This is a genomic window from Escherichia sp. E14V7 (assembly GCF_004212225.1).
Lineage (GTDB): Bacteria > Pseudomonadota > Gammaproteobacteria > Enterobacterales > Enterobacteriaceae > Escherichia.
Window position 1 is genome coordinate 1 of record NZ_RHJJ01000023.1, and the last position, 57,671, is coordinate 57,671.

Genomic DNA, 57,671 nt, shown 5'->3' on the forward strand with positions numbered 1-57,671 from the left:
GCTTTCCTCTTTCAGAGTCAAGCGTTTATTTTCGCTTTTCTCTGCCGGAATTCTCAGGAGAATCCCGCTGACCCGGCGGCGTGTTTGCCGTTGTTCCGTGTCAATGGTGGCGCATTATAGGGAGTTATTCTGAAGAGACAAGCGGAAAATATAAAAAATTTATCGTTCGTTCAATTCTTAAGCAAAACACCTTAAAAACGACCATTTCCGGTTGGAAATTAGACAAAAAGCGAGCCCCGAAGGGCTCGCTTTTCTTATTTACTGGACGGCGACAATCCGGTCTTCATTAACTTCCAGGCGAATAACTTTACCCGGAACCAATTCACCAGACAGTATTTGCTGTGCCAGCGGGTTTTCGATCTGCTGCTGAATTGCACGTTTCAGAGGACGTGCGCCATAGACCGGATCGTAACCGTTCTCGCTCAGCAGTTTCAGCGCCTCGTCAGAAATGTGGATTTCATAACCACGTTCTTCCAGACGTTTGTACAGACGTTTCAACTGAATCTGCGCAATCGACGCAATGTGCTGTTCACCCAGCGGATGGAAGACTACCACTTCATCGATACGGTTAATGAATTCCGGACGGAAGTTATGGCTTACCACACCGAGCACCAGCTCTTTCATGCGCGCATAATCCAGTTCACCAAAGCGTTCCTGAATCAGATCAGAACCGAGGTTAGAAGTCATAATGACCACCGTATTACGGAAGTCGACCGTTCTCCCCTGCCCGTCAGTCAAACGTCCATCATCCAGTACCTGCAACAGAATGTTGAAGACATCCGGATGCGCTTTTTCCACTTCATCCAGCAGGATGACGGAATACGGACGACGACGCACCGCTTCGGTCAGGTAGCCACCTTCTTCATAACCGACATATCCCGGAGGCGCACCAACCAGACGAGACACCGAGTGTTTCTCCATAAACTCAGACATATCGATACGGACCATCGCCTCGTCGCTATCAAACATAAAGTTCGCCAGCGCCTTACAAAGTTCAGTTTTACCCACACCTGTTGGGCCGAGGAACAGGAATGAACCAATCGGGCGATTTGGATCCGCCAGCCCCGCACGGCTACGACGAATAGCATTAGATACCGCATCAACCGCTTCGTTCTGACCAATAACGCGCTGGTGCAGTTCTTGCTCCATACGCAGCAGTTTTTCGCGCTCGCTTTCCATCATGCGAGAAACCGGAATCCCCGTCCAACGCGCCAGCACTTCGGCAATTTCGGCGTCGGTCACTTTATTACGCAACAGACGCATAGTTTTACCTTCGAGCTGCGTTGCGGCTTCCAGTTGCTTTTCCAGTTCCGGGATTTTGCCGTATTGCAGTTCAGACATCCGCGCCAGGTCACCTACACGGCGAGCCTGTTCAATGGCGATTTTTGCCTGCTCCAGTTCCGCTTTAATGGTCTGCGTACCAGAGAGCGACGCTTTCTCTGCTTTCCACTCTTCTTCTAACTCGGAGTACTGACGTTCTTTGTCGCTCAGTTCTTCGTTGAGCATATCCAGGCGTTTTTTACTGGCTTCATCAGACTCTTTCATTAACGCCTGTTGTTCCAGTTTGAGCTGGATGATACGACGATCGAGCCGGTCGAGTTCTTCTGGTTTTGAGTCAATCTGCATACGAATGCTGGATGCTGCTTCATCGATCAGGTCAATGGCCTTATCCGGCAGCTGACGGTCAGCAATGTAGCGATGAGACAACGTCGCCGCTGCAACAATTGCCGGGTCAGTAATTTGCACATGGTGGTGCAGCTCGTAACGTTCTTTCAGGCCACGCAGAATAGCAATGGTGTCTTCAACAGAAGGCTCGGCAACAAACACTTTCTGGAAGCGACGTTCCAACGCAGCATCTTTTTCGATGTACTGGCGATATTCGTCCAGCGTCGTAGCACCCACACAGTGCAGTTCACCACGCGCCAGTGCCGGTTTCAGCATATTCCCGGCGTCCATTGCGCCATCGGCTTTACCTGCGCCAACCATAGTATGTAATTCGTCGATAAACAGGATGACGTTGCCTTCCTGTTTGGAGAGATCGTTAAGCACGCCTTTTAAACGTTCTTCAAACTCACCGCGATATTTCGCCCCAGCCACCAGCGCGCCCATATCCAGCGCCAGTACGCGGCGGCCTTTCAGCCCTTCCGGCACTTCGCCATTGATAATACGCTGCGCCAGACCTTCAACGATGGCAGTTTTACCAACACCAGGTTCACCAATCAGCACCGGGTTATTTTTAGTACGACGTTGCAGTACCTGAATGGTACGGCGAATTTCTTCATCACGACCAATCACCGGATCGAGTTTGCCTTGTTCGGCTCGTTCGGTAAGGTCGATGGTGTATTTTTTCAAAGCCTGACGTTGGTCTTCAGCTCCTTGATCGTTCACGCTTTCACCTCCGCGCATTTGTTCAATCGCTTGAGTAATGTTGGCGGTGGTCGCCCCTGCAGCTTTCAGGATGTCGGCCAGCGTGCCGCGAGACTCAAGTGCCGCCAGAACGAACAGTTCTGACGAGATAAAGTTATCACCACGTTTTTGCGCCAGCTTGTCGCAAAGATTAAGAACGCGCACCAGATCCTGTGATGGCTGGACATCACCACCAGTACCTTCAACCTGCGGTAAACGGTTTAATGCCTGAGTGATATCTGTGCGCAACTGGCCTGCATTAATGCCAGCGGATGTTAATAAAGGACTAACCGAACCCCCTTCCTGATTCAGCAGGGCGCTCATTAAATGAAGTGGTTCGATGAATTGGTTGTCGTGCCCGAGTGCAAGTGATTGGGCATCGGCAAGAGCAAGCTGGAATTTATTAGTAAGACGATCCAGACGCATAACTCCTCCCATAACGGATCAAAGTTGCTACTGGAGATTAAATGAGGTCATCCCTCAATTATTCAAGGTTATTGACCAGATTAATGTGAAAAGAAAATCACGCGTACCGGATCGTCTTGATTCTTTAGGTTATATCAGCCAAATGAAACTTGCCATACGACCGGTGGTCTTGTCGCGACGATAAGAGAAGAAAGTCTCATTTTCCGTATATGTACAACGGTCGCCGCCGAAAATTTGCTCAACACCAACACTCGCCAGACGCTGTCGGGCAAGCTGATAAATATCCGCCAGATACTTATCACCATGCTGAATGAAAGCTGTACTCGCGTTGGCGTCTACTGCCATAAACGCCTCGCGAACCTCCGGCCCCACTTCAAACGCGCGTGGACCGATTGCCGGCCCCAACCAGGTAAGAATGTTTTCGGGCTTATCGGCAAAGCAGGAAACCGTCTCTTCCAGCACGCCTGCGCACAGTCCACGCCAGCCAGCATGGGCAGCCGCGACTTCCGTTCCTGCCCGATTGCAAAACAGCACAGGCAGGCAATCGGCTGTCATTACGGCACAAACCGTGCCGGGTGTGTTGCTATACGAGGCATCCGCCCGTTTTGAGGTATAAGGTTCGCCAGTAAGCTTAAGCACATCTTTACCGTGTACCTGCTCAAGCCAGACCGGTTTTGAAGGCAAATTACCCGCAGCAAAAAGCCGCTTGCGATTTTCCTCGACGTGCTCCGGGTTATCACCACAATGAGCACCGAGGTTGAGCGAGTCGTAGGGCGGCAAGCTCACGCCGCCGATACGGGTAGAGCTACAGGCCGCAACACCTTTTGGCAGCGGCCACTGCGGGACAATCAGCTTACTCATAACCAGTCCACTTCATCCTTATGCTCTTCGAAATCGGCGCGCATCACCTCAATCAGCTCCACCATATCTTGCGGAATAGGCGCATGCCATTCCATTTCGATGCCGGAGATCGGGTGATAAAGACGCAGCATGGTTGCATGTAGCGCCTGGCGGTCAAACTTACGCAGCGTGGAGATAAACGCTTCCGAAGCACCTTTTGGCGGACGCGGACGGCCACCATAAACCGGATCGCCCACCAGTGGATGGGTGATATGGGCCATATGCACGCGGATCTGGTGCGTACGTCCAGTTTCCAGACGCAGCCGCAGACGCGTGTGCACACGGAAGTGTTCCATAATGCGATAGTGAGTGACCGCCGGTTTGCCCATGGGATGTACCGCCATGTGAGTACGTTTGGTCGGGTGGCGGCTGATTGGCTCATCCACCGTGCCACCAGCAGTCATATGACCAATTGCTACCGCTTCATACTCACGAGTAATTTCACGTCGTTGCAGAGATTCCACCAGGCGCGTCTGGGCTGGAACGGTTTTTGCCACAACCATCAGGCCAGTGGTGTCTTTATCCAGACGATGGACAATACCCGCACGCGGTACATCGGCAATGGGTGGATAGTAATGAAGCAACGCATTCAATACCGTGCCATCCGGGTTACCCGCGCCAGGATGTACCACCAGGTCGCGCGGTTTATTAATGACGATGATGTCTTCATCTTCATAGACGATATCCAGCGGGATATCCTGCGGTTCAAAACGCGCTTCTTCTTCAATCTCGGCGTTGATGGCCACCAGCTCGCCACCTAATACTTTTTCTTTCGGCTTATCACAAACTTTGCCGTTAACCAGCACGCGCTGGTCGAGGATCCATTCTTTTATTCGCGAACGTGAATAATCCGGGAACATTTCGGCTAAAGCCTGATCTAAGCGTTGACCGAGTTGGTTTTCGGACACTGTTGCAGTGAGTTCTACTCGTTGTGCCATATATACTGCTTCTTCGTTTATCGTTGGGGTTTTACGGCTTTGCCGTTTAATATAGTGTGCTATTGTAGCTGGTCTTAACCGGGAGCAGGAACAGAGAATCTCCCGTATTACATTTTGAGGAAAGTCAAAACGTCATGACGCGCATGAAATATCTGGTGGCAGCCGCCACACTAAGCCTATTTTTGGCGGGTTGCTCGGGGTCAAAGGAAGAAGTACCTGATAATCCGCCAAATGAAATTTACGCGACTGCACAACAAAAGCTGCAGGACGGTAACTGGAGACAGGCAATAACGCAACTGGAAGCGTTAGATAATCGCTATCCGTTTGGTCCGTATTCGCAGCAGGTGCAGCTGGATCTCATCTACGCCTACTATAAAAACGCCGATCTGCCGTTAGCACAGGCTGCCATCGATCGTTTTATTCGCCTCAACCCGACCCATCCGAATATCGATTATGTCATGTACATGCGTGGCCTGACCAATATGGCGCTGGATGACAGTGCGCTGCAAGGGTTCTTTGGCGTTGACCGTAGCGATCGCGATCCTCAACATGCCCGAGCTGCGTTTAGTGACTTTTCCAAACTGGTGCGCGGCTATCCAAACAGCCAGTACACCACTGATGCAACCAAACGTCTGGTGTTCCTGAAAGATCGTCTGGCGAAATATGAATACTCCGTTGCAGAGTACTACACCGAACGTGGCGCATGGGTTGCCGTCGTCAACCGCGTCGAAGGCATGCTGCGTGACTACCCGGATACCCAGGCTACACGTGATGCGCTGCCGCTGATGGAAAATGCTTACCGCCAGATGCAGATGAACGCTCAGGCTGAAAAAGTCGCGAAAATTATTGCCGCTAACAGCAGCAACACTTAACTGGTGTGATATACGCAAAACGGCAGCCCTGGAGCTGCCGTTTTTTATTCGATTTGAACGCTAACTAAAGCGATTCAGTCGCGACTGATCCTATCAAATATGGCTCGCTTTGAGACATTCCTCAAGTAAAAAAACACCTCTTCCTGCGATTTCTCACAAAAAAACTTCGTTGACAAAAAGTGACAAAATTATGAGATTTTCATCACACATTTTGACATCAGGAGCGGTATGCTGAATTCACCAAGACGGGAAGACAAGAGGTAAAATTTATGACAATGAACATTACCAGCAAACAAATGGAAATTACTCCGGCAATCCGCCAACATGTCGAAGACCGTCTCGCCAAACTGGAAAAATGGCAAACGCACCTGATTAATCCGCATATCATTCTGTCCAAGGAACCACAAGGGTTCGTTGCTGACGCCACTATCAATACACCTAACGGCGTTCTGGTTGCCAGTGGCAAACATGAAGATATGTACACCGCTATTAACGAATTGATCAACAAGCTGGAACGGCAGCTCAATAAACTGCAGCACAAAGGCGAAGCACGTCGTGCCGCAACGTCGGTGAAAGACGCCAACTTCGTCGAAGAAGTTGAAGAAGAGTAGTCCTTTATATTGAGTGTATCGCCAACGCGCCTTCGGGCGCGTTTTTTGTTGACAGCATGAAAACAGTACGGGTACTGTACTGAAGTCGCTTAAGGAAACAAACATGAAACAAACGCCGTTTTTCTTCGCATTCTTTTTTACCTTCCCCTGAATGGGAGGCGTTTCGTCGTGTGAAACAGAATGTGAAGACGAACAATAAGGCCTCCCAAATCGGGAGGCCTTTTTTATTGATAACAAAAAAGGCAACACTATGACATCGGAAAACCCGTTACTGGCGCTGCGCGAGAAAATTAGCACGCTGGACGAAAAATTGCTGGCGTTACTGGCAGAGCGGCGCGAGCTAGCCGTTGAGGTGGGAAAAGCCAAACTGCTTTCTCATCGCCCGGTGCGTGATATCGATCGTGAGCGCGATTTGCTGGAAAGATTAATTACGCTTGGTAAGACACACCATCTGGATGCCCACTACATTACTCGCCTGTTCCAGCTCATCATTGAAGATTCCGTATTAACTCAGCAGGCTTTACTCCAGCAGCATCTCAATAAAATTAATCCACACTCAGCCCGCATTGCTTTTCTCGGGCCCAAAGGCTCTTATTCACATCTTGCGGCGCGCCAGTACGCTGCCCGTCACTTTGAGCAATTCATTGAAAGCGGCTGCGCCAAATTTGCCGATATTTTTAATCAGGTGGAAACCGGCCAGGCCGACTATGCCGTCGTACCGATCGAAAACACCAGCTCCGGTGCCATAAACGACGTTTACGATCTGCTGCAACATACCAGCTTGTCGATTGTTGGCGAGATGACGTTAACTATCGACCATTGTTTGCTGGTTTCCGGCACCACCGATTTATCGACTATCAACACGGTCTACAGCCACCCGCAGCCGTTCCAGCAATGCAGCAAATTCCTTAACCGTTACCCGTACTGGAAGATTGAATATACCGAGAGTACGTCTGCGGCAATGGAAAAAGTTGCACAGGAAAAATCACCGCATGTTGCTGCGTTGGGAAGCGAAGCTGGCGGTTCCTTGTACGGTTTACAGGTACTGGAGCGCATTGAGGCGAATCAACGACAAAACTTCACCCGATTTGTGGTGCTGGCACGTAAAGCCATTAACGTGTCTGACCAGGTTCCGGCAAAAACCACACTGTTAATGGCTACCGGACAACAAGCCGGTGCTCTGGTTGAAGCGTTGCTGGTATTGCGCAACCACAATCTGATTATGACCCGTCTGGAATCACGCCCGATTCACGGTAATCCGTGGGAAGAGATGTTTTATCTGGATATTCAGGCCAATCTTGAATCCGTGGAAATGCAAAAGGCGTTAAAAGAGTTAGGGGAAATCACCCGTTCAATGAAGGTATTGGGCTGTTACCCAAGTGAAAACGTAGTGCCTGTTGATCCAACCTGATGAAAAAAGCCGGATGATGTGAATCATCCGGCACAGGGTTATTACTGGCGGCTATCGTTCGCCTGACGCAATAATACGCGGCTTTCATTCTGGAAGCGTTGTGCGTAATCGCCAAACCAGTGCTCCACCTTGCGGAAGCTGTCAATAAACGCCTGCTTATCGCCCTGCTCCAGCAACTCAATCGCCTCACCAAAACGCTTATAGTAACGTTTGATCAATGCCAGATTACGTTCTGAAGACATAATAATGTCGGCATAAAGCTGCGGATCCTGGGCAAACAGTCGCCCGACCATCGCCAGCTCAAGACGATATATGGGCGAAGAGAGTGCCAGAAGCTGCTCAAGCTGAACATTTTCTTCTGCCAGATGCAGGCCATAAGCAAAAGTGGCAAAGTGGCGCAACGCCTGGATAAACGCCATATTCTGATCATGTTCGACGGCGCTAATGCGATGCAGTCGCGCGCCCCAGACCTGAATTTGTTCAAGAAACCATTGGTACGCTTCTGGCTGGCGTCCATCACACCAGACCACGACCTGCTTCGCCAGGCTGCCGCTATCCGGACCAAACATCGGGTGAAGCCCCAGCACTGGACCATCATGCGCCGCCAGCATGGCCTGTAACGGCCCATTTTTCACTGATGCCAGATCGACCAGAATACAGTCTTGCGGTAAACGTGGTAATTTGCCGATAACTTGTTCTGTAACATGAATCGGCACGCTGACAATCACCATACCGGCATCGGCAACAATCTCATCCGCGCGATCCCAGTCATGTTGCTCCAGAATCCGTACCTGATAGCCAGAGAGCGTCAACATCTTCTCGAACAAGCGCCCCATCTGACCGCCGCCACCAACAATAACTACCGGACGTAGTGACGGACAAAGCGTTTTAAATCCTTTGTCGTTTTCGCTGGAGTAGGACTCACGCATTACCCGACGCAGAACATCTTCAATCAGATCTGGCGGAACGCCGAGGGCTTCCGCCTCTGCGCGCCGCGAGGCCAGCATGGATGCCTCGCGCTCCGGTACATAAATGGGCAACCCAAAGCGGCTTTTCACCTCACCGACTTCGGCAACCAGCTCCAGACGCTTTGCTAATAAATTCAGCAGCTCTTTATCGACTTCATCAATTTGATCGCGCAATGCGGTCAACTCAGCAACCATAATAAACCTCTTAAGCCACGCGTGCCGTCAGCTGCCCATTCAGATCCTGATGAATTTCACGCAGCAAGGCATCGGTCATTTCCCAGCTTATGCAGGCATCTGTTACGGATACACCGTATTTCATTTCACTGCGCGGTTGCTCGGAAGACTGATTGCCTTCGTGGATGTTACTTTCGATCATCAGACCAATAATTGAGCGATTGCCATCTTTAATTTGGGCAACCACGGATTCTGCCACCGCAGGCTGACGGCGATAATCTTTATTGGAATTACCGTGGCTGCAATCTACCATCAGTGAGGGGCGCAGTCCCGCCTGTTCCATCTCTTTTTCACATTGCGCGACATCCGCCGGGCTATAGTTCGGTGCTTTTCCGCCACGCAGGATCACATGTCCGTCCGGATTACCCTGAGTTTGTAGCAGCGCCACCTGTCCTGCCTGATTAATACCAACAAAGCGATGCGGTTGTGCAGCGGCACGCATAGCATTGATTGCCGTTGCCAGACTGCCATCAGTGCCGTTTTTAAAACCAACCGGCATGGAAAGCCCGGATGCCATTTCACGGTGCGTTTGCGATTCCGTGGTACGAGCACCAATTGCCGACCAGCTAAATAGATCACCCAAATATTGCGGGCTGTTTGGATCTAACGCTTCCGTCGCCAACGGTAATCCCATATCTACCAGTTCCAACAGCAACTTACGTGCAATCTTTAATCCTGTTTCAACATCAAAGGAGCCATCCATATGTGGATCGTTAATCAACCCTTTCCAGCCGACAGTGGTACGGGGCTTTTCAAAATAGACGCGCATCACCAAATAGAGGCTATCGCTGACCTCTGCGGCAAGGGCTTTAAATCGACGAGCATATTCCAGTGCAGTTTCAGGATCATGAATGGAACAGGGACCACACACTACCAGCAGCCGGGGATCGCGCCCGGCGATGATATCTGAAATAGTTTTACGCGAATCAGCAATCTGGGCCTCTTGTTGTCGGCTTAATGGAAAAGCTGCCTTCAACTGTTCCGGGGTCATCAGAACCTGTTCGTCGGTAATATGTACGTTGTTCAGCGCGTCTTTTTGCATGATGGCGATCCTGTTTATGCTCGTTTGCGATAGTTGATCCTCAGCGAGGATGACGCAACGATATCACAACGAGTAAAGATTTCAATCCATATTTCGTAAATAATAGTTTACACAAGCAATTCATATACGTTTTAACCACCAATAGATGTACAAATAAATTTACACACACAATAAAAACAATCCGCTATGCTTTGAAAAAGGAGAAAAAACAATGAAACACTTTATCGCCTCTTTGTTAGCTTTGGTTGTTAGCGGCTGTCAGATTGATCCCTATACTCACGCACCAACCTTGACCAGTACTGACTGGTATGATGTTGGTATGGAAGATGCGATATCAGGCGTTGCTATAAAAAATGACGATGCTTTTAACGATTCACAGGCTGATCGGGGGATATATCTTAAAGGATATGCCGAAGGGCAAAAGAAAACCTGCCAGGTCGATTTTACTTATGCCCGAGGGCTTTCCGGTAAAAGTTTCCCTGCCAGCTGCAATAATGTAGAAAATGCCAGCCAATTGCATGAAGTATGGCAAAAAGGAGCTGATGAAAATGCCCGCACGATGAGACTTAATTAATTTAAATCCCACCACAAAATTAATCATAAGATTTAGCTTATTCGATTTTTAATTCTCTTCTGGATGACGACCACACAAAAGAATGATATTTTAATGAACATTCTGAAAAATTTTCGATACGTTTCGAGCGAAGATGGTGAGGATCCCTGAATGCGCTTTTCTCACCTACTGTTCTTACTGCTGCTATTCCTTCTGGCAGGCGCGCCATTACTCGCTCAGGAAACCACTGACGTTGCGAAAAATGTGCGTTTAATGGTTTCCGGTATCGTAAGCTACACTCGCTGGCCGACGGTATCTGGTCCACCAAGACTATGTATTTTTTCATCTTCACGATTTAGCACCGCCCTGCAAGAGAAAGGTGCGACACCTTTGCCTTATCTGCCTGTCATCGTTAACAACAAACAAGAGGCGATGATTTCAGGCTGCAATGCTTTTTATTTTGGCAGCGAGTCACCGACATTCCAGACAGAATTAATCGAACAATATCCGTCTAAGGCGTTATTATTAATTGCCGAACAAAATACCGAGTGCATTATTGGCAGCGCATTTTGTCTGGTCATCAACAATAATAACGTCAGGTTTGCCGTAAACCTGGATGCCTTATCGCGTAGTGGTGTTAAGGTCAACCCGGATGTCTTAATGCTCGCACGGAAGAAAAACGATGGATAACGATAATTCTCTTCATAAGCGCCCCACGTTTAAAAGAGCATTACGCAACATCAGCATGACCAGCATATTTATCACTATGACGCTGATCTGGCTGCTGCTTTCCGTGACGTCAGTACTAACCCTGAAACAATACGCGCAAAAAAACCTGGCACTAACCGCTGCAACAATGACTTACAGCCTGGAAGCTGCGGTCGTTTTTGCCGATGGTCCTGCAGCAACAGAAACTCTGGCCGCACTAGGTCAGCAAGGCCAATTTTCAACCGCAGAAGTGCGTGATAATCAGCAAAACATTATTGCTTCCTGGCACTACACTGCCAGAGAACCGGGAGATACCTTCAGTAATTTCATTAGCCACTGGCTCTTTCCGGCTCCCGTCATTCAGCCGATTCGCCACAATGGCGAAACTATTGGCGAAGTGCAGTTAACCGCACGCGACAGCTCAATTAGCCATTTTATCTGGTTTTCACTCGCTGTCCTGACTGCATGTATTCTGCTGGCATCAGGCATCGCGATTACCCTCACCCGCCATTTGCACAATGGTCTGGTTGAAGCGTTAAAAAACATCACCGATGTCGTACATGATGTGCGTTCCAACCGCAATTTTTCCCGACGAGTTTCGGAAGAACGTATCGCAGAGTTTCACCGCTTCGCTCTCGACTTCAACAGTCTGCTGGATGAAATGGAAGAGTGGCAGCTTCGCTTACAGGCCAAAAATGCGCAGCTTCTACGTACCGCGCTACATGACCCATTAACCGGGCTGGCTAACCGCGCAGCGTTTCGTAGCGGCATCAACACGTTGATGAACAGTTCCGATGCCCGAAAAACGTCGGCATTACTGTTTCTTGATGGCGATAATTTCAAATATATCAATGATACCTGGGGTCATGCGACGGGAGATCAGGTCTTGATTGAAGTGGCAAAACGATTAGCTGAATTTGGTGGGCTGCGACATCAGGCATACCGCATTGGCGGCGATGAATTCGCTATGGTCCTCTATGGCGTGCAGTCGGAATCTGAAGTGCAGCGGATTTGCACGGCACTGACACAAATTTTTAATCGACCATTCGATCTTAATAATGGCCATCAAACCACTATGACATTAAGCATTGGTTACGCGATGACCATTGAGCACGTCTCCGCCGAAAAATTACAAGAGCTGGCCGACCATAATATGTATCAGGCCAAACACCAGCGCGCTAAAAAGCTGGTGAAATAACAAGGAAATATCTACATGATAAAGCAACTGGTAGTTCCCCTGGTGTTCTCTTCACTGATACTGACTGGCTGCCAGTCACCACAAGGGAAGTTTACTCCAGAACAAGTCGCCGCTATGCAGTCTTATGGTTTTACTGAATCCGCTGGCGACTGGTCGCTGGGCTTATCTGATACCATTCTGTTTGCTAAAAATGACTACAAACTGCTCCCGGAAAGTCAGCAACAGATCCAGACCATGGCCGCAAAACTGACCTCCACAGGCTTAACCCATGCCCGTATGGATGGACATACCGACAATTACGGCGAGGACAGTTACAACGAAGCTTTATCGCTGAAGCGGGCAAATGTCGTCGCCGATGCGTGGGCAGAAGGTGGACAAATTCCTCGCAGCAATCTCACCACTCAGGGCTTAGGGAAAAAATACCCCATCGCCAGTAACAAGACCGCACAGGGTCGCGCCGAGAACCGTCGCGTCGCTGTGGTGATTAGTGCACCGTAAACGCAATTTCAATAAATAAAAAAAGGGCCAGCCAATTGGCCAGCCCTTCTTAACAGGATGTCGCTTAAGCGAAATCTTAGTTAAGACGCTCTTTGATACGAGCAGCCTTACCAGTACGCTCACGCAGGTAGTACAGTTTAGCTTTACGAACAGCACCACGACGTTTGACAGAAATGCTGTCAACTACCGGAGAGTGAGTCTGGAAGACACGCTCAACGCCTTCGCCGTTGGAAATTTTACGAACAGTGAATGCAGAGTGCAGACCGCGGTTACGAATAGCGATAACCACGCCCTCGAATGCCTGCAGACGTTTTTTGGAACCTTCAACAACCCATACTTTCACTTCCACGGTATCACCCGGACGGAAGGAAGGTACGTCCTGCTTCATCTGCTCTTGTTCAAGTTGCTTAATAATGTTGCTCATAATTTAATCTCTTATCCTGGGTAAACTGATATCTCGGGGGCTTACGCCATCCCATCATGTTTATGTTGCTGTTGTGCGTGTTCCGTTTTGAACTCCGCCAGCAACCTTGCTTGCTCTTCAGTCAGAGCCAGGTTTTCCAGAAGTTCAGGTCTTCTAAGCCAGGTACGGCCCAGCGACTGTTTCAAACGCCAGCGACGTATCTCGGCATGGTTGCCCGACAGTAACACTGACGGAACTTCCATCCCTTCTAATACCTCAGGCCGCGTATAGTGCGGGCAATCCAGCAATCCTTCAGCAAAGGAATCTTCCGTTGCCGATGCTTCATGTCCCAGTACTCCCGGAATAAACCGGGAAACGGAGTCAATCAGCGTCATTGCTGGTAACTCACCACCACTGAGAACGTAATCGCCGATTGACCATTCTTCGTCAATTTCGGTTTGGATCACGCGCTCATCTATACCTTCGTAGCGACCGCACACCAGAATCAATTTTTGATTCGTTGCCAGTTCGCTGACGCCCGCTTGATCAAGCTTGCGTCCCTGTGGTGACAGATATATCACCTTTGCGCCTTCACCCGCCGCGGCTTTTGCTGCATGAATGGCGTCCCGCAAGGGTTGCACCATCATTAACATCCCCGGTCCGCCGCCGTAAGGACGATCGTCCACGGTACGGTGCCGGTCATGCGTGAAGTCGCGAGGACTCCAGCTCTGGATGCTCAGCAGGCCATTTTTAACTGCCCGGCCAGTTACCCCGTAATCGGTAATTGCGCGGAACATTTCAGGAAACAGGCTAATTATGCCAATCCACATAGCGCCGTCTTTTACCGTTTATCCGGTGGTTTAAAAACCAGGATCCCAATCTACTTCGATTGAACGAGTAGTGAGATCGACTTTCTTGATAACCTGCCCATCGAGGAACGGTACGAGACGTTCCTTGATACCAAACGCATCTTTCAGGTTTGCCTTAATGACGAGAACGTCATTAGATCCGGTTTCCATCATATCGACGACTTTACCGAGATCGTAGCCTTCAGTGGTTACTACCTGGCAGCCCATCAGGTCTTTCCAGTAGTAGTCGCCCTCTTCAAGCTGAGGCAGTTGCGAAGAATCCACGACAATTTCACAATTCGTCAGCAGGTTCGCCGCATCACGATCGTCAACGCCTTTCAGCTTGATGATCATGTCCTGATTGTGGTGCTTCCAGCTTTCCAGCTGGACTTGCTGCCACTGACCCGCCTTCTGGATAAACCAGGGCTGATAGTCAAAAATGCTTTCGGCGTCTTCGGTGGAAGAAAACACTCTGAGCCACCCACGAATACCGTAAGACGAACCCATTTTTCCCAAAACGATGGGATCAACAGGTGCTTGCGCGGTGAGTTGTTTGCTCATCATGACCACCGTGACAGATTAAGCTGCTTTGTTGACTTCTTTGATCAGCGCAGCAACGCGATCAGAAATAGTTGCGCCCTGGCCAACCCAGTGAGCGATGCGATCCAGATCCAGGCGAGTGCCTTCTTCTTTTTCGCTAGCGATTGGGTTGAAGAAACCAACGCGCTCGATGAAGCGACCGTTGCGTGCATTACGGCTGTCAGCGACAACAACCTGGTAGAACGGACGCTTTTTAGCGCCGTGACGTGCTAAACGAATAGTTACCATAACATCCTCTTGTGTGAATAAAACAACCGGACCCCATCGAGGAACGGAGTCCGGTGTCATATTAAAAGCCCGAAAATTTTACTGATTTCTGGAGAAAATGCAATCAGCAGTTAATAACTCTGTCGCATAAGGTTATTTAGCGACCAGGAAATCCCGGTGGCATCATCCCTTTCATGCTTCTCATCATCTTCGCCATTCCGCCCTTCTTCATTTTCTTCATCATGCGCTGCATGTCGTCGAACTGCTTCAGAAGGCGGTTAACGTCCTGCACCTGCATACCGCAACCGGCAGCGATACGACGCTTACGCGAACCTTTGATGATTTCTGGCTTAGCGCGCTCTTTCATCGTCATCGAGTTGATGATGGCTTCCATACGCACCAGCACTTTATCGTCCATCTGCGACTTGACGTTATCCGGGATCTGCCCCATGCCCGGCAGCTTGCCCATCAGGCTAGCCATGCCGCCCATATTTTTCATCTGCCGCAGTTGCTCAAGGAAGTCGTTGAGATCGAAGCCGTCGCCTTTTTTCAGCTTGCTGGCTAATTTCTCTGCCTGCGCACGGTCAACTTTGCTTTCGATATCTTCGATCAGCGACAGAACATCGCCCATGCCGAGAATACGGGAAGCGATACGGTCCGGGTGGAACGGCTCCAGCGCCTCTGTTTTCTCGCCAACACCGAGGAACTTGATCGGTTTGCCAGTGATGTGACGAATAGAGAGCGCCGCACCGCCGCGGGCATCGCCGTCCACTTTGGTCAACACTACGCCGGTAAGCGGCAGCGCTTCGTTGAAGGCTTTCGCGGTATTCGCGGCATCCTGACCGGTCATGGCGTCAACCACAAACAGGGTTTCAACCGGGTTAATCGACGCATGGACTTGTTTGATCTCGTCCATCATCGCTTCGTCAACGTGCAGACGACCGGCTGTATCCACCAGCAGCACGTCGTAGAATTTCAGTTTGGCTTCTTTCAACGCCGCGTTAACGATATCTACCGGCTTCTGACCAACATCAGAAGGGAAGAAATCAACGCCCACCTGCTCTGCCAGCGTCTCAAGCTGTTTGATTGCCGCCGGGCGATAAACGTCGGCAGAAACCACCAGCACTTTCTTCTTGTGCTTCTCGCGCAGGAACTTACCGAGTTTACCCACGCTGGTTGTTTTACCGGCACCTTGCAGGCCCGCCATCAGCACGACCGCAGGCGGTTGCGCAGCCAGGTTCAGGGTCTGGTTCTCTTCGCCCATCGCCGCAACCAGTTCGTTACGGACGATTTTGACGAACTCCTGCCCCGGCGTCAGGCTCTTATTAACTTCATGACCAACCGCTTTCTCTTTTACGCGATTGATAAACTCACGCACTACCGGCAGAGCGACGTCCGCCTCCAGCAGCGCCATGCGCACTTCGCGCAGCGTATCTTTTACGTTGTCTTCAGTGAGGCGTCCACGGCCACTGATATTGCGCAGCGTGCGCGACAAACGATCGGTTAAATTATCAAACATTGTCTCTCGCCTGGGGTGGAAACGGTTGGCCGCAATCGCGACACATCATCAGTATTTTGCCGCAGTATAACATGAAGGCGTCTTTGTTGTTATGCAACGGTTGGAGCAGCGTTCACCTGACGCTATACTGCTTCTCTTTCTTATTGCTCAAACTGTCGACATTACTATGCCCGTTTTTGCTCTGCTCGCGCTTGTCGCCTACTCCGTCAGTCTTGCGCTGATTGTTCCCGGTCTGCTGCAAAAAAACGGCGGCTGGCGGCGCATGGCTATTATTTCTGCGGTCATTGCGCTGGTCTGCCACGCAATCGCTCTGGAAGCCCGCATCCTGCCCGACGGTGATAGCGGACAAAACCTCAGCCTGCTGAACGTTGGTTCATTGGTCAGTTTGATGATCTGTACGGTAATGACCATTGTGGCTTCTCGCAATCGTGGCTGGTTGCTGCTACCCATTGTCTATGCCTTTGCGCTTATCAACCTGGCGCTGGCGACCTTCATGCCCAATGAATACATCACCCATCTGGAAGCAACGCCTGGGATGCTGGTGCACATTGGCTTATCGCTCTTTTCCTATGCCACGCTAATTATCGCCGCCCTGTACGCGCTGCAACTGGCGTGGATTGATTACCAACTGAAGAACAAGAAGCTGGCATTTAACCAGGAAATGCCGCCATTGATGAGTATCGAGCGTAAAATGTTCCACATCACGCAGATTGGCGTGGTGCTGCTAACGCTCACGCTTTGCACTGGCCTGTTCTACATGCACAACCTATTTAGCATGGAAAATATCGACAAGGCTGTGCTCTCTATCGTGGCGTGGTTTGTCTATATTGTGCTGCTGTGGGGACATTACCATGAAGGATGGCGTGGACGCCGCGTCGTCTGGTTTAACGTTGCGGGCGCAGTCATTCTGACACTGGCCTACTTCGGCAGCCGAATTGTCCAGCAGTTAATCAGCTAAACCCAGAAAAGGAGTTTCCCCTGGAACACATTTCTACTACTACGTTGATCATTATTCTGATCATCATGGTGGTCATTTCAGCCTATTTTTCCGGGTCCGAAACCGGAATGATGACCCTCAACCGCTATCGTCTGCGACATATGGCGAAACAGGGTAATCGCTCGGCCAAACGCGTCGAAAAATTGCTGCGTAAGCCAGACCGCCTGATTAGCCTTGTGTTAATCGGCAATAACCTGGTCAATATTCTTGCCTCCGCGCTCGGCACTATTGTCGGGATGCGTTTGTACGGCGATGCGGGCGTGGCAATTGCGACTGGTGTGCTGACTTTTGTCGTACTGGTTTTTGCTGAAGTATTGCCGAAAACCATTGCCGCGCTGTACCCGGAAAAAGTCGCTTATCCGAGTAGTTTTCTGTTAGCACCGCTGCAAATTTTGATGATGCCGCTGGTCTGGTTGCTGAATGCTATTACCCGCATGTTAATGCGCATGATGGGCATCAAAACCGATATTGTGGTTAGCGGCTCTTTGAGCAAAGAAGAGTTGCGCACCATCGTGCACGAATCGCGCTCACAAATTTCCCGTCGCAATCAGGATATGCTGCTTTCGGTGCTAGATCTGGAAAAAATGACCGTCGATGACATCATGGTGCCGCGCAGTGAAATTATCGGTATTGATATCAACGATGACTGGAAATCGATTCTGCGCCAACTCTCCCACTCACCTCACGGGCGCATCGTGCTCTACCGTGATTCGCTGGACGACGCCATCAGTATGCTGCGTGTGCGTGAAGCCTGGCGACTCATGTCGGAGAAAAAAGAGTTCACCAAAGAAACCATGCTACGCGCCGCGGACGAAATCTATTTTGTCCCGGAAGGTACGCCACTCAGCACACAGTTGGTGAAGTTTCAGCGCAACAAAAAGAAAGTCGGCCTGGTCGTCAACGAGTATGGAGACATTCAGGGGCTGGTAACGGTTGAAGATATTCTGGAAGAGATTGTCGGCGATTTCACTACGTCCATGTCGCCAACACTTGCCGAAGAAGTCACTCCGCAAAACGACGGTTCGGTGATTATCGATGGCACCGCCAACGTGCGAGAAATTAACAAAGCCTTTAACTGGCATCTACCGGAAGATGATGCCCGCACGGTTAATGGCGTCATTCTTGAGGCACTGGAAGAGATCCCTGTCGCAGGCACCCGCGTGCGTATTGGCGAGTACGATATCGATATTCTCGACGTTCAGGACAATATGATTAAGCAGGTAAAAGTTTTTCCTGTAAAACCGCTGCGCGAGAGTGTGGCGGAGTAAAAAAAACGGCCCGGCATTCGCATGCTGGGCCGTGATTTATTACGAAAACAGAAATTAAGCTTTTGCTTTCGCTACAGTAACCATCGCCGCGCGAATCGTACGACCGTTCAGCGTATAACCTTTCTGCATAATGCCCAGTACGTTACCTGGCGCAACGTCATCAGATTCCACCATTGCGATGGCCTGATGCACATTCGGGTCCAGTGGGACGTTAGTTTCGGCGATCACTTCAACGCCAAACTTACGCACAACATCCAGCATCGACTTCAGCGTCAGCTCAATGCCTTCAACCATCGCGGACATATCCGGGTTAGCTTTATCAGCCACTTCCAGCGCACGATCCAGGCTATCAATCACCGGCAGCAATTCGTTGATGAATTTCTCCAGCGCGAATTTGTGAGCTTTTTCAATATCCAGTTCAGTACGACGACGCAGGTTTTCCATTTCGGCTTTTACGCGCAAAATGCCGTCACGTTCACGGGTCTGGGCTTCAGCCAGCTGAGCTTCGAGATTCGCAATTTTTTCATCGCGCGGATCCACCTGCTCAGCAGAAGCTTCTGGCTCAACTGCCTCAATCTCTTCGTACTGATCCATGATAATTTCTTCCGGGGCTTGCCCCTCAGGCGTTTTCTGTTCTTTACTACTCATGAATTTCTCCGCGTTTTTTTCGCATTCATCTCGCTAACTTCGCTTATTATGGGGATCAGTTTCAGGGTTTCAAGGGAAGCACTCACATTGTCATCAATCTTCGCAACAAGGACCTCGGAAAAATGAATAATCATTTCAAGTGTATTGGCATTGTGGGACACCCACGGCACCCCACTGCACTGACAACACATGAAATGCTCTACCGCTGGCTGTGCACAAAAGGTTACGAGGTCATCGTTGAGCAACAAATCGCTCACGAACTGCAACTGAAGAATGTGAAAACTGGCACGCTCGCGGAGATTGGGCAACTGGCTGATCTCGCGGTAGTCGTTGGTGGCGACGGTAATATGCTGGGCGCGGCGCGCACACTCGCCCGTTACGATATTAAAGTTATTGGAATCAACCGTGGCAACCTGGGTTTCCTGACTGACCTTGACCCCGATAACGCCCAGCAACAATTAGCCGATGTGCTGGAAGGCCACTACATCAGCGAGAAACGTTTTTTGCTGGAAGCGCAAGTCTGTCAGCAAGATTGCCAGAAACGCATCAGCACTGCGATTAACGAAGTGGTACTTCATCCAGGCAAAGTGGCGCATATGATTGAGTTCGAAGTGTATATCGACGAGATCTTTGCGTTCTCTCAGCGATCTGATGGACTAATTATTTCAACGCCAACAGGCTCCACTGCCTATTCCCTCTCTGCGGGCGGTCCTATTCTGACACCCTCTCTGGATGCAATTACCCTGGTGCCCATGTTCCCGCATACGTTGTCAGCACGACCACTGGTCATAAACAGCAGCAGCACGATCCGTCTGCGTTTTTCGCATCGCCGTAACGACCTGGAAATCAGTTGCGACAGCCAGATAGCCCTGCCGATTCAGGAAGGTGAAGATGTCCTGATTCGTCGCTGTGATTATCATCTGAATCTGATTCATCCGAAAGATTACAGCTATTTCAATACATTAAGCACCAAGCTCGGCTGGTCAAAAAAATTATTCTAATTTTACGCCAGCCTCTTTACTGTATATAAAACCAGTTTATACTGTACGCAATAACAGTAATGGTTTTTCATACAGGAAAACGACTATGTTGGCACAACTGACCATCAGCAACTTTGCTATCGTTCGTGAGCTTGAGATTGATTTTCACAGCGGCATGACCGTAATAACCGGTGAAACCGGCGCGGGTAAATCTATTGCGATAGATGCCCTCGGCCTTTGTCTCGGTGGTCGCGCTGAAGCCGACATGGTGCGTACCGGCGCTGCTCGCGCTGACCTGTGCGCCCGTTTTTCACTGAAAGATACGCCAGCGGCTCTGCGCTGGCTGGAAGAAAACCAACTGGAAGATGGCCGTGAATGCCTGCTTCGTCGCGTAATCAGTAGCGATGGTCGCTCCCGTGGTTTCATCAACGGTACAGCTGTTCCTCTGTCACAACTGCGCGAACTGGGTCAGTTGCTGATTCAGATCCATGGTCAGCACGCTCATCAATTACTCACCAAATCCGAGCACCAAAAATTCCTGCTTGATGGCTATGCCAATGAAACCTCTCTGCTCCAGGAAATGACCGTACGTTATCAGTTGTGGCATCAAAGCTGCCGCGACCTCGCGCACCATCAACAACTAAGTCAGGAACGCGCCGCCCGTGCGGAACTGCTGCAATACCAATTAAAAGAACTTAACGAATTTAATCCGCAGCCCGGAGAGTTTGAGCAAATTGACGAAGAGTACAAACGTCTGGCGAACAGCGGTCAATTACTGACTACCAGTCAGAATGCATTGGCATTAATGGCCGACGGTGAAGACGCAAACCTGCAAAGTCAGCTTTACACGGCTAAACAGCTGGTGAGTGAATTGATTGGCATGGACAGCAAACTGTCCGGCGTACTTGATATGCTGGAAGAAGCTACCATCCAGATTTCTGAAGCCAGCGACGAACTGCGCCACTACTGCGATCGTCTGGATCTCGATCCCAACCGACTGTTTGAACTTGAACAGCGCATCTCAAAACAAATTTCGCTGGCACGTAAACATCACGTCAGCCCTGAGGCATTGCCACAGTATTACCAGTCGCTACTGGAAGAACAGCAGCAACTGGACGATCAGGCCGACTCACAAGAGACGCTCGCGCTGGCGGTAACGAAACATCATCAGCAAGCACTGGAAACGGCACGCGCGTTACACCAGCAACGCCAGCATTATGCAAATGAGTTGGCACAGCTGATCACCGATAGTATGCATGCACTCTCTATGCCGCATGGGCAGTTTACGATTGATGTTAAATTTGACGAGCATCACCTGGGCATTGACGGTGCCGATCGTATTGAGTTTCGGGTAACCACCAACCCAGGTCAGCCAATGCAGCCTATTGCCAAAGTCGCATCCGGTGGTGAGTTGTCCCGCATCGCATTGGCAATCCAGGTCATCACTGCGCGTAAAATGGAAACCCCGGCACTGATTTTTGATGAAGTGGATGTAGGGATTAGCGGTCCAACAGCGGCAGTCGTCGGCAAACTGCTGCGTCAGCTTGGCGAATCAACCCAGGTGATGTGTGTTACCCATTTGCCGCAAGTCGCAGGATGCGGTCATCAACACTATTTTGTCAGCAAAGAAACCGATGGCGCGATGACCGAAACTCATATGGAGTCGCTGGACAAAAAAGCGCGGTTACAGGAGCTGGCGCGCCTGCTTGGCGGCAGTGAAGTCACACGTAACACACTGGCGAATGCGAAAGAACTGCTTGCGGCGTAAACTTTTTTCCTGCTTCACGGTCAGAGTAAACAGCAAAACGCCGTAAGACCGGAAAGCAAAAGGTTTTAAAGTGATGAAAGGTCTATTATCATCGGCATATTACAGATGAGCCACGTACTGCTCGGGCCCGAAAAGGAATCAAATCACTATGCGCTGTAAAACGCTGACTGCTGCAGCAGCAGTACTATTGATGTTGACCGCAGGCTGTTCCACTCTGGAGCGAGTGGTTTACCGTCCTGACATCAACCAGGGGAACTATCTGACCGCTAACGACGTATCCAAAATACGTGTTGGCATGACGCAACAACAAGTTGCGTACGCATTGGGTACACCGCTGATGTCCGATCCATTTGGTACGAATACCTGGTTCTATGTCTTCCGCCAGCAACCAGGTCATGAAGGTGTAACGCAGCAAACGCTGACGCTGACCTTTAACAGTAGCGGGGTGTTGACCAACATTGATAACAAACCTGCGCTGAGTGGTAACTAATAATAAAGTTGCTCTCAAAGACGTTAAAAAAGGTGCTCAATGAGCACCTTTTTTCTGTCTGTTATTTATTCGCTGATTTTTCTGCTCGTTGCCTGCGAAGCTCTTTCGGATCGGCAATGAGAGGACGATAAATCTCCACTCGATCGCCATCATGCACGGTATCGCTCAGTTTTGCCGGACGGCTGTAAATGCCGACTTTGTTTTTAGTTAAATCGATATCGGTACGCAATTCCAGCAAGCCACTGGCGCGAATTGCTTCTTCAACCGTCGCGCCCTCCTGCAATCTTACCCGTTGCAGGTATTGTTTCTCGGGTAATGCGTAAGCAACCTCAACGGCAATTTTACCTGGCACTGTAGACCTCTTTTGCACGAACAGTAAAAGCCTGCACCATATTAGCTGCCAGCTCTTTAAACACGCGACCAAAGGCGAGTTCAATCAACTTATTGGTAAACTCAAAGTCGAGATGAAACTCAATACGGCACGCGTCCTGGCTCAACGGCGTAAACTTCCAGCCGCCGATCAATTTCTTAAACGGTCCATCAACCAGACTCATCAGAATACTTTGGTTACTGGTCAATTGGTTGCGGGTAGTAAACGTTTTGCTGATCCCAGCCTTAGACACATCTACCGCAGCGGTCATCTGCCCAGGAGTGGACTCCAGAATCCGGCTTCCAGTGCACCCTGGTAAAAACTGAGGATAAGACTGAACGTCATTCACTAACTGATACATTTGCTCCGCGCTGTAGGGTACCAGTGCGGTCCGGCTAATCTGAGGCATAACAATTTCCATCAACAAAAATCCAACAAATAATATCATTTATCCTGCCGTAAAAAAAACGCTATCCCGACGCTGGGTAACATCCGGTTCATGCTAAGATAGAGCCTTGTCCCCCGCAGGATTGATATGGGGTATTTTCGATTTCAGATTACCGATGATTCACGACGCTTATGACGAAGAAAAAAGCACATAAACCTGGTTCAGCGACCATCGCGCTTAACAAGCGCGCCCGTCACGAATACTTTATTGAAGAAGAGTTCGAAGCGGGACTTGCCCTGCAAGGCTGGGAAGTTAAATCCCTGCGCGCAGGAAAAGCCAATATTAGCGACAGCTATGTCCTTCTGCGCGACGGAGAAGCGTTCCTGTTTGGAGCAAACATCACGCCGATGGCAGTGGCTTCCACGCACGTGGTGTGCGACCCTACTCGCACCCGCAAACTGCTTCTCAACCAGCGCGAACTTGACTCTCTCTATGGCCGAGTGAACCGTGAAGGTTATACCGTAGTGGCGCTCTCCCTGTACTGGAAAAATGCCTGGTGCAAAGTAAAAATCGGCGTCGCGAAAGGTAAGAAACAACACGATAAACGTTCTGATATCAAAGAACGCGAATGGCAGGTTGATAAAGCACGTATCATGAAAAACGCGCACCGTTAAACCTATATAAGCGATACTAATCAAATCTTCACCGCGCCTCCCTATCCGGTGGCGCGAATGGACATCTTGTCGACTGTCAAATCTGACACTGATGTAGCCATCCCATTGCTTAATCGAAGAAAAATCATACTATGCAGGCGCTAATTCCAGGATGATAACGCCTTTGGGGCTAGTCATGGCGCTCAAAAATCTGGTATACTTAACGCTACACATTGGGGCTGATTCTGGATTCGACGGGATTTGCGAAACCCAAGGTGCATGCCGAGGGGCGGTTGGCCTCGTAAAAAGCCGCAAAAAATAGTCGCAAACGACGAAAACTACGCTTTAGCAGCTTAATAACCTGCTTAGAGCCCTCTCTCCCTAGCCTCCGCTCTTAGGACGGGGATCAAGAGAGGTCAAACCCAAAAGAGATCGCGTGGAAGCCCTGCCTGGGGTTGAAGCGTTAAAACTTAATCAGGCTAGTTTGTTAGTGGCGTGTCTGTCCGCAGCTGGCAAGCGAATGTAAAGACTGACTAAGCATGTAGTACCGAGGATGTAGGAATTTCGGACGCGGGTTCAACTCCCGCCAGCTCCACCAAAATTCTCCATCGGTGATTACCAGAGTCATCCGATGAAGTCCTAAGAGCCCGCACGACGCAAGCCCTGCGGGCTTTTTTGTGCCCTCAATTTGTCCCGCGAAGTCTGATGCCAACTAATTAAATCCGATCCTTTTAGGCACCTTGTTAGGCACCTCGTAAAGCTTTATTGTTTTTGAGGTGCCTAAAACTATGGAAACCCGGCAATGGCAAGACAAACCAAACCTCTATCCGTTAAGGAAATCGAATCTGCTAAACCCAAGGAAGCGGACTACGTTCTCTATGATGGCGATGGCCTTGAGCTACTCATTAAATCCAGCGGGAGTAAAATCTGGCAGTTTCGCTACATTCGCCCTGTCACCAAGAAACGAGCAAAGAAAAGCATAGGCCCCTACCCGTCAGTTACCCTTGCCGATGCCAGAAACTACCGTGCAGAGTCCCGCTCACTCCTAGCTAAACAGATTGATCCGCAGGAACATCAGCAAGAACAATTGCGTAGTTCGCTGGAAGCCAAAACCAATACTTTCCAGCTCGTAGCTGAACGTTGGTGGAATGTGAAGAAAGCCAGTGTGACAGAGGACTATGCGGAAGATATCTGGCGCTCTCTTGAAAGAGATGTCTTTCCTGCGATCGGCGACGTTAGCGTTACAGATATTAAAGCTCATACACTGGTTCAGGCCGTACAACCGGTTCAGGCCAGAGGAGCACTGGAAACTGTTCGTCGCCTGTGTCAACGTATTAATGAGGTCATGATCTATGCCCAGAACACAGGGCTGATTGATGCTGTTCCCAGCGTTAATATCGGTAAAGCCTTCGAGAAGCCTCAGAAAAAGAACATGCCCAGCATTCGACCGGATCAGCTACCTCAACTGATGCAGACAATGCGAACAGCCAGCATTAGCCTTTCCACACGATGCCTGTTCATGTGGCAACTTCTTACTATTACCCGCCCTGCCGAAGCGGCTGAGGCTCGCTGGGAAGAGGTAGACATAGAAGCGCAAGAGTGGAAGATTCCCGCAGCACGCATGAAAATGAACCGCGACCATACTGTTCCATTGTCAGATGAAGCTATTGCGATACTAGAGATGATGAAGCCGTTAAGTGGAAATCGAGAATTTATCTTTCCCAGCCGCATCAAGCCAAACCAGCCTATGAACAGTCAGACCGTAAACGCATCACTAAAACGCGCAGGTTTTGGTGGAGTGCTCGTTTCACACGGCTTGCGTTCTATCGCCAGCACGGCCCTTAATGAGCAGGGATTTCCACCTGATGTTATTGAGGCTGCACTTGCTCATGTGGATAAGAATGAGGTTCGTCGTGCGTATAACCGTAGTGATTATCTTGAGCAGCGACGGCCTATGATGCAGTGGTGGGCTGATTTTGTGATGGCTGCAGATCACGGTAGTATGATTGAAGGAGGGATAAAGGCAATGCGGTTAGTTGGATGACATGTCGTAGCTAAAACCCGTTCTGTTTTTGGTAGATTAACCTGAAGGTCTGCAAGTTTAAATGACGCTGAAAGAAGTTAAACCCTGCTCTTAAGCAGGGTTTTTATGATTTATTCTAATTTTTGTTTTGAATCTTTCTATTTTAAATCAGCCTTGGCGGCTCGAATATCTGCGTTTTTTGCTGAGTATTCCCATTCGTCAGCGATTCTAAATAGCATTGCAGAAGTACGGACGCAGTGGGGAATTGAATTTGCCCATTCTCGGTACTGCTCAGCTAATATCCTTTCTTGGTTTCCACCTTCGTAACGCATACGAGCAAATACCCCCCTTTTATTGTACCTACCAATTTGTATACCTTGCTCTAACTCATCAGAAGATAATATTTCAATGATGTGCCGAATTGCTTCATGTGGCCAGGAATTATCTACTGAGCTATTAGGGGCATGTGCCAGAATTTTTCCTATTACATGATCAGTGATTTCTTGGCGATGATGCAATTTTGCTAAATGGCGTACATTCTCACACCAATCTTCAAGTTTATCTTGATCAATTTCATTGTCTATCTGCCCTGGTAGTATTCGTAATTTTTCAAGTAATCTGTATATAGAAGTAGCTCTTTTAACTTCCAACTCCGATGGTTCTGTTTGTTCATCTTCGTCACTACGATATACAATACATATTGCTTCTATAAAAACCTCTGGCTTTTTCATCATTAGACGATGCAGGATAAGTGGCTCATCTCTATCCGGAAAACAAGGCAAGTAGGTCATTTCTTTAAATGCCAAATCTGTTTCAGAAACATCGTTACGTTGTTTGAGTTCATCAAAAACTTTTTTTACATAGTACGATAGCATTGTATCAAATTGGATATCCTGGCTATTTATTTCTTTAACGACTATATCTAGAAGATATAAAAGTGTTGTAGATGGAATCTCAGAAAGGCGTTGATTTGCTGATATAATAGCAGCAAGACCCCGGCCCCTTTCTATATATTTATCCATAAGGACAAATAAATCCGAAGTTTTACCCATCATTGCAATGGGTTGTTTTTGCAACCAATATTTTTCGTTGATGTTATCTTCAAACCCTTCAATAATGTTCCATATCTCTTGTGAGTCTCTTAACGATGCTAAGATTTTCCCAGCCCTATCAGGGGTAATTTTAAACTGTTTAAAATACACTTTTATTTTATTAAGCCATTCAGCACCAAAGCATTCAACACCATATTGCATTAACAACCCACAAACTTCATCAATATTTTTTTTGTTGTTAATAAGCATTACAAACAAATCATTTAATTTTTCTTCATCCAACGAGAGTGCTGATATATGCCTTGCTGCAATAAAAACATTATTAACTTGTTGAAAAAGGTCTTTCACCCCAGACAAACCTAAAGTAAAGTATATTTCCCTAAGTTTTTCACTTCGCATTTCTTCGACAGAAGAAAAAATTCCGCCAGCATTTTCAATTGACTCTTCAATATCAGAATCCCAATCATTGAAAATCCATAAACTGGCTCTAACCATGTCAATTGGTTTATAATTATCAAGTATTTTCGCTATTTTTTCCATAGACTCAAATTTAAATGCCCAGTTCGCATCTGAATATTTTTTATGGCGAGAATACTCATGACGCAAAGCCTCCCATACGATGAACTGATCCTCTTCAGTTTGTTGAGAAAGGCAAAGTTCAAGATGAGAAAGTGTTTCATCTATTGCATTCTCAGGGAATGAGCTTAAATGAGAGATTAGGATTTCCCATCTTGTTGGGAGTATACCTGCAAGTTTAATTGCTTCTTGGATAATAAAGATTTGCCCCTCCCAAACAACGCCCCACGTTAGTTTTTCTACATCTTTATCCGACTCTCTGAACTTCATTTTTTGGTTTTGATCAGAGGTATCATGGGAGCGAGGAAGGAGATTTTGTAACAAACTCCACCCAATACTAGGAACAATAGTGATAATTTTTTTTATAATTGCATTTCTAACTTTTACTGGTGCCCACGTATTAGGAGACCATGCCAGAAAAATGGTTCTTAAACTATTAAGAGGGCGATCTGAGTAAGTTCCACCGGGATCTATTACAGCGAGTTTTGCAAGACAGATTGCAGCGCGTAATAGATATGTTTGTTCCCAAGCCAAGGCTTCCAATGCCCATTTTAATCCATGATAATGACTTCGAGGAGTTAACAGCCCTTTATCTTCATTGAATATTGGAGCAATCATTTCCCCATTGCCCTTAAGCAATTGCTCAAGGGCATCAAGGAAAGGGCCAGGGGCAGCTTCTGCCAGCAGCGGAAGTTGATCTCGCAAACTAACAAATAGTCGATGGTCGTTAGCAAGTCCCGGAATACTCTGAACTATTTTGTTAACAAAATCTTGGGGTGTCATACCAGTAACCCGGAATTCGGCCTGTTCATGTAGTATTGCCATATGTAGCAAAACTGTTGTCATTCCATTACGTAACCACGAGCTATAAGACGTTTTAATACCATTGTCAGGTACAAACAGATCTTCGGCCTTTGGTGGTTCAGGAATATAGGAAAAAACCTCTCTTACGGCCTTCTCAAAACGCTCCAGGTGTTCTTCACCCAGCAAATAGCCTAAATGTACAAAAGCATCTACCGACGAACGCAATGACCAAATATCATCCACTCGATCAATTGGAAAATCGCGGCGCTTTGTTAATAGCCTTAATGGATTTTCAACTTGAGAATAGTCTGTATAGCCAGCTAGTTGCTTGAGAATTAACTTATCTTTCTCTGAACATGTACTCCATGCACCAGCTAATAAAGCAGGGAGCAACTCAGGGCTGTCTTTCCATTCAGGTGATTCAGCCGTGCTACTTGATATCTGGCGAGCCAAAACAGACAAACTTCGGCCACACTGCCGCGCTATTTGATAACTTTTATCTGAATCAAACCCCATAGATTCAAGAGCCTTACCTAAAGATATACTATCTGGGCGGATCAGAAGTTCGTGATCAGTTCGTGTTTCATCGGCTCCGGCACTTACTACTGTGATAGATGCTTGCTGTAATAAACCGGCTAAAGCTCTTGCTCGATCACGTGGTAAGAAGATCATTCCTCTTTTTCCAGAAAGCTGTCTTGCAGCATCATCCGTATCAATAATTAGTGCTCGACTTTGAAAGGAATGTCGAAGTTCCGCTTCAGTGGTTCTGATAGCTGCAATCGCAAAAGCAATAACCTCATCCGGAGAATCTGCAGCTAAAGATATTTTTCGACCATTTTCTCGTAACTCATTCAGAAAACGCTCTTTTTGCTTTTCTCTCCCCGCCAGCAAGACTGCTTCAGTTAAAGGGGGATTAAATTTAGTGGAAAATTCATCCCAAAACTCCTTAATGCTTCTAACACCAACCTGTGGCATTAGCTCAAGATGGTAGCGAGCGTAGTAAGCAGCTACAGCAGGGCAAACACCGAGCCAATCTTCAAGCATAGAACCATCAATTAATTTGATGTCTTTCCACTTACCACTATTGCGTTTCTCTTGTAGCCAGTCTTCAAGCTTTACCTTAGGATTATCCCATGTTCTTAATGAAGCGAAAACAAAAGTAGTCTTTAGACGTATCTCTGGAGCAACTTCGCGTGTTCTTTTTTCGTAATCAAAGTTAGCTTTATCAAGCAATTTTTCATTAACACCAAATTCCCAGAATGAGTCGCCATCAGGAACATAGGGGGCCACCCCCTCGGCTTTAAGTACACCGTCATAACCTCTAACCTGTCCCTTATCACCATTAGGAAATCTAATTTCAGTAATACTGTTAGTCGTTGCACGTATAAGATCAGCGATTAGTGCTGGAAAAATAACTTTTGCAGGAATAGAATCTGCCCATTGCTGAAGGTTAAGTGCTTTTATCCATTTCATATTGGTACTCCACCCAATAAAATTTTAAACAACCAAATCTAAAAAAAACTAATATTAAAAATTCATTTTTAATGTACACAAAATGCTAACAAAATTGCTAAAGAGTAAAAAATCCGGACTTATTTCTTGATCTTAAACATTAGCCAAATTTTTAAACTCGCACTAAACCACCTCAAGAATAACAAATCATCAAGTTAGTGGAACTTTTTGCACCTAGAATGCTCGTTAACCTCACAGTCATATTAAGCATGAGCCTGTCCTTTGTTCATACTAGACCTTAGTTTCATACATACTGATAGCTCTACGTAAAAGTAGGTATGATCGACATCACAGTTCTGAGTCAGAACATCTTAACCAATTGAAGTGGATGGTTTTAATTGTAAATGTTCAGCGGACATCTCTTCCCTCATTGGTTAGACTAAGAGCAACTTTTTCTATGGTCGCAATATCTTTTATAGGGTTTAAAAGTGGCAATCTTTGACATTGAAAAGGACGAATTACTTCGGCTCTCCGATATCCAGCTGGAAGAGCTGATCGCTCGGCTAGCAGAAGCTGAAGTGGCAATGCACGGCCATAGCCCAGCATGTGTAAATTGGTCTGGTTCAATTACAGCCCCTGACGGAGGAATTGACATCCATGTTCAGGTTCCAATTGATCAACTGAAAGCAGGCTTTCTTGTAAGACCTGATACGGTCTTTCAGGCAAAGAAACATAAGATGCCTAAGTCTGCAATTGAGAGGGAAATTGGCACCGGCAAAGCACTTTCTCCCATCATTTCTGAACAAGCCAGAAAGCAAGGCAGTTACATCATTGTCAGCCTGGGTGATGATTGCTCGCCGTCAGGAAAGAAGGATCGTCTCAAAGCGATGAGGGATGCAGTAAAAGATGATCCTAACGAAAGTTATCTTCATCTTGATTTCTACGACCGCTCCAAACTCATCCAATGGTTGCGCCAACATCCATCAGTCATGCTGTGGGTAAAAGCAAAGCTTGGGCAAGGGTATTCCGGTTGGCAACCCTACGGAGCCTGGAGCAATCCACCACAAGGTGTTATAGACACTTTAATCTCAGCCCCAGGCGTAACCATTACTTTACCATCGGGAAAGGGGCAAAAACTCAAAATTGATGAAGCAATTAACCCAATGCGAGCACTGATCCGTTCGACAAACAAGGCTGTTCGTATTACAGGATTGTCTGGTGTTGGGAAGACTCGAATCGTTCAGGCGCTCTTTGATGAAACTGTTGGAACAGATGCGCTTGACCGAACAGTAGCTATTTATGTTGATACTGGCTATGAGCCAGTACCGTCGGCTACAGCAATGCTTGATAACCTGCTCGCTGAAGGCCGGCGAGCAATTATGATCCTTGATAATTGCCCATCAGAACTCCATGCTTCGCTTGCCAGCAAAGTATCAGCCGCAGGGAAAGAAGTAAGTCTCATCACGATCGAGTACGACATTAGGGATGACAAACCACAGACAACTGAGGTCATCCACATTGAGACAGATGGTCCAGACGTGGCAGAGCAACTTCTTATCCGTCGCTTCCCTTCTATTGGTCAGAATAATGCCCGTCGGATTGCAGAGTTCGCAGATGGGAATGCAAGAGTGGCTTTGGCTATAGCGGAAAGAGTGGAAGAAGGTGAGAGTTTAGCCCTACTTTCAGATGCGCAGTTGTTTAATCGCTTGTTTGAACAACGTAATCATCCCGACGGCCATTTACGGGAGCAAGCTGAAATATTGTCACTGGTGTATTCGTTCTCGATATCTAGTCCAGATGCAGCTACCGATGAACTGGAAATATTGGGTGTGCTCTCTGGGTATCCCAAAATCCAGTTATTCAAAGCTGTTACGAAGTTGATGGAACGTCACGTTGTTCAGAAAAGATCCCACTGGAGAGCCATCCTTCCCCATGCCATTGCTAACAAGTTGGCAGCATCTGCACTTAATAGTATTCCGATTGATCAACTTAGAACGACCTTTGAAGCTCCGGATCGGCAACGATTATTGATGTCGTTCGCGCACAGGTTGGGACTATTGCATAGCCATGCTGTGGCTAAAGAGATTGTTGAAGCTTGGTTACAGCCCGAAGGGCTGCTTGGAAAAATAATAGACCTAGATGATGTATCGACACGCATTCTGAATTATATCGCTCCAGTTGCCCCGGGAGCTTTGCTTGAGAGGATTGAAGAAACGCTTGTTACGTCTAATTTTGAGCATTTTAAATCACGCTACAACCCACAACGAACAGCAATTATCAAATTGTTGCAGTTACTTGCATATGAATCGAAATACTTTGAACGATGCATTAAGCTCTTAATCCGTATCGCAGACCAGGAAAGCGCGAGCAATAATTATGATTCGGCTCGAAATAAGATAAAGAGGTTTTTCCAACCTTATCTATCCGGTACCCATGCCTCTTTAGAACAACGTGTTGCGATCATGAATGAATGCATTGATTCAAGTATGGCCGGACGTAGAAGGATGGGGATCGAAATGCTTGAAACTGCTCTCGGCGGACCTCCGTGGACAGGATTCGGAATTAATGAGTTTGGTGCTAGGCCAAGAGATTATGGATTTCGACCCAGTTACGATGAACTTGTTGCGTGGCTATTCGCCTTCATCGATATTTTGGTGAGATTAGGAACCTCAGGAGTGCCCGAGCTTGAAGATGATGCCAGGCGGATCTTGGCTGATAAATTTCGCTGGATTTGGCGTCATGGAGGAATAAGGTCAAAATTAATTGATGCGGCTCGTAAGTTACATGCCCATCGCCCTTGGGGTGAAGGCTGGAAAGCTGTCCGCTCAACAATCTACTTTTTCCATACAAAAAGAAAAGATAACGAAGACGTAGAACCATTGCCGGAAATACTTGTGACATTGGAACGAGAATTAGAACCTAAAGACTTGGTTTCGGCAATCATGGCTTATGTACTCAGTAATAGGCGCGATTTTTGGGCTCTAGATGCTGATTATGAGCACCAAGGACCTAATAAATTCAGTGAAATCAGGAAAATACTTTGTGCCAAAGCTTTCAAGTTGGGGCACGAATTTGCAGTATCTTCCCATGGACTTGATGAGTTGTGCCCTAATCTTTTTTTGCGGGATGGAATGCCGTATCGCGTCGAATTTGGTAAAGGCTTAGCTAACGGGGCTCCTGACCTACGAATTTATTGGCAACAACTAGTCATTCAATTGGATCTACAACACAAATCTCAACGTGATGTTTCGGTCATTCGAGGTTTCATTGAAGAGACTCATTCTATCGATTCAGCATTAGCGCAGGAACTGCTCGATCAGTGTGCACAACATTCCGAACTTCGATTCGAATTAGTCAACCTTCATCCTTGGCAGGAGTTTACTGAAATCGATCTTGATCGTTGCATGTCGCTTCTGGATGACTCTGACATACAGCCCCATATGTATGGGGCAATTCTGTGGGGTGAGCAATTCTCTAATTTGCCAGAAAGCAGGGTCCTCGAGCTTGCTCAAAGGCTGCTGAGTAAACCGAATGGTGATGAAGTAGTATTGGAAGCACTGAGTATGAAACTAGCTGATAAAGGAGATGCTACGGATACACTAGGTCTTGCGCTACGAACAATCGGACTATCCGCTGCAATCCAGAGGTTCCAAAGAGAACACAACGATCTCGGCGGATATCTGGATTATGCAATGGAACGTGTTATCGATGCCACATTGCGCTTCGATGGCAACGAGGCTGAAAAACTAGAATGGCTGAATACAATCTTCGCTGTTGTTGATGAGCATTTTGGCTACATTTATTCTTTCGAAGACGCTATCGGTATCACCGCTGCATGGATGCCAAAAGAATTTCTCAGTCGCATTTTTGATGGTACGGAGGATCAACAACAGAGGCGGCTGCATTTCATCAATCATGATGATTCACATCAGTCTCCTATTGCGAAAATCGATGTAGATATTTTGATTGAATGGTGCAGGACCACTAAAGACCCTCAGGTTTGGGCTTCAGTCGCTTCAGGTATTAATCTATGGTCAAAAGACGGGGAGCAAAGTCCTATCTGCTTGCAGGATGATGCTCTGAGATTTCTAGAAGCCTCACCCGAGCCACGAGCCGTCCTTGAGATCTTTGCCGAATACGTAGCACCTTCATCATGGTTCGGTAGTCGTGCGAACGTGATGCAACCTAGGGTTGAAGCGATAGGCCAGTTGGTCACCCACGAGCGTGCAGACATTTCTAAGTCGGCTAGAGCTGTTTATGAAAAACTGACTGACTGGGTTGAAAAGGAAAAAGAACTTGAGCGATTGGAAGATGAGGCATTGGAACAACGGTTTGAATAAAGGCTAGTTGCCGCCTTCAAAGGAATTCTGTTTAAAGGAGAAATCATGGAATCTGCACGTAATAAATATACCAGTGAGATTATTGAGGCAGAAGATCTTTGGTTACTTGATGTTGTAGATACGAACGGTTACGTATGCTGGGGATGTGGGATTGAGATGTATCCTTCCGCTTGGCAAAAAGGAAGTAAGAAAAGACCGTCGTTTAATAAAATGCCTGGAAAAGAGCATATTAACTGTGATGCAGATGCTGAAAGCACAGTGGTTAAGCAGGGACAGAAAAAAAGCGTCCGCAACATGCTAGACAGCGCACCGGGTTTGATGCCCGCAGGCTTAAAATTGATTGAACAACGACCCGTTGTTGATCCTGGCACTACTGGTAGCGACAACAACACCAATCCAATACGTTCTACATCGTCAGCATCCAGCGGGGGAAATGCTCCAGCGCGGCAATCCCGCCGCCCGGTTAATGCTATTCGCCAGATTTGTAGGGCATTTATTCGCTTCCCGTATGACCGTGGTATGTCATTAAATATCCCAGATATTAGTGCCGATACTTACATGACCGTGTTTAAAAAACTAAAAGACCCGGTTCAACCCTACCCTGAGCGCCGAGTTTTTTATTCGCAGTTGTTATGGCAGAAATTTGAGCAAGACGAAAACCGAATTGTCATTCCGCTCTCGGGAGAATGGGCAAAAGACAAATCTGGTAAGTTTAAGCCCTCGCGTAGCTATAAACTACACATTGAGTGGGGAGACTGGTCAAAAGCCAAAAAGACTATGCTTTTGAATGAGCTTGAAACTGTGCAGGAAGAAGCAAAAGAAGCAGTAAATAAAAAAGCTAAAGAGAGAGCTCAAGTCTTCTTTATCGGTGAACAAAGCACTGAGAATCCGGAAATCTTCTACGTGAGTGATTACCGGTTAATCTGCGCGATTATGGGATATATAATTTACCCCTGACGTAAATGGGCCTTCTTGCAAAATGTAGGCCCATTTAAATAAATATTTTCGACTACCACCAAGGCTACGTCAAACCTATAAATTTTATTCAATTTCTCGTGTAGACACAATTACAACAGTCATCATAACAATAGTCATATTAACAATGATTGGTTTTCCAATAGATTTATGTGGGGTATTTTCATAGCGATGTAATTTCAAAACCCATCAAGACTGTTCGTATAGTAGCCCTCCTGATAGACATAAAAATATCAAAACCATAAAAATATTAATTGTTAGTATTGTTCTTTAGGATTTTATCAATCTCTACTTTTAGATCACCTGTAGACCATTTATTAAGTCTGCGGCGGATAGTTTCCTCTCTATCGCCTGTATCATTTATCCATTTATCTGGATTGACCTTTTTATCATTATTACAAATATAGGGAATTAAATATTCAAGAAGTTGACGTTTATTTTTCCAGTCGCTATGTAAAGGAATATCCCCAAGTAAGATCACAACTGTATCTTTAATATATTCAAGTTCTGCAAGTTTATTCTTCCCTCCAGCACTTGAACGCGCTCTTCTGCATACTTTATCAAAACCACTTCTTAATTGATGAAAACTCGGTGATTCTCGGTTATCATCTTGCGAAATACAGACATTCATATAAGAATAAGCATCAAGAAGCAACTTACAACTTTCTTTTTTATTGCCCAATGAATATTGGAACTGCGCCCAGTAAAAATCTTCTAAAGCCATAGATAGATATATATATTCATAATGTGGATCATATAGTCTTGCTAATCCTGTCAGTTTATACCCGTCCATTTTTCCTCGAATTTCAATCCGATATTCTGCATATGTTTTCTTATAAACAAAAGGTTTCTCAACCATTACTCCATCAACATTTATAAACTCTTGTGAGTAGCGTATATTGTCGCTATTAGTCATATCTACAAAATATTGACATTGTATTTTTGAATACTCAATGATTTTAAATTCTTCAATTTTATCATAGGCTCTTTGCCTGTAAGTGCGCAGAACATCCTGGTTGCTCTCCTTTTTTTCGACTTCACGTTTCCATTCCAACTCAAGAAGTTTGTCCTCACAAGCGGTACAAACTTGCAGATAGAAATCATCAAAAAAATTCGCATCCACATCCTTCATGAAAAGTAAATCCCTAAAGTGATTTTATTTTAATGTTACTTCCAGTGTATGACAGCCCCAGCGTGGTTGGCAATATGGACCCACCTGAACAAACTCATACTAAGGAAGCCTAAATGTTACAGAACCCTCCCTCCTTACATACATCCAGTTACGCAAACACTCCTGATTCACCAAGGATCTTGAGGCTAAAAGATGTCATGAAAAAAATGGGAATATCACGCTCAACCGTATACGACTGGCTTAATCCAAAATCGCCACGCTACGATGGAACATTTCCAAAACAAAAACGCTTGGGAAGGCAATCCGTTGGCTGGCTGGAGTCAGAACTGAATGAATGGGTAATGCGACGTTAGATATCATTTCACCGTATCAGTGAACCGGGGCAATGCCCCGGTTTGCTCCACAAAACCACATTCCTCCCCGTAATTCGAATGCAAAAAAAAACAGACCTGTATTACCGCAATGAATACATTGCAGCGAAGTTGCAGTATCGAATTTTTTTCATTCCGGAGGCTACATGTCTGATTCCTTTGAACGGGGCATTAATGTCCTGAAGCAACCTTTATCCATTCTTCCTGAACATATCTCCGATTTGGTGCTGGAGCATATACGCCAGAGTATTCATTACGAACCCGTGATTGGCATCATGGGCAAAACAGGTGCCGGAAAATCCTCGCTTTGCAATGCCCTTTTTGAACATCCTCTCAGCCCAGTCAGCCATGCAGAAGGCTGCACACGTAAACCTTTGCATTTTACCCTGAACGCAGGAGGACGCAGCCTGACGCTGGTCGATCTGCCGGGCGCAGGTGAATCACTTAAGCATGATGAGATATATCGCCAGATGTACCAGGAACAGTTACCGAAGCTGGATCTCATTCTCTGGGTGATGAAAGCCGATGACCGAGCCTGTACCACAGACGAAGAGTTCCACCGTTTTCTACTGGATTGTGGCGTATCGACAGACAGCATTGTTTTTGTTATCAACCAGGCTGACAAAGCCGAGCCATCACTGGAATGGGATCGTGAAAAAAGATCTCCTTCAGTGGAGCAACTCATGACGCTCACAGCGAGAAGTGCTGCCGTTTCCCGCCAGTTCTTTACCCCTTACCCGGTGCATGCAGTTTCAGCAAAAACCGGTTACAACATGTCTCGTATAGTTGAAACAATGATTTTTGCCCTGCCACCAGAGGCTACCAGTGGTGTCTTTCGCCAGATCAGGAAAGAACATCGCACCAAAGAATCGGAGACGAAGGCCCGAAAGGATTTCGCGGATTTGTTGGGAGAATTATTGAGCAGGATTCTGGAGGCCATACCTCTCCCCAACGTGATACGCAACGGGCTGGGAGTGCTCAGAGAAGGGCTGGAGAATGCAGCTACCGCAATATGGCACTGGTTTTTCTAATACATCTACCCACTGAGTTAAGCCACCTGAAAATTATGAATTTCAGCGACAGGATATGTCGCGACCTGCTTCAGTTCTGTCTCTGAAAAAAATAGTTATTGTTAATCAGGATATTACTTAGTTATTTGTCTGGACGTTTTTTCTCTATTCCTCCCGTTACTACGACATATCCTGTCGTGCTCATGATTCATAATAACATTATTAAAAACAGTAAGTTATCCATGGACATTATTCTGATGAACACTACATCGACTCGTTATGACCGGTTTGCCATCAGGCTGACACAGATAATCAGCCGGTTACTGTCAGGAGAGTCTCTTGACCTAAAAAACCTGGCAGAAGAGTTTGGAGTATCTGAACGAACGCTACAGCGAGATTTCCACCAGCGATTACTCCACCTTAATATCGTTAGTGAGAATGGGCGCTGGCGACTTGACGGGAAACGCTTTACAGACAGTTCGTTAGATGTTCTGGCGTTTATGCGTAACACCGGAATCTCTCAATTATTTCCGTCACCTGATCGCAGGTTGATGCATTACCTCACGGGTGAAACGTCGTATTCTCCCTGCCTTATCTGGCCTTCATCGCATTCTGACTCGGTTGTGTCATCAGAATGTTTTCAGCGGCTGATACAGGCGATCTGTCAACAAAACTGTATCCATTTGCTGACTGGCAATGATTCTCACGCGGTCTTTGAACCTTATCGTCTTATTCACACGGAAGGAAAATGGTATTTAGTTGCCTGTCAGGCCGAAATAATCAGGGTTATTCCAGTAGCCAGCATCATCCAGGTGAAGTTAACCACAGAGAGTTTTGTGCGCAGAGATGACATCTGCCATCTCACTGCGGGTGAGCGGTTCATCTCATCCTTACCTCATGTTCCTTATATCCATGATGTAATGAACTCGGCTAATCATCGTTCATATAAAAAATATTATTCATCAAATAAATAATAGTTATAGAGGAGCAACTTCATCAATTAAGAATAATCTCCTCACTTAATCAGTAGGCTATATGAATATTGTAAAAATAAACACATCTTTATATTTAATAATGTTGTTAAGCTGTTCTTCGCAGGCTGGTCAGGAAAACTGGGATTTAAAATGCACACTTGATACTGGTGGGGTTATGACACTGAGTCATAAAAAAGACACCGTATATATTACCTATAAATCACAGGATAAAAGTTCTGATAAAGGCAGCGTAGTCATCAAACTGGACACTAATTCAGGTCAAGCGCAGCAGTCCATCACCGCAAATGATGTTACTGACAATAGAGTCTTCGTATTGCGAGGAACTGGAGAGAATATAGAAGGCGCTATGGCTATCACTTATGAAGAGTACAAAGGTCAGCCTGATGCTCATATCAGTATCATGAACCCTATGGGTAAAGAAATTGAAAGTCACGCCTGTCTGACCAATACGATCAATGCCAGGAGCAATTTACTTTATACCGGCATCGAACATATGCCCTTCATTCATTAAAACCAGATTAACCATCTTATCAGGCCTGATTTAGTCAAGGCCACGTAATTTACCAAAACTTCAAAAGGAATCACTCATGTCTAAAAGAAAAGTACTTACTGTATTGTTTATCAGTTGCTCAATATTTATTCTTACTGGCTGTGATAATGTATCCGCTTCAGACAATCAGGAAATTATAAAATCACAGGTATTATCAAATATAGACTCAACCAGAACCCTGGGGACTGCATTAGAGCATCGCCAGCGATGTGAATCATTTAAATGTGAAGATGGAACCGATGAGCAAGGACGCCAGACTGTTACTTATACGTGTGATATGTCGGCATCTGCAACTAATAGTATCTGGAAAAGGGAAATGACTCGGTTTGCTAATGGCTACGCCAGTTTGATAGAAAGCGCCAAGCGCTCTATAGACCAATACAATGAGGCCTGTGTCGCCAATGGAAGTGATCCTTATTGCTTTAAGAAAGAACCAGACAATTCAAAGTTGAAAGAAGGTTTAAGTGCTGCTAAAAAACTGGCTGAAAATGAAATCATCAGAGTTAAGCAAATTATTATCTGGAGCGTTTTGCCAGATACCGAGCAATCCGTCCAACTGCTCTCAGCAAAATATTATTTTGATTTTAATAATGACTCTCAGAGCTGGGCCAACCAACAAGGAGATAACCTCCTAAAAGATATTTACAACAACAATGAAAACAATAACCCCATTATAGGTTTAATCGGCTACGAAGCAGCTAAAATAAACTGTTCATATAGAGCAGACACTGCTGCTTGTAATTATTTAAAATGGTAACCATGAATAAACAAAGCTTTGGTAAAAAGCAACAAATCTAAAATTAATAATGACAAAATCATTAACATTAAAATACAGCTCACTAATGATTTTGTCTTATTTACGCATAAACCAGACACGATGTGAAAAATTATTTAAACCCTTTCCTGGACGAGATAATTCAACGTGATTTTCATCAGAAGTAAATTCCAGTAACTCACTGACATCACAATTAAAATAATGACAGAGAATGCTTAGCACTGGCAACTCAATCCGGGTGGCGTTATCTTTCCAGAGCGCTGTGACAGTACTACGCGGAAGACCGGTATCGCGGACCACATCGGCAACCTTTAATCTGCGTTCACCCATCAGTCTGTTCAGGTGGCACCTAATCATCAATCACTCCTGTAATACAGAAACTCAAAATGTCATTCAGCAAAGCATTCTGCTTCACAGAAAATAAAAAGCATCAGCACGAACCTGACAGTCGTCAGGCCTGGGTTAAAATGTTAACCGTAAGGTTTACACTGTTGTCGTCTGGTTTTTCCTATACGGATACAAAGTGTGCTTTTCATGCAGAAAAATTTTCAGGCAATACCCCCCTGCGATTTCTGCTCTTCGGAGCAGGAAAAGCAGAGGAGTAGTTATGCATATCTTACATTAACGATTGATATCAATCACTTGACTGACAGTACCGTTACCGTTTTTATACTTTTTTATATATATCCTACCAATATCCTCAAGATATTTTAACGCTTTGTTATAGCGGACTACATCACGCAGCTGGTAGGGCGCATAACGTCTTATCTCTGACTTCGCGACTGAGGTAGACGTCGAGAAATGGCCTGTCATTAACCACTCCCAGAGTCTTTTAGCGTCCTCCTCATCGGAACTCAGGCTGGCAGTCAAAATATTGACTGCTTGTTGGTAATAATATTCCATAATCATAAAAATATAGTTTAGTGTTGCTACATCAATCTCATCACCCTTGAATTCATAAAAAAAGTGCATCAGTGTTGCCAGCCTTACAGCATTCTCAGGAAGCTTTGATAAAATTCCCGGAAGTGCATCATGCTTTCCTTTCTCGGTTAATATCCTTTGCTCAATTTCATTTTGATACTGTGCAAAGCGCCTCTCCGCGTCAGCAGAAAAATGCAGAACACAAGGAGTGGTTCCGGCAAGCGTTTGTTCAAGTAATTCCTCAACTCGTTTGTTAAATTTATCCAGAACGCTGGTATCTACGTGGACATCAGGTTGATGCATTCTTATACCCTGCGTTGATGTAGTTACAGACCACAGACAGCGGGCAAAAAAACCATTTCCCTGGACACGAGCACCATGCTTTTTCCTGAACAGGAGTAACTCATTTCTCTGGGTGATTATAAGCGCCATAAGTCTGGCATTATCAACATTCAGACGATGTCCTTTACGCTCCACATCAACAATCCCACCATCCCAGAGTTGATTAAAAAGAGGTGTATTACCCATCGCCCGCCCATTAAAAATCACACCGCCTTCATCGGAGATTAAACCTGACGTACCTATGCTTTCAACCAGTCCCTGGATGATAGCCTCAGGTGTCGCATCACTGTATAAAAGCTTTGGTCGCTTTGGAGGGGTAGGTTTATTAATGTAATGCTTTCTCAATTTCTCCTGCTCAGAAACACTATCACCTCCTTTCTCGATATTTTTCCTAATCTGGCGGGTAATAGTTTTGTTCAAGACAGCCCATGACTGCAAATCAGCTTCATAGACATTTATTTTCTCCTCATAATTCTTCAGTTGCTTTTTCTGAAAGTCTTGTATCGGTTTCTGCAGGAGATTGCACACTGCCGTTTTCCTCTCCCCTGATTCAGCCAGTATAATGCTGTAAAGAGACACAGGGCTTCTTCTTCCATCACTGTGTTCAAACACAACCACACCCTGAGCGGCGAGTGACATTACCGACAACTGTACTCCTGTGATCAACTCTGCCGGTGCATGCGTTATGGCTTGTGTGGACTGTGTTACTTCCTCAAAAAGTGGTGGAAATTTAAGTTTCAAGAAATTTGTATTAAGTGGATTAGTGTTCATTTCTATCTCCTGTGAATCATTTGGATGAAGAGCAGGAGAGCAACTTAAACGTTAAAATTTATGCTGTGAAGCCACCTCAGTGGAATTAGATTGCATCGGACTGAATTAGTTTAAAACATCAATCTGTAAGCATCATCGAAATTGAAAATAATTTAACCTCACGACTATTAATAATTACTTATCAATTTATTTATAACTAAGACATATCTCACTGAGTCACTCCTGATATTCACACCCCCTTCGAAAATATAATCGATACTGTTGTTCTTTTAAAAAATCTTTACTTAACAAGTCTTATAACCCACTGTACTTCTTCACTTAATACTACAACCAAAATTTCGCTCCCCATCTGTAAAACATTTACTTTCCTCTTTAGCAAGATAACTTGAGCGAAATATCAGCTCTCTGTAAGCTTCACTTTGCTTACCGTTTTTTGCACTTATGTAATAGCATGGATTGTCAGGTATCTGTACCAGTTCTTTATTTTTAGGATAAATCAAATTAATAGCGCTCATCCATGCTTCACGGATAAGACGAAGCAGTATTCCATTATCACTCTCAAACGATCCAAGACTATTAAAAGCATCCCGGTTAAGTAGAAGCAAAACGTGATAGTGTTTTTTATTATTCGTAGGACAGAACTCCCTAGCCCACACAATACGAGATGAAGTTTCACGTACCCGCTTACCTGCCTTTTTCTGTTTAAGCTCATAGTGCTTTATCTTCGCATTAAGTGAAGCATTGAACCGTGAGATTGCAGCAGCATCTGTTCTGGCATAATCATCGGCAAGGAGCATATCGCAGAGCGGCCTGCGTACGGGCATATGAAGCTCCACCCTTATTGCCATCACCCTTGGGTATTCACCCAGTGCTTTATCAATTGTCTGCTCTATCCGTTTTAGCTGATATTTATTTAGGGGTCCATAGGATTTGATATATTTATACTGAATAGTTTTCGGAACAAAGTCTGTTATATCACAATACATAATCTACCCTCACCACTGATTACATCCTTCGATTTACATTACCAACATAAAGTAACTACTTCATGATATTTAATTAGCATGGGTCCTGTTATAACTAACCTATCATCACTTAACAATAACTCTTACATGATCCCTACATAGACAAACGCCATTAGCTATCCACAAATCGCAAAGATGGCAATAAAAGAAGAAAACCATTATTTCTGGTAAATCAAAACCCCAGAACATTAAATTTCAGTCTGGAGTTATCACATATAATAGATAATAAAAAATCAGATAGAATTTAAATCATGCCTATATTACCCAACCGAATATAACGTTATTTTATCATTAAAAACATTCAACTCTTGCTCAATCATGAACAAGGGATTTATTTTTATTAATAAGGAGTTATTCCATGCGATTAGCAAGCCGCTTTGGTGCGGTCAATCTCGTTCGCCGTGATCGTCCATTAACCCGAGATGAACTAGCGCACTATGCCCCGAGTGTGTTCAGCGAAGAAAAACATGAATCACGCAGTGAGCGGTACACCTACATCCCGACCATTACCCTGCTTGATAACCTGCAGCGTGAAGGCTTTCAGCCATTCTTTGCCTGCCAGACTCGAGTGCGCGACCAGAGCAAGCGAGAGCACACGAAACACATGCTGCGCCTGCGCCGTGAAGGTCAAATCACCGGTAAGCAGGTGCCGGAAATCATTCTGCTCAACAGCCATGATGGTTCCAGCGCATACCAGATGTTGCCGGGGCTATTTCGTGCAGTCTGTCAGAACGGACTGATTTGCGGTGAGAGTTTTGGTGAGGTACGTGTGCCACATAAAGGCAATGTGGTGGAGAAAGTCATTGACGGGGCTTACGAAGTGCTGGGGATATTCGACTGGGTGGAAGAGAAGCGCGATGCCATGCAATCGCTTTTGTTACCGCCACCAGCACAGCAGGCGATGGCGAAAGCAGCATTAACCTATCGCTTTGGTGAAGAGCATCAACCGGTGACGGAATCGCAGATCCTTTCCCCGCGCCGCTGGCAGGATGAGAGCAATGACCTGTGGACTACTTACCAACGCATTCAGGAGAACTTGATAAAAGGCGGGCTATCGGGACGAACGACGAAAGGTAGGCGTGCTCAAACCCGTGCGGTCAAAGGTATCGACGGAGACGTAAAGCTTAATCGCGCTCTATGGGTGATGGCTGAGAATATGCTTCAACTTGCTTCGTAAACAACTTTTACTATTACCTCTAAGGCCCCGTCATGTCAGAAATAAATCTTCCTCATGATCTTCCGGTAACTGAAGCACGCACCATTCGTCGCGCTCTCCGCTTACTGGAAAAATATCAGCGCCAGCCTGGCGAGCAATTTAATTCCACAACCTTCACGAAAACCTGGCTACAACTACGTCTTGCTTTGCAGGAGCGCGAAGTTTTTATTGTTTTATATCTTGATAATCAGAACCGTCTTCTGCAATGCGAGACGCTATTTACAGGCACGATTAACCATACTGAAGTCCACCCGCGTGAAGTTGTGAAACTGGCGCTACGCCATAACGCTGCCGCTGTGATTCTTGCCCATAACCATCCATCCGGAGAGACAGAACCTAGTAAACAGGATCAACGCATCACTCAACATCTGGTGAAAGCGTTAGCAATAGTAGAGGTACGAGTGCTGGACCATCTTATTGTCGGTATCGGTGATGTACTTTCATTTGCTGAACGTGGCTGGCTATGAGGCAACCATGAAAATCATCGATAAAAGGGCCGCGATAGCAATTCAGCGACAGCATCCGTATTCCCGGATCTTTCGTTACTGCACAGGCAAATACCAGTGGCACGGCAGCGCCAGTCATTACACCGGTCAGGATATCGCGGAGATTTCTGGTGTACTGGCGGTTTATGCAGAACGTCGTTGTGACAACCATGGCCCGTATACACGCCTGATGTGCATCACCACTAACTGATATTAAGGAGTAGAAAAATGAAAAATTCATGGGGACTGAAGCGCGACATGACGCCGTGCTTCGGTGCAAGGCTTGTGCAGGAAGGCTGTCGCCTGCATTTTCTGGCGGACCGTGCAGATATTAGCGGTGCGTTTAATGAGGAGGAGGCGCTACGTCTGGATCAAGCATTTCCGCTAGTGATGAAACAGCTTGAATTGATGCTGACAACCGGTGAACTAAATCCACACCATCAGCATTGCGTCACGTTGCATCATAACGGCCTCACCTGCGAGGCGGATACTCTCGGCTCTCATGGCTACGTTTACATCGTTATTTATCCTCAGACATCGAGCCAGTAACAGCTTCTCTTCTTTTATCAGGACTCAACTCATGCACATTTTATCTGTACCGACTACGATGCCAGTTTCGTCACGCCTGTCGCCCGTACAGGTCTGGCAGCAACTGTTAACGTATCTGCTGGAGCAGCATTACGGCCTCACACTCAACGACACGCCATTCCACGACGACGCTGCTATCGAAGAACATATCGAGGCGGGAATAACACTTGCTGATGCGGTAAATTTCCTGGTCGAAAAATACGAACTGGTTCGTATCGACCGAAAGGGATTTTCATGGCAGGATCAAACGCCATTCCTCAGCGCTACCGATATTCTCAGAGCAAGGCGAGCTACGGGGATAATGAGCACTTAAGTAGCGTCAATCTCCTTCCCTATGTCTCTTCCTTTTACTAACCAAAATAGGGTGAAAAAACTTTTAGGCACCTAAATAGGCACCACCGAAAAGTTGAACCAGGATTTTCCTAAGTAAATTCAATTAATTACAAACCAAATTCAGACTCCGCCAGCCAATCATGATTGGATGGTGTTATCACAACACCAACAAAAACAGGAAGTTAGAAGTCTCATCAGGACACCGACCAGACGGTGAGGAGACAAAAAAGGATACGCAACGGAGTCGCGACTCCCTGTGACATTAAAGCCCGCTGATGCGGGCTTTTTTATTGGTCCAGATTCCATCGTGTGTAAACCCCATTCAATTACAGTCCAGACATATACAGCATCCCTCAGGTCAGTATCAGCTTCTCGAAAAATGGTAACTGTCATTAACCCGTTGCCAGAAATAGAAAAATTAGCCTCCATAGCCAGTCTTCCCGGAATCTGTTTGTTCATTAAGATTGTTATCGATGTCATCAAATAACATCGGTTGAATGGGATTGTTCTTGCTCACATTAGTCGATACGGAACTCAGTAAGTTGAAGTAACTCCGAACTCTGAAAAAGCAGTTTAAATAGCATTTCAACAAATGAGCAAACAAATGCCATCAGATCGAAAACTGGATAAAACCGAAATTAATATATTGTTTTAATTATATATTTATATTCAGCCCAATTCTTATCCCTTACATTTTTTGTTATTAATTTGTTGTTTTTGATCACAATAAGAAAACAATATGTAACTTTTGTGCGCATTTTTCAGAAATGTAGATATTTTTAGATTATGGCTACGAAATGAGCATCGCCATGTCACCCTACATCTCAAAAGAGGATCGCTTCTGATGAATGCACTGACCGCCGTACAAAACAACGCTGTCGACTCAGGCCAGGACTATAGCGGATTCACCCTCACCCCGTCGGCGCAATCCCCGCGTCTGCTGGAACTCACCTTCACCGAACAGACGACCAAACAGTTCCTCGAGCAGGTTGCCGAGTGGCCCGTGCAGGCGCTGGAGTACAAATCGTTTCTGCGTTTTCGGGTAGGCAAAATTCTTGACGATCTCTGTGCGAACCAGCTGCAACCGTTGCTGTTGAAGACATTGCTAAACCGCGCTGAAGGTGCGCTGTTGATCAATGCGGTGGGTGTCAATGATGTCGCGCAGGCAGATGAGATGGTGAAGCTGGCAACGGCGGTGGCGCATCTGATTGGTCGTTCCAATTTCGACGCCATGAGCGGTCAGTACTACGCGCGTTTTGTAGTGAAAAATGTCGATAACTCAGACAGCTATCTGCGTCAGCCGCACCGTGTGATGGAGTTGCATAACGACGGTACCTACGTTGAAGAAATCACCGATTACGTGCTGATGATGAAAATCGACGAGCAAAACATGCAGGGCGGAAATTCGCTGCTGCTGCATCTCGATGACTGGGAACATCTGGACCACTATTTCCGCCACCCGCTGGCGCGTCGCCTAATGCGCTTTGCCGCGCCGCCGAGTAAAAACGTCAGTAAAGATGTATTCCATCCGGTGTTCGACGTCGATCAGCAGGGTCGCCCGGTGATGCGTTATATCGACCAGTTCGTCCAGCCGAAAGACTTCGAAGAAGGCGTGTGGTTGAGCGAGCTTTCCGATGCCATTGAAACCAGCAAAGGGATTCTTTCTGTGCCCGTTCCCGTTGGCAAATTCCTGTTGATTAACAATCTGTTCTGGCTGCACGGTCGCGACCGCTTTACCGCGCATCCGGATCTGCGTCGCGAACTGATGCGCCAGCGTGGCTATTTCGCTTACGCCACTAACCACTACCAGACGCATCAGTAAGCGCAAAGGAATTGAGCGGATGTATGATTTTGTGATTATTGGCGGCGGCATCATCGGCATGTCGACCGCCATGCAACTGATTGATGTCTATCCGGACGCCCGCATTGCGTTGCTGGAAAAAGAGTCCGGCCCGGCCTGTCACCAGACGGGCCACAACAGCGGCGTGATCCATGCCGGGGTCTATTACACGCCCGGCAGCCTGAAGGCGCAGTTTTGCCTGGCGGGAAACCGCGCCACCAAAGCCTTTTGCGATCAAAACGGCATTCGCTACGACAACTGCGGCAAGATGCTGGTTGCCACGTCCGATCTCGAAATGGAACGGATGCGCGCGTTATGGGAACGTACAGCGGCGAACGGTATTGAACGCGAGTGGTTAAACGCCGACGAGCTGCGCGAGCGTGAACCGAATATCACCGGGCTCGGCGGCATTTTTGTGCCGTCCAGCGGCATTGTCAGCTACCGCGACGTGACGGCGGCGATGGCAAAAATCTTCCAGGCCAGAGGCGGCGAGATTATCTATAACGCCGAAGTCAGCGGCCTTAGTGAGCATAAAAATGGCGTGGTGATACAAACCCGTCAGGGCGGCGAATATGAAGCATCGACGCTGATTAGCTGTTCCGGGCTGATGGCTGACCGACTGGTGAAAATGCTCGGCCTCGAACCGGGCTTTATTATCTGCCCGTTCCGCGGCGAGTATTTCCGCCTGGCGCCGGAGTATAACCAGATTGTTAACCATCTGATTTACCCCATTCCCGATCCGGCAATGCCATTTTTGGGCGTTCATCTCACCCGCATGATCGACGGCAGCGTCACCGTCGGGCCAAACGCGGTGCTGGCATTCAAACGCGAAGGCTATCGCAAGCGCGACTTCTCATTTAGCGACACGCTGGAGATTTTGGGCTCGTCGGGGATTCGCCGGGTGCTGCAAAACCATCTACGCTCAGGACTGGGCGAGATGAAAAACTCGCTGTGCAAAAGCGGCTATCTGCGGCTGGTGCAAAAGTATTGTCCCCGGCTTTCGTTAAGCGATCTCCAGCCCTGGCCTGCCGGTGTGCGGGCGCAGGCGGTATCGCCGGACGGCAAGCTGATTGACGATTTTCTGTTTGTCACCACCCCACGCACGATCCACACCTGCAATGCGCCCTCCCCGGCAGCGACATCAGCAATTCCTATTGGTGCGCATATTGTCAGCAAGGTACAAACGCTGTTGGCAAGCCAGAGTAACCCCGGACGCACGCTGCGAGCGGCACGTAGTGTGGATGCCTTACACGCCGCATTTAATCAATAACCTTTGAAAACAGGACGTAACAATGAAACTTAACGACATTAACTTATTCCGCCAGCAGGCGTTGATTAACGGGGAATGGCTGGACGCCAACAATGGCGAGGTCATCGACGTCACCAATCCGGCGAACGGCGACAAGCTGGGTAGCGTGCCGAAAATGGGCGCTGATGAAACCCGCGCCGCTATCGACGCCGCCAACCGCGCCCTGCCCGCCTGGCGTGCGCTCACCGCTAAAGAACGCGCCACCATTCTGCGCAACTGGTTCAATTTAATGATGGAGCATCAGGACGATTTAGCGCGCCTGATGACCCTCGAACAGGGTAAACCGCTGGCTGAAGCGAAAGGCGAAATCAGCTACGCCGCCTCTTTTATTGAGTGGTTTGCCGAAGAAGGCAAACGCATTTATGGCGACACCATTCCCGGTCATCAGGCCGATAAGCGCCTGATTGTGATCAAGCAGCCGATTGGCGTCACCGCGGCTATCACGCCGTGGAACTTCCCGGCGGCGATGATCACCCGTAAAGCAGGTCCGGCGCTGGCGGCAGGCTGCACGATGGTGCTGAAGCCCGCCAGTCAGACGCCGTTCTCTGCGCTAGCGCTGGCGGAGCTGGCGAATCGCGCGGGCATTCCGGCTGGCGTGTTTAACGTGGTCACCGGTTCGGCGGGCGCAGTTGGTAACGAACTGACCAGCAACCCGCTGGTGCGCAAGCTGTCGTTTACCGGCTCGACCGAAATTGGCCGCCAGTTAATGGAACAGTGCGCGAAAGACATCAAAAAAGTGTCGCTGGAGCTGGGCGGTAACGCGCCATTTATCGTCTTTGACGATGCCGACCTCGATAAAGCCGTGGAAGGCGCGCTGGCCTCGAAATTCCGTAACGCCGGGCAAACCTGCGTTTGCGCCAACCGTTTATACGTGCAGGACGGCGTGTATGACCGTTTTGCCGAAAAATTGCAGCAGGCGGTGGGCAAACTGCACATCGGCGACGGGCTGGATAAAGGCGTCACCATCGGGCCGCTGATCGATGAAAAAGCGGTAGCAAAAGTGGAAGAGCATATTGCCGATGCGCTGGAGAAAGGCGCGCGCGTGGTTTGCGGCGGTAAAGCGCACGAACGCGGCGGCAACTTCTTCCAGCCGACCATTCTGGTGGACGTTCCGGCCAACGCCAAAGTGTCGAAAGAAGAGACGTTTGGCCCCCTCGCCCCACTGTTCCGCTTTAAAGATGAAGCCGATGTGATTGCGCAAGCCAATGACACCGAATTTGGCCTTGCCGCCTATTTCTACGCCCGTGATTTAAGCCGCGTCTTCCGGGTGGGCGAGGCGCTGGAATACGGCATCGTCGGCATCAATACCGGCATTATTTCCAATGAAGTCGCCCCGTTCGGCGGTATCAAAGCCTCGGGTCTGGGTCGTGAAGGTTCGAAGTATGGCATCGAAGATTACTTAGAAATCAAATATATGTGCATCGGTCTTTAACTGGAGAACGCGAATGAGCAGCAATAAAGAGTTAATGCAGCGCCGCAGTCAGGCGATTCCCCGTGGCGTTGGGCAAATTCACCCGATTTTCGCTGACCGCGCGGAAAACTGCCGGGTGTGGGACGTTGAAGGCCGTGAGTATCTCGATTTCGCGGGCGGGATTGCGGTGCTCAACACCGGGCACCTGCATCCTAAAGTAGTGGCGGCGGTGGAAGCGCAACTGAAAAAACTGTCGCACACCTGCTTCCAGGTGCTGGCCTACGAGCCGTATCTGGAGCTGTGCGAGATTATGAATCACAAGGTGCCAGGCGATTTTGCCAAAAAAACGCTGCTGGTCACCACGGGTTCCGAAGCGGTAGAAAACGCGGTGAAAATCGCCCGCGCCGCCACCAAACGTAGCGGCACCATCGCTTTTAGCGGCGCGTACCACGGGCGCACGCATTACACTTTGGCGCTGACCGGCAAGGTGAATCCGTACTCTGCGGGCATGGGCCTGATGCCGGGCCATGTTTATCGCGCGCTTTATCCTTGCCCGCTGCATGACATCAGTGAAGATGACGCTATCGCCAGTATCCACCGAATCTTCAAAAATGATGCGGCGCCGGAAGATATCGCCGCCATCGTGATTGAGCCGGTTCAGGGCGAAGGCGGTTTCTACGCCGCAACGCCAGCCTTTATGCAGCGTTTACGCGCGCTGTGTGACGAACACGGGATCATGCTGATTGCCGATGAAGTGCAGTCCGGCGCGGGGCGTACCGGCACGCTGTTTGCGATGGAGCAGATGGGCGTGGCGCCGGATCTCACCACCTTTGCGAAATCCATCGCGGGCGGCTTCCCGCTGGCGGGCGTCACCGGGCGCGCTGAAGTGATGGACGCTGTCGCACCGGGCGGCCTGGGCGGCACCTATGCGGGTAACCCCATTGCCTGCGTGGCCGCGCTGGAAGTGTTGAAGGTGTTCGAGCAGGAAAATCTGCTGCAAAAAGCCAACGACCTGGGGCAGAAGCTGAAAGACGGATTGCTGGCGATCGCCGAAAAACACACTGAGATCGGCGACGTACGCGGCCTGGGAGCGATGATCGCCATCGAGCTGTTTGAAGATGGCGATCACAGCAAACCGGACGCAAAACTCACCGCCGGGATCGTGGCTCGCGCCCGCGATAAGGGCCTGATTCTTCTCTCCTGCGGCCCGTATTACAACGTGCTGCGCATCCTTGTACCGCTCACCATTGAAGATGCTCAGATCCATCAGGGTCTGGAGATCATCAGCCAGTGTTTTGCTGAAGCGAAACAGTAGGTCCGTACCCATGCCGGAGGCGACGCTTTGCGTCTTATCCGGCCTACGGGGATCCTGGTCGGATAAGGCGTTTGCGCCGCATCCGACAATCGGCACACCATGCCGGAAGCGACGCTTTGCGTCTTGTCCGGCCTACGGGGATCCAGGTCGGATAAGGCGTTTGCGCCGCATCCGACAATCGGCACAGCATGCCGGAGGCGACGCTTTGCGTCTTGTCCGGCCTACGAGAATCCAGGTCGGATAAGGCGTTTACGCCGCATCCGACAATCGGCACACCATGCCGGAGGCGACGCTTTGCGTCTTGTCCGGCCTACGAGAATCCAGGTCGGATAAGGCGTTTACGCCGCATCCGACAATCTGTACGTGAACAGGAATAAATCTATGTTGGCCGGGTAAGGCGGAGCCGCTCTCCGGCAAAAAGAATCAATAACAATTAAACGCGTGACCCGACGCGGGAAATGTCGGGGCGCTCTCCCAAGTGACACACTTTCGAGAGGATTCAGGATGGGGCAATCATCGCAACCACATGAGTTAGGCGGCGGGCTGAAATCACGCCACGTCACCATGTTGTCTATTGCCGGTGTTATCGGCGCAAGTCTGTTTGTCGGTTCCAGCGTCGCCATCGCCGAAGCGGGCCCGGCGGTATTACTGGCCTATCTGTTCGCCGGGCTACTGGTGGTTATGATTATGCGGATGCTGGCGGAAATGGCGGTTGCTACGCCTGACACCGGCTCCTTTTCCACCTATGCCGATAAAGCTATTGGCCGCTGGGCGGGCTATACCATCGGCTGGCTGTACTGGTGGTTTTGGGTACTGGTTATCCCACTGGAAGCCAACATCGCCGCCATGATCCTGCACTCATGGGTTCCCGGCATTCCCATCTGGTTATTTTCCCTCGTTATCACCCTCGCCTTAACCGGCAGTAATTTATTAAGCGTTAAAAACTACGGAGAATTTGAGTTCTGGTTGGCGATATGCAAAGTGATTGCCATCCTGGCATTTATTTTCCTCGGCGCAGTGGCGATTAGCGGTTTTTACCCATATGCAGAAGTGAGCGGTATTTCAAGATTATGGGATAGCGGCGGCTTTATGCCCAACGGCTTCGGGGCGGTATTAAGCGCGATGCTGATCACCATGTTCTCGTTTATGGGCGCGGAAATTGTCACCATCGCCGCCGCAGAATCCGACACGCCGGATAAACATATTGTTCGCGCCACCAACTCGGTTATCTGGCGTATCTCTATTTTCTATTTGTGTTCTATTTTTGTCGTCGTGGCTCTCATTCCGTGGAATATGCCAGGACTGAAAACCGTGGGTTCCTACCGTTCCGTGCTGGAGCTGCTGAATATTCCGCATGCAAAATTCATTATGGATTGCGTTATTTTGCTGTCAGTAACCAGTTGCCTGAACTCGGCGCTGTATACCGCGTCAAGGATGCTCTACTCCTTAAGCCGTCGCGGTGATGCGCCCGCGGTAATGGGTAAAATCAACCGCAGTAAAACCCCGTACGTGGCAGTATTACTCTCCACCGGTGCGGCATTTTTAACGGTGGTGGTGAACTATTACGCGCCTGCGAAAGTGTTTAAATTCCTGATCGACAGCTCCGGCGCTATCGCCTTGCTGGTTTATTTAGTCATTGCCGTTTCGCAATTACGGATGCGTAAAATCCTTCTGGCGGAAGGCGGCGATATTCGCCTGCGCATGTGGCTTTATCCGTGGCTCACCTGGCTGGTGATTGGCTTTATTACTTTTGTGTTGGTGGTGATGCTATTCCGTCCGGCTCAACAGTTAGAAGTGATCTCCACCGGCTTATTAGCGATAGGGATTATCTGTACCGTGCCAATTATGGCTCGCTGGAAAAAGCTAATAATGTGGCAAAAAACACCCATTCATAATACGCGCTGATAATGATCAGGAGTCACACCATGACCATTACCTCTCTGGATGGCTATCGCTGGCTGAAGAACGATATTATTCGCGGCAATTTTCAGCCGGATGAAAAATTACGGATGAGTTTGCTGACATCGCGTTATGCACTTGGCGTCGGGCCGTTGCGGGAAGCGCTTTCGCAACTGGTGGCAGAACGGCTGGTCACGGTGGTGAATCAAAAAGGGTATCGGGTGGCGTCTATGTCAGAACAGGAGCTGCTCGATATTTTCGATGCCCGCGCCAATATGGAAGCAATGCTGGTGAGTCTGGCGATTGCCCGCGGTGGCGATGAGTGGGAGGCTGACGTTCTTGCGAAGGCACATCTGCTCAGTAAGCTTGAGGCCTGTGACGCCAGTGAGAAAATGCTTGATGAGTGGGATCTGCGTCATCAGGCGTTTCATACTGCAATTGTGACAGGCTGTGGTTCTCACTATTTGCTGCAAATGCGTGAACGGTTGTTTGATCTGGCGGCGCGCTATCGCTTCATCTGGTTGCGGCGAACGGTGCTTTCCGTGGAAATGCTGGAAGATAAACACAACCAACATCAAATTTTAACCGAAGCTGTGCTGGCGCGGGATGCCGCGCGCGCCAGTGAGTTAATGCGCCAGCATTTGCTGACGCCGATTCCCATTATCCAGCAGGCGATGGCGGACTAACCGCTATTACTCTGGAATACGCAACACTTGTCCCGGATAAATTTTATCCGGGCTTTTCAGCATCGGTTTATTCGCTTCGAAGATTTTATTGTACAGATTGGCGTTGCCGTAGACCTGTTTGGAAATGGCGCTAAGCGTGTCGCCAGACTTGACGGTATAAAACTGGCTGGCAGTGGCTGGTGTCGCAGTTTTTACCTGATCGTCGACGCTGGCGATACCAGAAATATTCCCCACCGCAACAAGGATTTTTTCCTTCGCTTCCTGGCTCAAACCATCACCAGTCACCGTCGCTTTGCCATCGGTAATTTGGATATTTACTTTATCGGCATCTGGTATGCCGGTTTTGTTCAGATGCTCCTGCACCTTCTTCGCCTGATCGTCTTTATCATGCTGACCAGTAACTGTATCCCAGAGCTTTTCTCCGGCATCTTTCACAAAATTGAACAGACCCATAGTTACCTCGTTCGTTAACGGAAACACTCAGAAAGTGTAGCAGAGGAACGCGGCGCACTAACGCCGCGGAGTAAGCACAGAGTTAATCGCGGGTTTGCACCCAGAAAGCGTGAATTAAACCAGGGATATACCCAAGCAGCGTCAACAAGATATTAATGATGAACGCCCAACCAAATCCTTTGCCCAGCAGCACGCCGAGCGGCGGCAAAATGATGGTGATGACGATTCTCCAGAAACCCATATTTACTCCCTATAAGAAAATTAACCATTGTTTAAAAAGAGATTTTATCTCTTAAGCGTAATAATTTTAGCGGAACCAGCCAGTTTCAGCCTACGCGTTTACCCTCATTTACGCTGCTGACGCTGGTATACGTTGAACTTTTAGTTTAGAATTTACTTAATTTAGAAAATACTTAAATAACTATGACTGAACTCGCCCAACTACAGGCCAGCGCCGAACAGGCTGCGGCCTTACTGAAAGCAATGAGTCACCCCAAACGGTTGTTGATTCTGTGCATGCTTTGCGGGTCACCTGGGACCAGCGCCGGAGAACTGGCTCGCATTACCGGACTTAGCGCCTCCGCCACGTCACAGCATCTGGCTCGCATGCGTGACGAGGGACTTATTGACAGCCAGCGGGACGCCCAACGCATCCTTTATTCCATTAAAAATGAGGCGGTAAATGCCATTATCGCCACCCTGAAAAATATCTATTGTCCGTAAGGAGTGACGATGGCTTTGATAACAATTTCACCGCATGACGCGCAAGAATTAATCGCGCGTGGTGCAAAGTTAATCGATATTCGTGATGCCGACGAATATCTTCGTGAACATATTCCAGCAGCCTCTCTGGCACCACTATCCGTGATAGAACAGTCCGGTCTTCCAGATAAATTACGTAGCGAACAAATTATATTCCACTGTCAGGCGGGTAAACGCACCCGTAATAACGCTGATAAATTAGCAGCGATTGCCGCACCCGCAGAGGTCTTTTTACTGGAAGATGGGATCGATGGCTGGAAAAAAGCGGGATTGCCGGTAGCAGAAAATAAATCTCAACCGTTGCCATTAATGCGTCAGGTACAGATCGCCGCTGGCGGCTTAATATTAATCGGCGTCGTACTGGGTTATGCCATTAATAGCAGCTTCTTCTTATTAAGTGGATTTGTCGGCGCAGGATTAATGTTTGCAGGAATCAGCGGTTTTTGCGGGATGGCAAGGCTATTAGACAAGATGCCGTGGAATCAGCGAACTTGAGAAGCAACGCCGGATGCGCCATAGAGGCGGCATCCGGCGCCAGGGATTAGATCAGGAAATCGTCGAGAGATTTACCTTCTGCCAGCGCCTGAGCAATTGGCTTCGGCGTACGGCCCTGACCGGTCCAGGTTTTGGTTTCACCATTGAAGTCGGTGAATTTATATTTTGCTGGACGCGGTTCACGCTTTTTACCTGCACGCGGAGCAGCGGTGCCGTTAGCCAATAACTCTTCCGGGTTAATACCATCAGCTTTCATCAGCTCCAGCCAGGTGCTAATTTTTTCCTGGCGTTCTGCCAGTTCGCGCTGCTGCTGTTCTTCTTCTTCACGTCTTTCTTTAGTGACAACCCTGAATTTTTCGAGCATTTCTTCAAGAACGTCAATGGAGAATTCGCGAGCCATTGCACGAAGGGTGCGGATATTATTTAAGCTTTGTAACATTCCAGACATAATAAAGAAAACCTTTTAACGCCAAAACAAAAAGTATTTCGCCGCGTAGTGTAAGCGATCACTTATTATATTTCCACAAAATTTAATATATTTACAATCGCGAAGGGATATTATTTCGTGCGTTATTTGCTGACACATTAATGCTTATATGCAAATTATATAGCAGCCATTTAACTTACTTATTACAGCGACTGGTGAGTGTTCCGGCGTACGATACAACCTCCCGGCCGATAACGGAACGCACAATCAGCATAAATATGCACATAAAAAGAATACATATTAGTCATGTCAACTTGAAACTTTGTGCTGCCATTAAAGGCTTTACAACATAAAAGATGCTGAATGAGGCCAGGCGCGCCCCTAAGCCGAATTCTCTACGCTTTGCTGCGTAAACACACCTTGTACACTTTGCTAAAAAATATCAGAACCACGTCATAACATAATGATTTAAAATAATATTATCTTTTAAGACATAAAAAAATCCAGAATGTACAAAAAATGCGCCACTACGGAATATTTTATCTACAAAAACCAAAGAAATAAAAATTTTTCACTAATTGATAAGTCATAGCCAGCGATATACGCTATGCGAAAGTGCAAACGGTAATTTAAACCACTGCATTCACATTCATCCGATTTCGCGTTTATTAAGGAGCATGGGCATGTTCTCACCGCAGTCACGCTTGCGTCATGCAGTAGCAGATACGTTCGCGATGGTTGTTTACTGTTCTGTCGTGAACATGTTTATCGAAGTATTTCTCTCCGGAATGAGCTTCGAACAGTCCCTTTATTCCAGACTGGTAGCGATTCCGGTGAACATCTTAATTGCATGGCCATACGGTATGTACCGCGATCTATTTATGCGAATGGCACGCAAAGTTGGCTCGTCGGGCTGGGTAAAAAATCTTGCGGATATTCTGGCTTATGTGACGTTCCAGTCACCGGTATATATGGCAATCTTACTCGTCGTGGGCGCGGGTTGGCACCAGATTATGGCCGCGGTCAGTTCAAACATCGTCGTTTCGATGTTGATGGGTGCGGTCTATGGCTACTTCCTTGATTACTGCCGCCGCCTGTTCAAAGTCAGCAGTTACCAGCAGGTAAAAGCCTGACCCTTCTTTGTCGCGACTGGCAATGCCAGTCGCGTCTTTAATTGGCTTCGCCAAACAATCCATGTAAATAACGTTCAAGCGCAACACGCGAGCTGAAACCGTGTGGAATGCCGTAATGCTCGTGACGCTCACCCGCTAAATAGAGCGGGAACCGCTGGTAATGATCGCAAGTTTTAATATCGGAAGCCGGTTCTGCCAGTGTCGAACTACGTTCTTTTAACGTGGGATGAATTACCAGTGCGGTACGTCCCATTCGCGCTTCGCGATTAACATAGACATAATTTTCCCCACGGCGATAACC

At 47.6% G+C, this 57,671-nt stretch carries 58 protein-coding genes, 1 other RNA gene and 1 other annotated feature (1 of these 60 running past the window's edge); of the genes, 37 read left to right on the top strand and 22 right to left on the bottom strand.

The features are described 5' to 3' along the window. Positions 1-258: 258 nt before the first annotated feature. The 3 genes from clpB to rluD form a co-directional block, all read right to left on the bottom strand. Positions 259-2,832, bottom strand: a complete 2,574-nt coding sequence (gene clpB, locus D9741_RS21675) for an ATP-dependent chaperone ClpB (protein WP_130217297.1) — start codon at positions 2,830-2,832, stop codon at positions 259-261. 129 nt (positions 2,833-2,961) lie between these two features. Beyond that, positions 2,962-3,693, bottom strand: a complete 732-nt coding sequence (gene yfiH / locus D9741_RS21680; protein ID WP_130217295.1) for a purine nucleoside phosphorylase YfiH — start codon at positions 3,691-3,693, stop codon at positions 2,962-2,964. Next, the gene (rluD, locus tag D9741_RS21685; protein WP_115438707.1) at positions 3,690-4,670 is read right to left on the bottom strand and encodes a 23S rRNA pseudouridine(1911/1915/1917) synthase RluD; all 981 of its coding nucleotides are present in this window, start codon (positions 4,668-4,670) and stop codon (positions 3,690-3,692) included. The genes yfiH and rluD overlap by 4 nt, the downstream gene beginning before the upstream one ends. 134 nt (positions 4,671-4,804) lie before the next feature. On the opposite strand from rluD, the gene bamD reads away from it, so the two are divergent. From bamD to pheA, 4 genes are all read left to right on the top strand, one after another. Then, positions 4,805-5,542, top strand: a complete 738-nt coding sequence (gene bamD, locus D9741_RS21690; protein WP_000197686.1) for an outer membrane protein assembly factor BamD — start codon at positions 4,805-4,807, stop codon at positions 5,540-5,542. A gap of 269 nt (positions 5,543-5,811) precedes the next feature. After that, complete coding sequence (raiA, locus tag D9741_RS21695; protein WP_000178461.1) at positions 5,812-6,153, top strand: ribosome-associated translation inhibitor RaiA; 342 nt, start codon at positions 5,812-5,814, stop codon at positions 6,151-6,153. A gap of 102 nt (positions 6,154-6,255) precedes the next feature. Next, positions 6,256-6,381: a sequence feature (Phe leader region), on the top strand. Further along, entirely contained in the window at positions 6,257-6,304 is a 48-nt protein-coding gene (pheL, locus tag D9741_RS21700) for a pheA operon leader peptide PheL (protein ID WP_100229775.1), read from the top strand. It overlaps the preceding feature by 48 nt. Positions 6,382-6,403: 22 nt before the next feature. After that, entirely contained in the window at positions 6,404-7,564 is a 1,161-nt protein-coding gene (pheA, locus tag D9741_RS21705) for a bifunctional chorismate mutase/prephenate dehydratase (protein WP_130217293.1), read from the top strand. 41 nt (positions 7,565-7,605) lie between these two features. On the opposite strand, the gene tyrA is transcribed toward pheA, so the two are convergent. Both tyrA and aroF read right to left on the bottom strand, forming a co-directional pair. Next, the gene (gene tyrA / locus D9741_RS21710; RefSeq protein WP_130217291.1) at positions 7,606-8,727 is read right to left on the bottom strand and encodes a bifunctional chorismate mutase/prephenate dehydrogenase; all 1,122 of its coding nucleotides are present in this window, start codon (positions 8,725-8,727) and stop codon (positions 7,606-7,608) included. Between the two features lie 10 nt (positions 8,728-8,737). Beyond that, positions 8,738-9,808 (bottom strand): 3-deoxy-7-phosphoheptulonate synthase AroF, encoded by a 1,071-nt coding sequence (gene aroF, locus D9741_RS21715; RefSeq protein ID WP_130217289.1) that lies wholly within the window; start codon positions 9,806-9,808, stop codon positions 8,738-8,740. Between the two features lie 211 nt (positions 9,809-10,019). Here aroF and D9741_RS21720 point away from each other — a divergent pair, with 211 nt between their 5' ends. From D9741_RS21720 to D9741_RS21735, 4 genes are all read left to right on the top strand, one after another. After that, positions 10,020-10,382 (top strand): DUF2799 domain-containing protein, encoded by a 363-nt coding sequence (locus D9741_RS21720; protein ID WP_130217287.1) that lies wholly within the window; start codon positions 10,020-10,022, stop codon positions 10,380-10,382. 150 nt (positions 10,383-10,532) lie between these two features. Beyond that, on the top strand, positions 10,533-11,051 hold the full coding sequence (locus D9741_RS21725) for a YfiR family protein (protein WP_130217285.1): 519 nt from the start codon (positions 10,533-10,535) through the stop codon (positions 11,049-11,051). Next, complete coding sequence (gene dgcN, locus D9741_RS21730) at positions 11,044-12,267, top strand: diguanylate cyclase DgcN (protein WP_130217283.1); 1,224 nt, start codon at positions 11,044-11,046, stop codon at positions 12,265-12,267. Before D9741_RS21725 ends, dgcN begins: the two co-directional genes overlap by 8 nt. A 15-nt stretch (positions 12,268-12,282) precedes the next feature. After that, on the top strand, positions 12,283-12,765 hold the full coding sequence (locus D9741_RS21735; protein ID WP_064529888.1) for an OmpA family protein: 483 nt from the start codon (positions 12,283-12,285) through the stop codon (positions 12,763-12,765). A gap of 76 nt (positions 12,766-12,841) precedes the next feature. Here D9741_RS21735 and rplS read toward each other — a convergent pair whose 3' ends face one another. From rplS to ffh, 5 genes are all read right to left on the bottom strand, one after another. After that, positions 12,842-13,189 (bottom strand): 50S ribosomal protein L19, encoded by a 348-nt coding sequence (rplS, locus tag D9741_RS21740; protein WP_000065253.1) that lies wholly within the window; start codon positions 13,187-13,189, stop codon positions 12,842-12,844. 41 nt (positions 13,190-13,230) lie between these two features. Continuing rightward, positions 13,231-13,998 carry a tRNA (guanosine(37)-N1)-methyltransferase TrmD gene (gene trmD, locus D9741_RS21745; protein WP_000264781.1) on the bottom strand — a complete coding sequence of 256 codons (768 nt, stop codon included), beginning with the start codon at positions 13,996-13,998 and terminating at the stop codon, positions 13,231-13,233. A 30-nt stretch (positions 13,999-14,028) separates the two neighbouring features. After that, positions 14,029-14,577, bottom strand: coding sequence for a ribosome maturation factor RimM (gene rimM / locus D9741_RS21750; protein WP_000043335.1), 549 nt, complete (start codon positions 14,575-14,577; stop codon positions 14,029-14,031). A gap of 18 nt (positions 14,578-14,595) precedes the next feature. Further along, positions 14,596-14,844: a 30S ribosomal protein S16 gene (gene rpsP, locus D9741_RS21755; protein WP_000256450.1), complete on the bottom strand. Its 249-nt coding sequence runs from the start codon at positions 14,842-14,844 to the stop codon at positions 14,596-14,598. Positions 14,845-14,980: 136 nt separating this feature from the next. After that, positions 14,981-16,342 (bottom strand): signal recognition particle protein, encoded by a 1,362-nt coding sequence (ffh, locus tag D9741_RS21760; RefSeq protein ID WP_000460035.1) that lies wholly within the window; start codon positions 16,340-16,342, stop codon positions 14,981-14,983. Positions 16,343-16,508: 166 nt separating this feature from the next. Between ffh and D9741_RS21765 the strand changes: the two genes are divergently transcribed. Then, a complete protein-coding gene (locus D9741_RS21765) occupies positions 16,509-17,300 on the top strand; it encodes an inner membrane protein YpjD (RefSeq protein WP_001338897.1) in 792 nt (263 codons plus the stop codon). Between the two features lie 20 nt (positions 17,301-17,320). Continuing rightward, a complete protein-coding gene (locus D9741_RS21770) occupies positions 17,321-18,607 on the top strand; it encodes an HlyC/CorC family transporter (protein ID WP_010723175.1) in 1,287 nt (428 codons plus the stop codon). 54 nt (positions 18,608-18,661) lie between these two features. Here D9741_RS21770 and grpE read toward each other — a convergent pair whose 3' ends face one another. Then, the gene (grpE, locus tag D9741_RS21775; RefSeq protein WP_130217281.1) at positions 18,662-19,255 is read right to left on the bottom strand and encodes a nucleotide exchange factor GrpE; all 594 of its coding nucleotides are present in this window, start codon (positions 19,253-19,255) and stop codon (positions 18,662-18,664) included. Positions 19,256-19,377: 122 nt separating this feature from the next. On the opposite strand from grpE, the gene nadK reads away from it, so the two are divergent. The 3 genes from nadK to bamE all read left to right on the top strand — a co-directional run bounded on the left by nadK (position 19,378) and on the right by bamE (position 22,493). Beyond that, the gene (gene nadK / locus D9741_RS21785) at positions 19,378-20,256 is read left to right on the top strand and encodes an NAD(+) kinase (protein WP_001059169.1); all 879 of its coding nucleotides are present in this window, start codon (positions 19,378-19,380) and stop codon (positions 20,254-20,256) included. A gap of 85 nt (positions 20,257-20,341) precedes the next feature. Further along, positions 20,342-22,003: a DNA repair protein RecN gene (gene recN, locus D9741_RS21790; protein WP_130217279.1), complete on the top strand. Its 1,662-nt coding sequence runs from the start codon at positions 20,342-20,344 to the stop codon at positions 22,001-22,003. Between the two features lie 148 nt (positions 22,004-22,151). Next, on the top strand, positions 22,152-22,493 hold the full coding sequence (gene bamE, locus D9741_RS21795; protein ID WP_001203437.1) for an outer membrane protein assembly factor BamE: 342 nt from the start codon (positions 22,152-22,154) through the stop codon (positions 22,491-22,493). Between the two features lie 61 nt (positions 22,494-22,554). On the opposite strand, the gene D9741_RS21800 is transcribed toward bamE, so the two are convergent. Together D9741_RS21800 and ratA are read right to left on the bottom strand one after the other, a co-directional pair. After that, entirely contained in the window at positions 22,555-22,845 is a 291-nt protein-coding gene (locus D9741_RS21800) for an RnfH family protein (protein WP_064529893.1), read from the bottom strand. Then, the gene (gene ratA, locus D9741_RS21805) at positions 22,835-23,272 is read right to left on the bottom strand and encodes a type II toxin-antitoxin system toxin RatA (RefSeq protein WP_001339419.1); all 438 of its coding nucleotides are present in this window, start codon (positions 23,270-23,272) and stop codon (positions 22,835-22,837) included. Before ratA ends, D9741_RS21800 begins: the two co-directional genes overlap by 11 nt. Positions 23,273-23,442: 170 nt before the next feature. Between ratA and smpB the strand changes: the two genes are divergently transcribed. From smpB to D9741_RS21820, 3 genes are all read left to right on the top strand, one after another. Continuing rightward, a complete protein-coding gene (gene smpB / locus D9741_RS21810; protein WP_000162574.1) occupies positions 23,443-23,925 on the top strand; it encodes an SsrA-binding protein SmpB in 483 nt (160 codons plus the stop codon). Positions 23,926-24,139: 214 nt separating this feature from the next. Next, positions 24,140-24,502, top strand: a transfer-messenger RNA (tmRNA) gene (gene ssrA, locus D9741_RS21815). Between the two features lie 204 nt (positions 24,503-24,706). Continuing rightward, a complete protein-coding gene (locus D9741_RS21820) occupies positions 24,707-25,948 on the top strand; it encodes an integrase (RefSeq protein ID WP_130217277.1) in 1,242 nt (413 codons plus the stop codon). 137 nt (positions 25,949-26,085) lie between these two features. On the opposite strand, the gene D9741_RS23700 is transcribed toward D9741_RS21820, so the two are convergent. After that, positions 26,086-29,832 (bottom strand): hypothetical protein, encoded by a 3,747-nt coding sequence (locus D9741_RS23700; RefSeq protein WP_130217275.1) that lies wholly within the window; start codon positions 29,830-29,832, stop codon positions 26,086-26,088. A 467-nt stretch (positions 29,833-30,299) separates the two neighbouring features. Here D9741_RS23700 and D9741_RS21830 point away from each other — a divergent pair, with 467 nt between their 5' ends. Continuing rightward, on the top strand, positions 30,300-34,151 hold the full coding sequence (locus D9741_RS21830; RefSeq protein ID WP_130217273.1) for a hypothetical protein: 3,852 nt from the start codon (positions 30,300-30,302) through the stop codon (positions 34,149-34,151). A 45-nt stretch (positions 34,152-34,196) separates the two neighbouring features. Beyond that, positions 34,197-35,108, top strand: a complete 912-nt coding sequence (locus D9741_RS21835) for a hypothetical protein (RefSeq protein ID WP_130217271.1) — start codon at positions 34,197-34,199, stop codon at positions 35,106-35,108. 268 nt (positions 35,109-35,376) lie between these two features. On the opposite strand, the gene D9741_RS21840 is transcribed toward D9741_RS21835, so the two are convergent. Beyond that, positions 35,377-36,258, bottom strand: coding sequence for a hypothetical protein (locus D9741_RS21840; RefSeq protein WP_130217269.1), 882 nt, complete (start codon positions 36,256-36,258; stop codon positions 35,377-35,379). Between the two features lie 113 nt (positions 36,259-36,371). Here D9741_RS21840 and D9741_RS21845 point away from each other — a divergent pair, with 113 nt between their 5' ends. The 5 genes from D9741_RS21845 (at position 36,372) to D9741_RS21865 (ending at position 39,941) form a co-directional block, all read left to right on the top strand. Next, complete coding sequence (locus tag D9741_RS21845) at positions 36,372-36,611, top strand: AlpA family phage regulatory protein (protein WP_130217267.1); 240 nt, start codon at positions 36,372-36,374, stop codon at positions 36,609-36,611. 164 nt (positions 36,612-36,775) lie between these two features. After that, a complete protein-coding gene (locus D9741_RS21850; protein WP_046081133.1) occupies positions 36,776-37,660 on the top strand; it encodes a GTPase in 885 nt (294 codons plus the stop codon). 221 nt (positions 37,661-37,881) lie between these two features. Beyond that, positions 37,882-38,613, top strand: coding sequence for a WYL domain-containing protein (locus tag D9741_RS21855; protein ID WP_240725532.1), 732 nt, complete (start codon positions 37,882-37,884; stop codon positions 38,611-38,613). 61 nt (positions 38,614-38,674) lie between these two features. Further along, a complete protein-coding gene (locus tag D9741_RS21860; protein WP_130217265.1) occupies positions 38,675-39,145 on the top strand; it encodes a hypothetical protein in 471 nt (156 codons plus the stop codon). Between the two features lie 76 nt (positions 39,146-39,221). Further along, positions 39,222-39,941 (top strand): hypothetical protein, encoded by a 720-nt coding sequence (locus D9741_RS21865; RefSeq protein ID WP_130217263.1) that lies wholly within the window; start codon positions 39,222-39,224, stop codon positions 39,939-39,941. Between the two features lie 96 nt (positions 39,942-40,037). Here the strand turns inward: D9741_RS21865 and D9741_RS21870 are convergent, their stop codons facing one another. The 3 genes from D9741_RS21870 to D9741_RS21880 form a co-directional block, all read right to left on the bottom strand. Then, complete coding sequence (locus D9741_RS21870) at positions 40,038-40,316, bottom strand: helix-turn-helix transcriptional regulator (RefSeq protein WP_042004046.1); 279 nt, start codon at positions 40,314-40,316, stop codon at positions 40,038-40,040. Positions 40,317-40,580: 264 nt separating this feature from the next. Continuing rightward, on the bottom strand, positions 40,581-41,993 hold the full coding sequence (locus D9741_RS21875) for a YfjI family protein (protein WP_130217261.1): 1,413 nt from the start codon (positions 41,991-41,993) through the stop codon (positions 40,581-40,583). A 314-nt stretch (positions 41,994-42,307) separates the two neighbouring features. Next, complete coding sequence (locus D9741_RS21880; protein WP_130217259.1) at positions 42,308-42,979, bottom strand: inovirus Gp2 family protein; 672 nt, start codon at positions 42,977-42,979, stop codon at positions 42,308-42,310. Between the two features lie 397 nt (positions 42,980-43,376). Here D9741_RS21880 and D9741_RS21885 point away from each other — a divergent pair, with 397 nt between their 5' ends. The 11 genes from D9741_RS21885 (at position 43,377) to csiR (ending at position 54,100) form a co-directional block, all read left to right on the top strand. After that, positions 43,377-44,195, top strand: coding sequence for a DUF932 domain-containing protein (locus tag D9741_RS21885; RefSeq protein ID WP_130217257.1), 819 nt, complete (start codon positions 43,377-43,379; stop codon positions 44,193-44,195). A gap of 32 nt (positions 44,196-44,227) precedes the next feature. Next, on the top strand, positions 44,228-44,701 hold the full coding sequence (gene radC / locus D9741_RS21890) for a DNA repair protein RadC (protein ID WP_130217255.1): 474 nt from the start codon (positions 44,228-44,230) through the stop codon (positions 44,699-44,701). 7 nt (positions 44,702-44,708) lie between these two features. Beyond that, positions 44,709-44,930, top strand: coding sequence for a DUF987 family protein (locus D9741_RS21895; RefSeq protein ID WP_130217253.1), 222 nt, complete (start codon positions 44,709-44,711; stop codon positions 44,928-44,930). Positions 44,931-44,947: 17 nt separating this feature from the next. Next, the gene (locus D9741_RS21900; protein ID WP_130217251.1) at positions 44,948-45,268 is read left to right on the top strand and encodes a type IV toxin-antitoxin system YeeU family antitoxin; all 321 of its coding nucleotides are present in this window, start codon (positions 44,948-44,950) and stop codon (positions 45,266-45,268) included. A gap of 31 nt (positions 45,269-45,299) precedes the next feature. Next, positions 45,300-45,620 (top strand): TA system toxin CbtA family protein, encoded by a 321-nt coding sequence (locus tag D9741_RS21905; protein ID WP_130217249.1) that lies wholly within the window; start codon positions 45,300-45,302, stop codon positions 45,618-45,620. 864 nt (positions 45,621-46,484) lie between these two features. Further along, complete coding sequence (glaH, locus tag D9741_RS21915; protein ID WP_130217245.1) at positions 46,485-47,462, top strand: glutarate dioxygenase GlaH; 978 nt, start codon at positions 46,485-46,487, stop codon at positions 47,460-47,462. Between the two features lie 19 nt (positions 47,463-47,481). Beyond that, complete coding sequence (gene lhgO / locus D9741_RS21920; RefSeq protein ID WP_130217301.1) at positions 47,482-48,750, top strand: L-2-hydroxyglutarate oxidase; 1,269 nt, start codon at positions 47,482-47,484, stop codon at positions 48,748-48,750. Positions 48,751-48,772: 22 nt separating this feature from the next. After that, positions 48,773-50,221: an NADP-dependent succinate-semialdehyde dehydrogenase gene (gene gabD / locus D9741_RS21925; protein ID WP_130217243.1), complete on the top strand. Its 1,449-nt coding sequence runs from the start codon at positions 48,773-48,775 to the stop codon at positions 50,219-50,221. A 13-nt stretch (positions 50,222-50,234) separates the two neighbouring features. Then, positions 50,235-51,515, top strand: coding sequence for a 4-aminobutyrate--2-oxoglutarate transaminase (gabT, locus tag D9741_RS21930; RefSeq protein WP_130217241.1), 1,281 nt, complete (start codon positions 50,235-50,237; stop codon positions 51,513-51,515). A gap of 504 nt (positions 51,516-52,019) precedes the next feature. Then, positions 52,020-53,420, top strand: a complete 1,401-nt coding sequence (gabP, locus tag D9741_RS21935; RefSeq protein WP_130217239.1) for a GABA permease — start codon at positions 52,020-52,022, stop codon at positions 53,418-53,420. Between the two features lie 20 nt (positions 53,421-53,440). Then, entirely contained in the window at positions 53,441-54,100 is a 660-nt protein-coding gene (gene csiR / locus D9741_RS21940) for a DNA-binding transcriptional regulator CsiR (RefSeq protein ID WP_130217237.1), read from the top strand. Between the two features lie 6 nt (positions 54,101-54,106). Here csiR and kbp read toward each other — a convergent pair whose 3' ends face one another. Continuing rightward, positions 54,107-54,553, bottom strand: a complete 447-nt coding sequence (gene kbp, locus D9741_RS21945) for a potassium binding protein Kbp (RefSeq protein ID WP_064529911.1) — start codon at positions 54,551-54,553, stop codon at positions 54,107-54,109. An 82-nt stretch (positions 54,554-54,635) separates the two neighbouring features. Then, positions 54,636-54,794, bottom strand: a complete 159-nt coding sequence (locus D9741_RS21950) for a YqaE/Pmp3 family membrane protein (RefSeq protein ID WP_000508177.1) — start codon at positions 54,792-54,794, stop codon at positions 54,636-54,638. Positions 54,795-54,976: 182 nt separating this feature from the next. Between D9741_RS21950 and D9741_RS21955 the strand changes: the two genes are divergently transcribed. Further along, positions 54,977-55,276 carry a metalloregulator ArsR/SmtB family transcription factor gene (locus D9741_RS21955; RefSeq protein WP_130208087.1) on the top strand — a complete coding sequence of 100 codons (300 nt, stop codon included), beginning with the start codon at positions 54,977-54,979 and terminating at the stop codon, positions 55,274-55,276. Positions 55,277-55,285: 9 nt separating this feature from the next. Continuing rightward, positions 55,286-55,810 carry a rhodanese family protein gene (locus D9741_RS21960; RefSeq protein WP_130217235.1) on the top strand — a complete coding sequence of 175 codons (525 nt, stop codon included), beginning with the start codon at positions 55,286-55,288 and terminating at the stop codon, positions 55,808-55,810. Between the two features lie 46 nt (positions 55,811-55,856). Here the strand turns inward: D9741_RS21960 and stpA are convergent, their stop codons facing one another. Beyond that, positions 55,857-56,258, bottom strand: coding sequence for a DNA-binding protein StpA (stpA, locus tag D9741_RS21965; RefSeq protein ID WP_130217233.1), 402 nt, complete (start codon positions 56,256-56,258; stop codon positions 55,857-55,859). Between the two features lie 662 nt (positions 56,259-56,920). On the opposite strand from stpA, the gene alaE reads away from it, so the two are divergent. Then, entirely contained in the window at positions 56,921-57,370 is a 450-nt protein-coding gene (gene alaE, locus D9741_RS21970; RefSeq protein ID WP_064529915.1) for an L-alanine exporter AlaE, read from the top strand. A 37-nt stretch (positions 57,371-57,407) separates the two neighbouring features. Here alaE and D9741_RS21975 read toward each other — a convergent pair whose 3' ends face one another. After that, a protein-coding gene (locus tag D9741_RS21975; RefSeq protein WP_130217231.1) for a DUF2002 family protein crosses the window boundary here: on the bottom strand, positions 57,408-57,671 show its 3' portion. It continues 81 nt past the right edge of the window; 264 of the gene's 345 nt are visible here — the last part of the coding sequence; its start codon lies beyond the right edge, outside the window; its stop codon occupies positions 57,408-57,410.

What these genes read in the sequence shown, in the direction of transcription:
- clpB (WP_130217297.1), bottom strand. Translation starts at nt 2,832, where the DNA reads ATGCGTCTGGATCGTCTTACTAATAAATTCCAGCTTGCTCTTGCCGAT.
- yfiH (WP_130217295.1), bottom strand. Translation starts at nt 3,693, where the DNA reads ATGAGTAAGCTGATTGTCCCGCAGTGGCCGCTGCCAAAAGGTGTTGCG.
- rluD (WP_115438707.1), bottom strand. Translation starts at nt 4,670, where the DNA reads ATGGCACAACGAGTAGAACTCACTGCAACAGTGTCCGAAAACCAACTC.
- bamD (WP_000197686.1), top strand. Translation starts at nt 4,805, where the DNA reads ATGACGCGCATGAAATATCTGGTGGCAGCCGCCACACTAAGCCTATTT.
- raiA (WP_000178461.1), top strand. Translation starts at nt 5,812, where the DNA reads ATGACAATGAACATTACCAGCAAACAAATGGAAATTACTCCGGCAATC.
- pheA (WP_130217293.1), top strand. Translation starts at nt 6,404, where the DNA reads ATGACATCGGAAAACCCGTTACTGGCGCTGCGCGAGAAAATTAGCACG.
- tyrA (WP_130217291.1), bottom strand. Translation starts at nt 8,727, where the DNA reads ATGGTTGCTGAGTTGACCGCATTGCGCGATCAAATTGATGAAGTCGAT.
- aroF (WP_130217289.1), bottom strand. Translation starts at nt 9,808, where the DNA reads ATGCAAAAAGACGCGCTGAACAACGTACATATTACCGACGAACAGGTT.
- D9741_RS21720 (WP_130217287.1), top strand. Translation starts at nt 10,020, where the DNA reads ATGAAACACTTTATCGCCTCTTTGTTAGCTTTGGTTGTTAGCGGCTGT.
- D9741_RS21725 (WP_130217285.1), top strand. Translation starts at nt 10,533, where the DNA reads ATGCGCTTTTCTCACCTACTGTTCTTACTGCTGCTATTCCTTCTGGCA.
- dgcN (WP_130217283.1), top strand. Translation starts at nt 11,044, where the DNA reads ATGGATAACGATAATTCTCTTCATAAGCGCCCCACGTTTAAAAGAGCA.
- D9741_RS21735 (WP_064529888.1), top strand. Translation starts at nt 12,283, where the DNA reads ATGATAAAGCAACTGGTAGTTCCCCTGGTGTTCTCTTCACTGATACTG.
- rplS (WP_000065253.1), bottom strand. Translation starts at nt 13,189, where the DNA reads ATGAGCAACATTATTAAGCAACTTGAACAAGAGCAGATGAAGCAGGAC.
- trmD (WP_000264781.1), bottom strand. Translation starts at nt 13,998, where the DNA reads ATGTGGATTGGCATAATTAGCCTGTTTCCTGAAATGTTCCGCGCAATT.
- rimM (WP_000043335.1), bottom strand. Translation starts at nt 14,577, where the DNA reads ATGAGCAAACAACTCACCGCGCAAGCACCTGTTGATCCCATCGTTTTG.
- rpsP (WP_000256450.1), bottom strand. Translation starts at nt 14,844, where the DNA reads ATGGTAACTATTCGTTTAGCACGTCACGGCGCTAAAAAGCGTCCGTTC.
- ffh (WP_000460035.1), bottom strand. Translation starts at nt 16,342, where the DNA reads ATGTTTGATAATTTAACCGATCGTTTGTCGCGCACGCTGCGCAATATC.
- D9741_RS21765 (WP_001338897.1), top strand. Translation starts at nt 16,509, where the DNA reads ATGCCCGTTTTTGCTCTGCTCGCGCTTGTCGCCTACTCCGTCAGTCTT.
- grpE (WP_130217281.1), bottom strand. Translation starts at nt 19,255, where the DNA reads ATGAGTAGTAAAGAACAGAAAACGCCTGAGGGGCAAGCCCCGGAAGAA.
- nadK (WP_001059169.1), top strand. Translation starts at nt 19,378, where the DNA reads ATGAATAATCATTTCAAGTGTATTGGCATTGTGGGACACCCACGGCAC.
- recN (WP_130217279.1), top strand. Translation starts at nt 20,342, where the DNA reads ATGTTGGCACAACTGACCATCAGCAACTTTGCTATCGTTCGTGAGCTT.
- bamE (WP_001203437.1), top strand. Translation starts at nt 22,152, where the DNA reads ATGCGCTGTAAAACGCTGACTGCTGCAGCAGCAGTACTATTGATGTTG.
- ratA (WP_001339419.1), bottom strand. Translation starts at nt 23,272, where the DNA reads ATGCCTCAGATTAGCCGGACCGCACTGGTACCCTACAGCGCGGAGCAA.
- smpB (WP_000162574.1), top strand. Translation starts at nt 23,443, where the DNA reads ATGACGAAGAAAAAAGCACATAAACCTGGTTCAGCGACCATCGCGCTT.
- D9741_RS21820 (WP_130217277.1), top strand. Translation starts at nt 24,707, where the DNA reads ATGGCAAGACAAACCAAACCTCTATCCGTTAAGGAAATCGAATCTGCT.
- D9741_RS23700 (WP_130217275.1), bottom strand. Translation starts at nt 29,832, where the DNA reads ATGAAATGGATAAAAGCACTTAACCTTCAGCAATGGGCAGATTCTATT.
- D9741_RS21835 (WP_130217271.1), top strand. Translation starts at nt 34,197, where the DNA reads ATGGAATCTGCACGTAATAAATATACCAGTGAGATTATTGAGGCAGAA.
- D9741_RS21840 (WP_130217269.1), bottom strand. Translation starts at nt 36,258, where the DNA reads ATGAAGGATGTGGATGCGAATTTTTTTGATGATTTCTATCTGCAAGTT.
- D9741_RS21845 (WP_130217267.1), top strand. Translation starts at nt 36,372, where the DNA reads ATGTTACAGAACCCTCCCTCCTTACATACATCCAGTTACGCAAACACT.
- D9741_RS21850 (WP_046081133.1), top strand. Translation starts at nt 36,776, where the DNA reads ATGTCTGATTCCTTTGAACGGGGCATTAATGTCCTGAAGCAACCTTTA.
- D9741_RS21855 (WP_240725532.1), top strand. Translation starts at nt 37,882, where the DNA reads ATGGACATTATTCTGATGAACACTACATCGACTCGTTATGACCGGTTT.
- D9741_RS21860 (WP_130217265.1), top strand. Translation starts at nt 38,675, where the DNA reads ATGAATATTGTAAAAATAAACACATCTTTATATTTAATAATGTTGTTA.
- D9741_RS21865 (WP_130217263.1), top strand. Translation starts at nt 39,222, where the DNA reads ATGTCTAAAAGAAAAGTACTTACTGTATTGTTTATCAGTTGCTCAATA.
- D9741_RS21870 (WP_042004046.1), bottom strand. Translation starts at nt 40,316, where the DNA reads ATGATTAGGTGCCACCTGAACAGACTGATGGGTGAACGCAGATTAAAG.
- D9741_RS21875 (WP_130217261.1), bottom strand. Translation starts at nt 41,993, where the DNA reads ATGAACACTAATCCACTTAATACAAATTTCTTGAAACTTAAATTTCCA.
- D9741_RS21880 (WP_130217259.1), bottom strand. Translation starts at nt 42,979, where the DNA reads ATGTATTGTGATATAACAGACTTTGTTCCGAAAACTATTCAGTATAAA.
- D9741_RS21885 (WP_130217257.1), top strand. Translation starts at nt 43,377, where the DNA reads ATGCGATTAGCAAGCCGCTTTGGTGCGGTCAATCTCGTTCGCCGTGAT.
- radC (WP_130217255.1), top strand. Translation starts at nt 44,228, where the DNA reads ATGTCAGAAATAAATCTTCCTCATGATCTTCCGGTAACTGAAGCACGC.
- D9741_RS21895 (WP_130217253.1), top strand. Translation starts at nt 44,709, where the DNA reads ATGAAAATCATCGATAAAAGGGCCGCGATAGCAATTCAGCGACAGCAT.
- D9741_RS21900 (WP_130217251.1), top strand. Translation starts at nt 44,948, where the DNA reads ATGAAAAATTCATGGGGACTGAAGCGCGACATGACGCCGTGCTTCGGT.
- D9741_RS21905 (WP_130217249.1), top strand. Translation starts at nt 45,300, where the DNA reads ATGCACATTTTATCTGTACCGACTACGATGCCAGTTTCGTCACGCCTG.
- glaH (WP_130217245.1), top strand. Translation starts at nt 46,485, where the DNA reads ATGAATGCACTGACCGCCGTACAAAACAACGCTGTCGACTCAGGCCAG.
- lhgO (WP_130217301.1), top strand. Translation starts at nt 47,482, where the DNA reads ATGTATGATTTTGTGATTATTGGCGGCGGCATCATCGGCATGTCGACC.
- gabD (WP_130217243.1), top strand. Translation starts at nt 48,773, where the DNA reads ATGAAACTTAACGACATTAACTTATTCCGCCAGCAGGCGTTGATTAAC.
- gabT (WP_130217241.1), top strand. Translation starts at nt 50,235, where the DNA reads ATGAGCAGCAATAAAGAGTTAATGCAGCGCCGCAGTCAGGCGATTCCC.
- gabP (WP_130217239.1), top strand. Translation starts at nt 52,020, where the DNA reads ATGGGGCAATCATCGCAACCACATGAGTTAGGCGGCGGGCTGAAATCA.
- csiR (WP_130217237.1), top strand. Translation starts at nt 53,441, where the DNA reads ATGACCATTACCTCTCTGGATGGCTATCGCTGGCTGAAGAACGATATT.
- kbp (WP_064529911.1), bottom strand. Translation starts at nt 54,553, where the DNA reads ATGGGTCTGTTCAATTTTGTGAAAGATGCCGGAGAAAAGCTCTGGGAT.
- D9741_RS21950 (WP_000508177.1), bottom strand. Translation starts at nt 54,794, where the DNA reads ATGGGTTTCTGGAGAATCGTCATCACCATCATTTTGCCGCCGCTCGGC.
- D9741_RS21955 (WP_130208087.1), top strand. Translation starts at nt 54,977, where the DNA reads ATGACTGAACTCGCCCAACTACAGGCCAGCGCCGAACAGGCTGCGGCC.
- D9741_RS21960 (WP_130217235.1), top strand. Translation starts at nt 55,286, where the DNA reads ATGGCTTTGATAACAATTTCACCGCATGACGCGCAAGAATTAATCGCG.
- stpA (WP_130217233.1), bottom strand. Translation starts at nt 56,258, where the DNA reads ATGTCTGGAATGTTACAAAGCTTAAATAATATCCGCACCCTTCGTGCA.
- alaE (WP_064529915.1), top strand. Translation starts at nt 56,921, where the DNA reads ATGTTCTCACCGCAGTCACGCTTGCGTCATGCAGTAGCAGATACGTTC.